This is a genomic window from Delftia sp. SD018 (assembly GCF_017355445.1).
Classification (GTDB): Bacteria; Pseudomonadota; Gammaproteobacteria; order Burkholderiales; family Burkholderiaceae_C; genus Comamonas; species Comamonas acidovorans.
The window spans coordinates 1-42,824 of the sequence record NZ_JADDRN010000038.1; the positions used below are offsets into that span (position 1 = coordinate 1).

A 42,824-nucleotide genomic window follows, 5' to 3' on the forward strand; every position below is an offset into this window, starting at 1 on the left:
ACCCGGGTTGGCCTTGGTAACCGTCAGCGCAGGCGTGCCTGGCGTGACCGGAGTCACCGGTGTGGAAGCGCAGTCTGTCGTACAACCAGCCGTCGGATTGACCGGGCTGATGCCACCGGACGGATCGTAGGAGGCCGTGTTCGTGCTCGAACCCACCGCCGTCGGAACAGCTGGCAGGTTGAAGCTGGTGCTGCCACCGGCCGCCACTGCCGCAGTGAAGTTCACCGTGCACGTCAGCACGGAACTGCCGTTACCCGCAAACGGGAAGGTATTGGGCGTGCAGGTCGCACTGGCCACGTTTGCGCCGCTCGGCACGCCCGTGATGCTGATACCCGCAGGCACCAGGTCCTTGATGGTCACGCTGGTGGCAGGGCCGAAGGCACCGGCCGCATTCGCTACCGTGAAGGCGTAGTTGAACGCAGTCCCCACAGCCAAGCTACCGGGGTTGGCCTTGGTGACCGTCAACGCAGGCGTACCCGGCGTGACTGGAGTCACCGGTGTGGAAGCGCAGTCTGTCGTGCAACCGGCCGTCGGATTGACCGGGCTGATGCCGCCCGACGGATCGTAGGAAGCCGTGTTCGTGCTCGACCCCACAGCCGTCGGAACAGCCGGCAGATTGAAGCTGCTGTTGCTGCCAGCTGCCACCGGTGTGGTGAAGCTCACCGTGCAAGACAGGATCGCCGTGCCATTGCCCACGAAGGGGAAGGTGTTGGGTGTGCAGGTCGCACTGGCCACGTTCGCACCGGTCGGCACGCCCGTGATGCTGATGCCCGCAGGCACCAGGTCCTTGATGGTCACGCTGTTGGCAGGACCGAAGGCACTGGCGGCATTGGACACGGAGAACGCATAGTTGAAGGGCGTACCCACAGCCAAGCTGCCAGGGTTGGCCTTGGTGACACTGAGGTTCACCACGCTCACAAAATGAATTTGTGCGGCGCTTGGCGAATACGCGTTTGCTCCCACGGTGAACGTGCCACCCAGGGTTCCTGCGGGAATGCTGGTGGCGATGCTGTAGGTACCACTTGCTGTACTGGTGGCAGTGATTGAGCAGATGCCCAGAGTTGCGCCACTTGTTCCAGTGGTGCAAGTGGCTGACGCACCTGCCGCGCCACCGTTCAGCTTCACGCCGGCAGCACCGGCAAAGGTGACGACCTCGCCGCCCTTGGGATTGCCACCGGCATCGCGCACATACGCTTCCACCACATCGGTTGCCGTGCCATTTGCCGCCGCGTTGTCGCTCACGACACGCAGGCCCGAGTTGCTTGCCGAGGCATTGCCGGCGACAAAGGCCATCGATTGCGGGCTGTTGCCGATGGCAGCTGCACCCACCGTGGCGGCAGCCGAGTAAGTCGATGCGGTTACGCTGGTGAACGACACCGAGCAGGTCGCCGCCGCACCCGCAGTCGTGCAGCTGGCTGTGGCAGGCGCCGCTCCGGCAGGCGTCACGCTGAAGTTCACGACAACGCCGGTGACTGGATTGCCGAACGCATCCTTGGTGACCACGGAAACGACGTCCTGGCCGCCGCCGGCTGCCTGGTTGTTCACATCGACCGACATGGTCGAATTGGCGGGATCGACGGCACCTGCCGTAAAGACATAGGCAGCCGTCGCACCGTACGTATTGCCACCGGAGCTGACGCCGCTGCCGCTCAATGCGCCGCTCGCGATGCTTGCGCCGGAAGTGTAGGAACCCGCGACGGTTGTCTTGGCGGTGACCTGGCAGGTACCGGCCGCATTGGTGGTGCAGGTACCGCTGAAGGTGATGTTTGCGGTGGGAGAGAACGTGACAACGCTTCCGGCCACCGGATTGCCGTTGACATCTCCCACAAACGCTTCAAGCACATCTGTCGCCGAGCCATTGGCCGTGACCGGACTGGTGACGGTACGCACCCCCGACCTGGCGGGGTCGGCGGCATTGGCCGTGAAGTTGATCACGGCCGGACTGCCGTTTGCCACGCTCTGGGTGGTGGTGCCGTTGTTGTCCGTGGCTGTGAAGCTCGCCGCACCCGCCACGGTGGATGTCACCGTGATGGAGCAGCGCGCTGGATTCGCATTGGCCGCAATCGTGCAGGAAGTTGCCGACGGCGTGCCGGCGCCGGTATGGACAAAGCCGATGGTGTGGGCGACCGTATCGACAGTTGCATTGCCATTGGCGTCCTGCAGTGCGACGGTCACCGTGCCGGTGCTCGTACCGTCGGCCATCACCGAGAGCGGCGTGGCACTGAGCAGATTGCCACTGGCTGTATTGCTGGGCGGCCCGGCAATGAAGTTGACCGATACCGGACTGCCATTGCTCACGGCCGTTCCGTTGTCCGTTGCCGTGAAACTTGCGGTGCCGACCGTGGCCGATTTCACCGTCACGGAGCAGGTGGCCGGATTGGCGTTGGCCGCGATCGTGCACGTGGGTGCGGCTGGCGTGGTCGTGCCCACGCCCGTTTTGGTGAAGACAATCGTGTGTGCCACCGTATCCGTGGCGGGATTGCCATTGGCATCGCGCAGGGCCACGCTGATCGAGCTCGTGGCAGTGTTGTCTGCGACAACGCTGAGCGGACTGGCACTGATCAGGTTTCCATTCGCGCCATTGCTGGGCGAGCCGGCCGTGTAGTTCACCACAGCCGTAGCCGTGGCGGCCGAGCCATTGATGGTGAAACCAAAGGTGCCACTGCCGACTGCGGTAGGTGCCGTGATGGTTGCCGTGTACACCCCTGCGCTGCACGACCCCGCGCCGACCGCAGGCGAGCCCTGTGTTCCGCTGTTCAGCGTGAAGGCCACCGTATTGGCACAGGTTGCAATCGAATTGCCTGACGCATCCTTGAGCTGCGCCGTCAATGTGCTGGTTGCGGTGCCATTGGCAATGATCGAGGTCGGACTCGCAACGATGGTCGAGGCGCTGGTACTTGGCGGACCCGCCGTGTAGCTCACTGAAGCCGTAGCAACTGCGGCAGAGCCGTTGATGGTGAATCCGAAGATCCCGCTGCCGACCGCCGTGGGCGATGTGACGGTGCCCGTATAGATGCCGGCAGTACATGAGGCCGCGCCCACACTCGGCGTTCCCTGCGTTCCGCCGTTCAGGGTGAATGCCACCGTGTTCGTGCAGGTGTTGATCGGATTGCTGCTGGCATCGACCAGTTGCACGCGCAGCACGCTGGTGGAGCTGCCGTTGGCCACGATCGATGTCGGTGTGGCGACTATCGTCGATGCACTCGTGCTCGGCGTTGCGGCCACATAGGAGACCGTTGCGGTGGCAACAGCCGCAGACCCGTTGATGGTGAACCCGAAGGTTCCGCTGCCGACCAGCACCGGCGATGTCACCGTCCCCGTATACATGCCGGCACTGCAGCCCGTGACGCTGACGGCAGGAACGCCTTGCGTCCCCGCATTGAGGGTGAAGGCCACCGTATCGGTACAGGTGGTGACAAGGTTGCCTAAAGCATCCTTCAACTGCACGGCCAAGGTGCTGGTGGAGACGCCGTTGGCCGCAATCGATGGCGGACTCGCGGCGATTTCAGACCCACTCGTGCTGGCCGGCAGCCCGGTGAAGCTGTAAGCAACCGGCGAAGGCTGATAGGTCACTGCGCCAGATACCGGACTTCCACCCAATGGAAGATTGGAGAACGTGGCACCTGCGACTGACGACGACAAGGTCACGGGTGTCGTGAATGTTCCGGCGACACTGCTGCTGGCATTGATGGGAGACGCGCACTTTCCGCTGGAGTTGGTCGTGCAGCTGACTGCGGCGGAACTGCCATTGAACGTGACACCTGCAGGCGGCGCTGCGAAGGTAACGGTGTCACTGCCCCCCGTCCAGGCATTGCCTTGGCCGTCAACAATGTAGACCTCCAGCAAGTCGCTGCTGCCGACAGGTTGATTGTTGGTCGTCGCCAGAACGCCGGATTTCAGGGCACAGGGAAAACCGGTGACGCTTGCCGCCGTTGAAAGCTGCGAGGTCTGGGCTCCACCGGAATTGCTGTCCGTCACTGTGACTCGCACCTGGCCGCTGAGATACGAAGGAACGGTCAGCGTTCCCGAGGCTCCGGCCATGGTTTCGGAGCCCAGATAGACCTGCGCATCGTTGACGCCCGCGCCGGTCGGCGACCAAAAGGCTTCCACCGTATACGGTGCCGGCTCGCTCGCATTGGCATTTGCCGTGATATTGAATGTCCAGGTGCAGGCGGCGGTGTCACTGGCGCCAACGCCAAGGGTGGGGGTCCATCCGGTTTGTCCATTGCCCGTCGTCAGCAAACTGATGCCTGAGTTTGCAGCCACAGGCACGGAAAACAGCGTGTTCTGAGAAATCTTGAAGAAATCACGCGTAGTGATACGAATGGCACTTCTCGACTGGCTTGTCATCTTGTTGTTGCCAATCAATCCTGGTGCCGTACCCGTACCACCGATATTCACCCCGTCCCCGCCGCCAGTGAAGTTGTTATCGGTCGCCGTCACTACCTGCGTCGTGCCTGAGGCTGCCGTATTCACCGTTGGTGCCGACACATGCGTTGGCGATGACCCGGTATAGGCGGCGATAGGCAGCGAGAAGGTATTACCCGTCACGGCCAGACCAATTCCATTGGCCAGGCTGATCGTTCCATCAACCGACACCACGGCCCTGGGCGCATTTCCACCAGTCGGGCTCAGTGCGATATTCGAATTTTTGATCGTCAATCCGTTGACGGTCATGTTCGACATGACCTGGAAAAACTGCTCGAGCTGCATTCCCCCGATAGGGTTGGGCAGATTCGTTACCGTGAAATTATCGACAACGATGTTGGAAACCGTGCCTGCACCGTTGCTTGCGGCAACGGAAATGGCCGAGCCCTTGTTATTGCCGTAATTTCCATTCCATATCGCGGAGTTGATTGTGCTATTGGCAAAGAATACGTTTTGTGCGCCTTGATGAATCTCCGCGTACAGCTCGCAGTTGAACGGCGTCCCCTCTCCCGCAGGGGTTGGCGCCACATTCACCAGACCGACGCGATCAATGATGACATTGTTTGCTGAGGAGCCAACGACGAATACCGCTTCGCCACAGGTCATGTTGGGCGAATTGGTGAGAGTGATATTCTTCCCACCAAGATAAAAGGTTTCCCAGGCGGAGTCCGCCCAGTTCTGGACTTGTATGACTCCCCCGAAATCGATGGTCAATGAGCCCGTGCCGGCTGGCACGGTGCCTTTGAGCCAGTACCAGGCACCACCGGCACCAGTGGTGGTGCCCGTATCGCCGCCGCTGATCATCTGGGTTTGACCACAGGCATTGGTGGCTCCCGTCACGGCGCCGGACTGGGCTCCGCTGACGAATGTATTGGCACAGCGCACGTAAACCGTCTGATTGTCGACATACGGATGGAGGTTTCCGGCCGCATCCTTGGATGTCCCACTCTGTATGGTTCGTACCGACGTAGACAGTGTCGGCGCAAAGACGATGGAAACATCGGCACTCGGATCCAGCGTTTGCAGCGTGTAGTTGGCTGCCTGAATGGCAGCTCGCAGCGTACATGCGCCAGCAAAGGTGCCTCCCAGCGTGCTGACACAGGTGGTTGGTGTCGTTGCATTGGCATTGGGAGCGTCGCTGTTGTCAGTGACCGTGAAAACGACGGTCGCCGCCAGTGCCGTGGATGAGATACCCGCGCATGAAAGCAGCAGCAAAGAGAAAAGGCACTTCGCTGCACGCCACTTGCGAAAAAATGCCGAACCAGGCAGGCGATTGAGAGCATGCATGATATTCCCCGTTTTCTCAAGGAGATATGACAGGAAAATGATTTTCCCAATGGCAATAGCCATCAGTTGTACCCAGCGCATTTGCATCGCCGTACCTCGAATAGTTCTATTTGAATCACGAGCTCACAACTCACCTTGCAGCCGGTGAGGTTGGAAGCAAAATGTTTCGCGCAGATCCTGCGCGTCAATCAAAAAGGTGGATTTCCATCAACGTTTGCGAGCTGCTCCGCTGCCCATTGAGCCGGACACACCTTCAGTCGGGTTTGCGACGCAAATCATTCCTCCCTCCACAAACCATATTCACCGTGCTTGTATTTTTTCAGTGCCGGGCCAGTTTCCATGGACCTGCACCTGTGCAACGGTAAGTCGCCTATCAGACATATACACAACTCATGGTTAACCCATGCAGGTCCAATCGACCAGAACATGCACTGACAAACCACTGCACACATCGATAGGCTAAATCATGTTTTTTTCTATTTCAATAGTTTTTTTACATGAAATCGAAGGCTCGTGCCAGCGCTACGAGGGAGGCGCTTGAGCGATCTAGGGAATACCCTGAATCAGCCACACCACATACAGGTAGTAACTGGTGGTATCCCCAGTACGACTGGAACCGGCTGCGCAAGCCACATAGAATCGCCCCTGCAGGAGAGCAGGCGGGCACCACGGTGCCGAGCCTCACCGAAGGCGCAAACTCCCATACACGCTCAGGTTCCGTACTGCAAACACAACATGCCGTCTGGAGAGCCGCCGCACGCAATATGCGGCGCACCGAAGGAGCAAGCCCCGTTCCCATGGACGGCGGTGAATCTCTCAGGTACCAAGGACAGGGGGAGCGGCAGCTGCGTCACGACGGACGCCGGCTGCTTGCTATTGAATCCATAGCTACCAGCTTCCGCGTGACCGGCACATGCCTTTGAAAGGGCATTGTCATGCGCGTTATCGTTCTCGGAGCCGGCCTGATCGGCACCGCCTCGGCCTACTATCTGCAATCTCTCGGTCATGAAGTGACCGTCATCGACCGCCAGGCTGCGCCCGGCGCCGAAACCAGCTTTGCCAACGGCGGGCAGATCTCGGTCAGCCATGCCGAGCCCTGGGCCAACCCCGGCGCACCGCTGAAGTTGCTGGGCTGGCTGGGCCGTCAGGATGCCCCCCTGCTGTTCCGCCTGCGCGCCGACATGCGCCAGTGGCTCTGGGGCCTGTCCTTCCTGCGCAACTGCACGCCCGCGCGCACGCGCCACAACATCCAGCAGATCGTTCGCCTGGGCACCTACAGCCGCGAGGCCCTGCAGCAGCTGCGGTCGGACACCGGCATCCAGTACGAGCAGCGCATGCAGGGCATCCTGCACTTCTACACGAACGCCCGCGAGTTCGAGGGCGCGCTCAAGCCCACCGAGCAGATGCAGGCCCTGGGCTGCGACCGCCGCCTGATCGACGCCGACGAAGCCGTGCGCCTGGAGCCGGCCCTGGCCCATGTGCGCGGGCAGATAGCGGGCGCCACCTATACGGCCGAGGATGAATCGGGCGACGCCAACCTGTTCACGCGCGAGCTGGCACGCATTGCCACCACCACGGGCGTGCAGTTCCGCCACGGCCACCACGTCATGGCGCTGCGCACCACGGGCGCAGGCGCCAGCCGCCATATCGACCATGTGGAGGTGACCAATGCCGATGGCCGCTACGAACGCATCCAGGGCGACGCCTATGTGCTGGCCATGGGCTCGTTCAGCCCGCTGCTGGCCCAGCCGCTGGGGTTGCGCCTGCCCATCTACCCGGCCAAGGGCTACTCCGTGACCCTGCCGGTGCTGGACCCCGCCAAGGCCTACCAGGTCAGCCTCACGGACGATGAGTTCAAGCTGGTGTTCTCGCGCTACACCGGCGCGCAGGGCGACCGCCTGCGCATTGCCGGCACGGCCGAGTTCAACGGCTACGACCGCAACCTGGACCCCGTGCGCTGCGAGGCCATCGTGCGGCGCGTGCAGCAGCTGTTCCCTGGCGCCGGCGATACCGGGCGCGCCCAGTTCTGGAGCGGCCTGCGCCCCGCCACACCCAGCAATGTGCCGCTGATCGGACGCTCACCCATCGCCAACCTGTTCCTGAACACCGGCCACGGCACGCTGGGCTGGACCCATGCCTGCGGCTCCGGCATGGCGCTGGCCGACCTGGTCAGCGGCAGGCAGCCGGCCGTGGATTTCGATTTTCTGGGAGCTGCAGTCATGGACCCGGATCGCAGCGCAGGCACGGTGCGCCCGCGCGCGGTCTGAGGTGCGGACGGTGTGTACCGTGTGTACGGCGTGTACGGCGTGTACGACGCCTAAGCAGTGAACACCGTCAACACCCCGGCGAAGCGGTGCAGGCGGGCGTCCATGATCTCGGCTTCGGCGACGAAGCCGATCAATGGCACATCGCCCAGTGCGTGGCGCAGGGTGCGCAGCTCGGCATCGGGGCCGCCGAACAGGCCGCCGCCGCGGCCCCGGCAACTGATGTAGATGGCGCCACGGATGCGGGGCTGTGCCTCGCCTTCGGGCGCCGCCTCCTCAGGCTCCGCCGCATCGCGCAGCGCAGCGCCCAGTTGCAGCAGTTCCTGGCGCGCGACCTGGGCCTGGCGGCGGCAGAAGATCACCGAATGCCCGGCCTCCACGGCCGATGACAGGGCCACGCCCTGGCGCAGCGGGTCCAGCCCGACCAGGGTCAGCACCTGGGCCTCTTCGGTGAGCACGCCGTGGGCCATGCCCCGGCCCGGCGGCGCAATGGCCGCCAGCGTGCTGCGCACCGTGGTCAGCGCGGGCTGCCAGTCGCTGCCTTCCAGCTCCACGCCCAGCAGTTGCAGCAGGCGCTGCAAGGCCGGATCGCCATTGAGCCCGGTGACCAGGGCGCCGCGCGCCTCGGTGATCTCCAGGCCCTCGCCCAGCGGCACGCAGCCCTGGGCCATGCCCGTGATGCAGGGCACGCCCGCACCGAAGGCCACGCCCGAGAAGCCTCCGCTGAAAATGCCGCGCGCATCCGCATGCTGCGCATGCAGGTCCTCGGTGCGGCAGGCGATCTGCACGCCCTCCACGCCATCGTCCCCGTCATCGCCCACGCCGCCGAACAGCAGGCCGGACTCGGTGCGCTCGGACAGCTCGTACAGCAACTCGGCCAGCTCGGGCTGGCCGCCTCCGGCATGGACCAGGGCCGAATGGGCCGTGAACCCGGCCTCGCCGCCCGGCGCATGCAAGGGCGCCAGGCCCGAATACAGGCGGTAGTGCGCGGCCGGCACATCGAGCAGCATCACCGCGAGCGCGGAGCCGGACAGGTATTCATGGGACATGGCCAGCACGCCACCGGCCGAGCAGCCAGCCCAGTCCGCCACATGGGGCAAGGCCCTGGCCAGATGCTGCAGCAGCGGCCTTGCATGGGCGGCATGCGCGTGGGACAGGTACACCAGGCCCAGTCGGGGCCGCTGCGCGTGGCCCGGATCGGCCATCTGCGAGCGCAGTTGCAGCAGCACCGCATCGGCCGCGGCGCGCCAGTCGGAATGGCTGGCATGGCCTACAGGAAACAACGACATTCCAACCTTCTTTCTAGCCCTGCCAGCGCCCGGCTTGCGGAGGGCTCTAGACCATCCATGGGTGCCGCCGTCCCGCTCAGCGCGGTGGCCGGCTCTTGGCCGGCGCCTTGCCTGCGGCCGGTGCCTTGGCTGTTGTCTTTGCGGTGGTCTTTGCCGCCGTCTTCCTGGCCGCCGCCTTGGCTGGCGCTTTGGCCGGAGCTTTCGGTGGGGCTTTCGCAGCCGCCTTGGCAGCTCCGGCCGGGGCCTTGGCCGCCGGTGCAGCCGCCTTGCCTGCCTGCGCGGCGAAGGCGCCAGCCTGGGCCGTCATGCGGTCCATGGCGGCCTTGGCGATGTCGCCGGCCATGCCGGTGGCGCGCTGTGCGGCAGCCACGGCCTCGGGGGCCATGGGCTCGGCCATGGCCTTGGCGGCGATCTGCTGGAATTGCTGGGTCAGTGCGCCCCACCATTGCATGGCCTGGCCCATGGCGGCGGCCTGGGCAGTCTCGTCCTTGGGCGCAGAAGCCTCAGGGCCTGAGGCCTTGCTGCCGGCATCCGTGGATGCAGCGGCCGCAGCAGCTGCAGGCGGCTCGGCAGGGGGCTGCGCGGGCGCGGCCTGCGGCTTTTCCTGCTTGCCGGCCTTGCCGGCGGAGGACATGGGCCAGTCCGAGTGGTCGGACTGCCCCGCGCTGGCGGCGCCCTTGCCCGCAGTGGCTGCAGCAGCGGTGGCGGCTGCAGCGGCGGGGAACTGGAAGGCCTGCGCCAGTTCACCCATGCTGACGTTCATGCCCTGCAGGGTGGACAGCGTCATGCGCTGCACTTCCAGAGCCTGGATGGTGGCGGCCAGCGCCTTGCCATTTTGGTCCAGCCAGAACTGCACGGCCTTGAGTTCGGTGATGCGCTTGTCCACCTCCTCGATGCTCACCGTGGGCGCCACCCATTCGGGCAGGCGCCCCAGGGGCCGGGCCGTGGCCGATCCCGCGCTCTGGGCCAGGCCCTGCAGGAAGTCGAAACCGGGGATGAACTTGCCGAAACCGAAGGAGGACGCGTCACTCATGGCAGCACTCGCTAGGACTGGGTTGGAAGAGCATGCCGGCGAAGGATGCCGGCCATGCCCCCAGCTTAACCCAGGCACACGCCAAGTCCACGGCAAGTCATGCGCATGCGGCTGCGCACAAACCCGGTGCAATGGCGCTGGCTCAGTGCGAATGGCCGGCGTGGCCGCCGCCGTGGCCCGCTGCCGGGGCAGCCGCCGCGCCGGGCGCCATAGCGCGCACGGGGACCTGCAGGCTCAGGCGCGAGGTTTCGCCCTTGGCATCCTTGAACACCAGGGTGATGGGCACCTGGCTGTCCTTGAGCAGCGGGCTCTTGAGCTGCTGCAGCATGACGTGGTAGCCGCCGGGCTTCAGGTCCACGGCCACGCCCTTGGGCAGGTCCAGGCCGTCGATGGCGCGCATGCGCATCACATCGCCTTCCATCTTCATTTCATGCACCTCGGCCACGCCGGCGGCGGGCGACTCCACGCCCACCAGGCGCAGCGGCTCCTCGGCCGTCAGGCGCATGAAGGCGCCCGTGGCCTGCTGGCCCGGCACGCTGGCACGCGCCCAGGCGGCGTCGGCCTTGACGTGGGCCGCATCGGCATGGGCATGGGCCAGGCCCATGGACAAGGAGGCGGCGATCAGGAAAGGGGTGGTCCATTGACGCAGTGTCATCACGGTTTCTCCAGAAAATTCAATACGTTGCAGCACGGTCTGTGTGCATTGCAAAAACAAAAGCCAAGCGAAAGAGGCAGGGATTGAAATGGGGAGTCACCGGGGCGGGGCGCGGGCCTGCGGCAAGGCCGGCATGGCCACGCTGTGGACGGAGGCCGGGTGCGCCCGTGGCTGCGCTTCTGCCATCAGCGGTGCCGGGGCCGCACTGCACCGGGCGGGCGGCGGCGCCAGCGGGGGCAGGCACAGCGGGCAGTCGATGCCGTGGCTTCCGGCAAGGGCATTGTCCTGACCGGCCGGCGATGGCACCCAGACCGATTCGCCAGCGGCCGAGCACAGGCGCTCCCAGCCCGAGGCACGCGCCAGCGGCGCAAACGCCGATGCCAGCGCCACGCACAGCCACAGCCCCAGCACCCAGCGGGCGCAGGCAGCCAAGGTGGAGGGCAGGCGAAGCGGCATGGCGCCATTCTAGGGGTCTGCCCCAGTCGTCATCTCCGGGACCGCGCCATGCCCTGCCCGCCCCTACCATCACAGGCGCGCACCCTCGCCTTCACCACAAACAACCCAAGGAGACACCCATGCTCACCCTGTGCGGATTCGCGGCCAGCAACTACTACAACAAGGTCAAGCTGGCCCTGCTGGAAAAGCAGCTGCCCTTCAACGAGGAACTGGACTGGCTGGGCGAGACCGATATGGCACTGTCGCCGCTGGGCAAGGTGCCGTACCTGCGCATCGACGACGGCCGTGGCCTGTGCGAGTCGGCCGCCATGGTCGAGTACGTGGAGACGCTGTCGCCCTCGCCGGCCCTGCTGCCGGCCGACGCCTTCGAGGCCGCCAAGGTGCGCGAGCTGTGCGTGTACCTGGACCTGCACCTGGAGCTGGTGGCGCGCATCCTCTACCCGCAGGCCTTCTTCGGCGGCCAGGTCAGCGACTCCACCCGGGAGCGCACGCTGGCCCAGCTCGACAAGAACGTGGCGGCCTTCGCCAAACTCGCGCGTTTCTCACCCTTTGTGGCGGGCGACAGCTTCACGCTGGCCGACTGCTGCGCCATCGTCCACCTGCCCCTGGTCAGCGCGGCCAGCAAGATCGTTGGCGGGCGCGACGTGCTGGCCGACCTGCCCGTGCGCGAGTACCTGGCGCGCATGGCCGAGCGGCCCACGGTGCAGCAGGTCAATGCCGACCGCAAGACCAATACGGCGCTGATGATGTCCCGCTACGCCAGCGACAAGACTCCGGCCTGAGCCGCCGCCCTGCCCGCCTCAGTCCTGCAGCCAGCGCAGCAGCCCGCTGGCGCGCTGCGTGGGGCTGCCAACGGCCGAGGCCAGTAGGCCCGGCACCTCGGAGAACAGCGAGAAGGCCTGGCGGGCGCGCGTGATGCCGGTGTAGACCAGCTCGCGCCCCAGCACGCTGCCGCCGCGCGAGGGCAGCACCAGGGCCGTGTGCTCGAACTCCGAGCCCTGGCTTTTGTGCACCGTCATGGCGAAGGCAGTCTCCACATGGGCCAGGCGGCTGACACCGACCGAGCGCAGCTCGTCACCCTGCAGGAAGTACACGCGCAGCGGCTGCCCGGGCCCACCCTGCGGGGCCCCCTGTGACCCACCCTGCGATCCACCCAGCAGCGCAATGCCGATGTCACCGTTGAACACGCCCAGCTGCGCATCGTTGCGCGTGACCATGACGGGCCGGCCCGCATACCATTCGCCGCTGCGGCGGATCGCGCCCTGCGCTTCCAGGGCCTGCTCCACCGCCCGGTTGAGGCCGGACACGCCCCAGTCCCCCTCGCGCACGGCGCACAGCAGCCGGAAGCGCTCGAAGGCCTGCAGCACATCGACCACCCAGGCCCGGTGCGCGGCCTCGTAGTCGCCGTCCGCAGCCGGCCTGTTTTGCAGCGCCCTGGCATACAGCGCATAGCTGGCCAGGCCGCCACGCCCGCGCACGGCCAGTTCGGTCACGGCCTGCACGCCGCCGCCCTGGCGCTCCCAGAGTTCGGAGTGCGTACCGCCTTGCGTGCCGGCATCGAGCAAGGCCTGGGCCTGCGCGGCGTGGCCGGCATTCACGGCGCGCGCCAACTGGCCGATGGGACCACCGAAGCGCCGGCTTTCGCGCAGCATGACGGTGTGCTGCGCAAGAGCCGGCGGCCGGTCGCCTGCCGGCGCCGCGAACTGCGGCGGCACCGCCTGGCCGGCCACGCGCAGCGCATAGTCCAGCGTGTCCGGCAGGTAGCGTCCGGCCTGGGCATCGCGGCACAGGTCGCCCAGCACGGCGCCCGCCTCCACCGATGCCAGCTGGTCCTTGTCGCCCAGCAGCACCAGGCGGGCGCCGGCCGGCAGTGCCTCCAGCAGCGCCGCCATCATCTCCAGGTGGACCATGGAGGCCTCATCGACGATGAGCACGTCCACGTCCAGTTGCCGCCCCGCATGGAATCCCCAGTGCCGCGTATCGGGCCGCGCACCCAGCATGGAGTGCAGGGTGCGCGCCGCGCCCATGCGCTGCACCAGGCCCGCCAGGTCGATCTCGCCGCCCATGCTGCCCTGCAATTGCAGCAAGGCCCCGTCAATCGATTGCTTCAGGCGCGCAGCCGCCTTGCCCGTGGGCGCGGCCAGGGCCACGCGCAGCTGGCCGGCGTCGGGCGCCGTGGCAAACAGCAGGGCCAGCAGCCGCGCGGCGGTATAGGTCTTGCCGGTGCCGGGGCCGCCCGTGATCACCGACAGCCGGCCGCGCAGCGCCAGCGCGCAGGCCAGCTTCTGCCAGTCCACAGTGCCAGCGTCCGCCGCAGGCGGGAACAGGCGGTCCAGCCAGCGCCGGGCCAGGGCTTCGTCCAGCGGCTGGCCGGCCACGGCCTGCGCCGCCGTGCGCTGGATGACATGGGTGGCCACGGCGCGCTCGTAGTCCCAGTAGCGGCGCAGGTACAGCAGCGGCGCGGGGCCGTCGGCACCGGCCAGCACCAGGGGCTGGCCAAGGTCCTCGCCGCCATCCTGGCCCGCGTCGCCGATCACGCGCACCACGGGGCTGGCACCCAGCGCCGCCACCCAGCCGGACAGGCGAGCGGGCAGCATCTGCCACAGGGCCTGCTGCGCGGGCAGCGCCTCGGCGGGCCAAGCCAGCACGTCGTTGGGGTTGCCGGCCAGCGGCGCCAGGGGCAGGCAGCTGTGGCCGCGCCCCTCCATCTGCGCCAGCAGCGCGGCGGCCACCAGCAAGGCGGGCCCGGCCTGCGCATCCTGCCCGGCGACGAAGGAGGCCAGCGCCGCATCCAGGCGCCGCAGCAGGCCGGCATCGGCCCAGCGGCGCAGCAGGGCCAGCACCTCATTGGTGTCTGGCGGCACAGCGCCCAGCGAGTCGTCGTCCGGCGAGTCGTCGCTCGGCCGTTCATCGAACAGGTCCAGCGTGGCCGTATCGACGGTCCGCGAACGGGGGCGCGGGCTCATGGCGGCTCCTGCATATCGGCGCGGCCGGGGCCGAGCAGTTCATCGAGCGCATCGAGCAGGGGCAGCTCGGGCGCCATGGCATGCATGCCACCGGCCGGGCCATCGATGCCGCGCAGAAAGTAGTACAGCGCGCCGCCCAGCTGGCGCTGCGGCTCGTAGGCCGTGCCCAGCCGGCTGCGCAGCAGCCGGTGCAGGGCCAGCAGGTAGAGCGCGGCCTGCACGTCGTAGCGATGGTGGAGCATGGCGCGGGCCAGGGCCTCCTGGCCGTAGGCGGCGCCGTCCGGGCCCAGGTGGTTGCTCTTGTAGTCAAGCACCCAGTAGCGGCCCTCGTGGCAGAACACCAGGTCGGCAAAGCCCATGAGCATGCCGTGCAGCGAGCGCTGGGGCAGCGCGGGCCGGTCCTGCCCCGGCAGGATGAAGCGCCGGCAAAGCTGGTCGATGCGCTCGGCCGGCAGCTGGCGCGCGGGCAGCCAGAACTCCATCTCGGACAGTTGCGGGCCCAGCGTGGCCAGCGTGACATCGAGCGGCGCCAGCGGCTGGTGGACCACGGCCGTGAGCCAGGCCAGCAGGTCGCGCGCCTGCTCGCCCCGGCCCGCGCGCTCGCAGCGGCGCACCAGGCGATCAGCGAGCGCACCCTGGCCGTCCACGGGCAGGGCAAAGTCTTCGCCGCCCAGCCATTCAAGCTGATCGTGCACGAAGTTGCCGACCACGGGGCCGCGCAGAAAGCGGTGCCAGACCGCAGGCCCAGCGGCCGGTCCATCCTGCAGGGGCTGCAGGCCCGCCAGGCCGGCAATGTCCGCCAGTTCCGGCGATGGCGGCGGCTCCAGCGCCTGCTCATCCTCGGCCGGGCGCTGCACGGCTACGGGCAGCACGGGCAGGCTGGGCGCGGCCATGGCACGCACCAGGGCCGAGAAGCTGCCGATGCCCCAGCGGGTGTCGAAGCGCGCGTCGTAGGCCGGGGCATCGTGCAGCGGGGTGGCGCCAGCCGGTGGCTGCCAGCGCGTGCGCTGCAGTGGCCCGGCATCCAGGTCGCGCCAGGCCATGTGCGGGTCTTCGCCGCACAGCTGCTGCAGGCCGTCGCGCCAGCCCTGGGCCGAGCGCGGCTCGGTGCCGCCCAGCAGGTAGCCGGCTGCGCCCTGCTCGTTCACGCAGGCCTTGCCGTTGCCGCGCTTGAGCGGGGCCAGGCCCAGCCACAGCGCATGGCGCGGGCGGGTAAGCGCCACATAGAACAGGCGCAGGTCCTCGCGCAGCCGCTCGCGGTCGGCCTGGGCAAGCTCCTCGTCGCTGAAGTCCAGCAGCAATCGGCGGGCCGGAGCCGCGTCGTCTTGCGACTCGTCCTGCGCGGACAGGGTCAGGAAGGGCGTCCTGGCCCGTTCCATGGGGCGGAAGCTGCCCGCAAACGGCAGGCAGACCAGCGGGTACTCCAGGCCCTTGCTCTTGTGCACGGTGACGAGCTTGACCAGGTCGGCATCGCTTTCCAGGCGCACCACCTGCTCTTCGCTGCCGCTGCCCGGCGTCTCGATCTGGGTGGCCAGCCAGCGGATCAGGGCCTGCTCGCCCTCCAGCTGGGCGCTGGCGGTCTGCAGCAGCTCGGCCAGGTGCAGGTAGTTGGTCAGGCGCCGCTCGCCGCCCATGGCCGGGTCCTGCAGCCAGCGCACGGGCAGGTCCAGCCGGTACAGGGTCTGGCGCAGCATGGCCAGCACGCCCAGGCGCAGCCAGATGCTGTGCAGTTCGCGCAGCTGCTCGCTGCGCACGTCAAAGGCTTCCTCTTCGGCGGCCAGCCAGGCCAGCTCGTCCAGCGACAGGCCGATGAGCCGCGTGGCCAGGCCCGCGCGCACGGCCTGGGCATCCAGCGGCGCGGCGACGGCGCGCAGCCAGTACAGCAGGTCATGGGCCTCGTCGCTGGCGAACACCGAATCCTGGTCCGACAGGTAGACCGAGGCCACGGCGCGCGCCTGCAGTTCTCGGCGCACGGCGGCCGCCTCCCGGCCCGTGCGCACCAGCACGGCGATGTCGGCGGGCCGCAGGCGCACAAGGCGGCCATCGGGCTGCACAAAGCCGGCCTGCGGGTCGGCCAGCCACTGCACGATCTGCTCGGCGCAATGGGCCGCAAAGCGCCGCCGTACCTCGTCGGCCGACAAAGGCAGGGGAATGCCGGTGTCCTCGTCGCGGCCCGCACTCCAGGCCACGGTGAGGGCGGGCATGGCGCCGTCGCGCGTGTGCAGCAGCTCGCGCCGGCCCTGGGCGGCCACGGGCTCGAACGGCAGCGGGTTGTGGCTGCCGCGCCGGAACATGAAGGCGCCCTCACCCGGCCGCTGCTCGGCCTGCGCGAACCAATGGTTGACGGCGCCCACCAGCGCCTGGGTAGAGCGGTAGTTGGTGCCCAGCACGTAGTGGCGGCCCTCGGTGGCACGGCGCGCCTGCAGGTAGCTGTGGATGTCGGCGCCGCGAAAGCCGTAGATGGACTGCTTGGGGTCGCCGATCAGCAGCAGGGCGCTGTGCGGGTCGTTGGCCGCCGTGCGGTAGATCTGGTCGAACAGGCGGTACTGCAGCGGCGAGGTGTCCTGGAATTCATCGATCAACGCCACCGGGTACTGGGCCAGGATGCGCTCGCGCAGCACGGCGCCGTTGTCGCCGGCCAGGGCCGTGTCCAGGCGCTGCAGCATGTCGGCAAAGCCGAAGCTGCCAGCCTGGCGCTTGAGGTGGGCCAGCCGCTGCGCCACGCGCGCGGCCGCATGCAGGCGCACGGCCACGCTGACGGGCGGCAATTGCTCCAGTTGCAGCAGCAGCGCCTGCAGCTCGTCCAGCTCCAGCGGCATGAGCACATCGCCGGCCGATCCCTTGAAGGCCTCGGCCAGGCCCTCGGGGCTGAGGCGGTGGCGCGCGGCCTCGGTCAGCGCCAGCGGGCCGTCCAGCGGCGCGCGCGACCAGTCGGCCAGCGCGGCAAGCCAGCCGGTGTAGCGCGCGGGCTGCAGCTTGCGCTTGTCCCACAGCGCGCCATGGCCGTCGAGCTGTCCATCCAGCCACAGTTGCAGGCGCTGTGCCTTGTCGTCCCAGCCGGCCGCCAGGGCCAGCAGGCGGCTGCGGCGCTGCTCCATGGCGCGCTGCAGGCAGTCGGCCAGGCTGCCCTCGCCCGCGCCGGGCACGGGGGGCTCGCGCAGCAGGGCGCGCATGTCATCGACCAGAGCGCCGACGTGGGGCCAGATCTTCAGGGCCTCGTCCAGCAACTCGTCGGACAGCGGGTAGCACTGCTGGCGCCAGTAGTCCTGCGCGGCCTCGGTCTGGCGCTGGCTTTCGTCGGGCTCCAGCGTTTCGTCGAAGAGGTTGCCGCTGTCGAAGGCATGCTCGCGCAGCATGCGCTGGCACCAGGCGTCGATGGTGTGGATGGCCGCGTCGTCCATGCATTCAGCCGCCATGGCCAGGCGCCAGGCCGCGCGTTCACGGGCCGCGCCTTCGGGGTAGGCCTCGCGCAGCGCGTGCAGGAAGGCGTCGTGGGGCGCGGGCTCGGCCTCGCCGCGAAAGCACTGCACGGCCTCGATCAGGCGCTTGCGTATGCGGTCGGACAGCTCGCGCGTGGCCGCGCGCGTGAAGGTCATGACGAGGATGTCGGGTGGCATCAGCGGGCGCTCGAAGGCCGTGCTGCTGATGCCGTCCAGGCTGCCCTCGCCATGCCCCAGCACCAGGCGCAGGTAGAGCGCGGCAATGGTCCAGGTCTTGCCGGTGCCGGCGCTGGCCTCGATCAGGCGGCTGCCCCACAGCGGGAAGCGCTGTGCGTCGAGCACATGGCCGGTCACGTCGCCGTCCACATCGCCGGTCGCGGCGCCGATCATTTCGCTCGCGCTCATTGCGCCTCCCCCTGGTACGGCAGGACCTGCACCTGCGCGGCCACCCAGTCGAGCAGCGGCGCGTGGGCGGCATGGGCCAGGGCCTCGAAACGGCCATCGGCGCTCAGCCGTTCGAAGTCCGGGTAGCAGCGGGCCCAGGACGGGTCCTCGCCTTCGCCGCCGACCAGATGGCCGCCCTCATAGGCCTGCTGGGCCGCTGCGGGAAAGCCTTCGGCCATGGCCAGGCCGCTGCGCAGCGGCAGGGGCAGCGGGCCGTTCTGGCCTTCGCGCCACAGGGCCATCAATTCACGCAGCCGTGCCAGCGCGTCGGAGGGGTCCATGGGCAGGACCTGCACCAGGCCGTCGCGCGCCACCACGCGCAACTCGGCCTGCGAGCCGCTGGCGGCCAGCGCCAGGCTGCGCAGGTAGACCGGCATGAGCTTGTCGGCATGGGGCCTGCCCTTGGCATTGAGCAGGTTGCGCGGGTCCAGCAGCAGCCAGCACTGTGCGTCGTCCGCATCGGGGGACTCTTCGGTTTCGCAGGACTGGCGCAGCCCGTCGATCCAGTCGTCGAACACCAGGCCATCGTCCTCGATCAGCAGCCGCCTGCGCGGCGCGGGATGGGCATACCGATCCAGTTGCTGGCGCCAGGCCCGCAGCGAAGGCGTGACCGAGGACTGCAGCGCCCGCGCGCCGCGCTCGCCCAGCCCCGCCAGCGGCAGCCGCCCCGAGCGCGTGAGGCGCGCCACGGCCGCTCGCACGCTGTCTTCCATGGCCTGGGGCGCCTGCCCGGGCTCGTCCAGGCCGGCCGCCACCTGCTGCTGCAACTGCTGCACCAGCAGGTATTCGGTCAGGCCGTCGAGCTGGAACAGCTCCTCGTCCACCACGGGGTTGTCCTCCTGCTGGAAGCGCACCTGCAGGCGCTGGCGCAGGTAGGCGCGCGCCGGGTGGCGCAGGAAATCGGTGAGCCGGGCCAGCGTCAGCGGTGCCGAGGCGTCGGGGACAAAGGGCGGGCGCGGCTGCGCGGGCAGCGGAGGCAACGCGTCCGTGCCGTCCGACTGAGCATGCGCGGCCCGCCATTCGCGCGCATAGGTGGTCCAGGGCGAGCCTTCTTCGAAATAGCGGCGGCTGAAGGGCTGCAGCGGGTGCTGCTGCGTGCGCTGCGCCAGCAGCGGCTGGCCGCCTTCGCCGCGCCAGCCCGTCTCCAGGTAGTCGCGCAGCTGGGAGACCAGGACCGAGGGCGGCTGCTCGCTGTTATCGCGCACATGGTGGCCGGTCCAGCTGATGTAGAGCGCGCGGCGTGCGGACAGCAGGGCTTCGAGCATGAGCTGGCGGTCATCGTCGCGGCGCGCGCGGTCGCCGGGGCGCTGCTGGCCGGGCAGCGCCATCAGGTCGAAGTCGCTGCGCATAGCGCGGCGCGGATAGTCGCCATCGTTCATGCCCAGCAGGCAGACCACCTCGAAGGGAATGGCCCGCATGGGCATCAGCGTGCAAAAGGTCACGCCACCGGCGCGAAAGCGCTGCGACAGCGAGGGCTGCTCCAGCGCCTGCATCCAGGCCTCCTGGGCCACGCCCAGTTCCACGGCGTCCGCATAGCCGGCCTGCTCGCAGGCGCGCTGCCAGTCCGTGAGGGCGGCGTCCAGCGCGGCCAGCATGGCCTCGTCCTCATCGTCCTGCGCCTTGAAGAAGTCCTGCAGCAGTGCGCGAAAGCGCTGAGCCCAGACCTCGGGCGTGGCGGGCCGCCCGGCCTCGCGCCACCAGGCCAGCATGCGCTCCAGCAGCGCGGCCAGCACGCCGGCCAGCTCGGCCGACAGGCCGCCCACTTCGTCATAGGGCTCGATGCCGCCAAAGGCCTGGCCGTCCTGCGCCACGCCGCCGGCATAGCCCAGCAGCATGCGCTGCAGGCCGAACCAGGCGCTGTTGTGCTCGCCGCAAGCCTGCAGGCCCAGGGCGCCGCGCTGCGGCGCATTGAGTCCCCAGCGGATGCCGGCCCCGGCCATCCAGCGCGTGAGCTGGGGCAGGTCGTCGGCCGCCAGCCCCATGCGCGCGGCAATCGCTGGGACGTCCAGCAGATCGCACAGCTCGCTGAGCCGGCAGCGCTGCTGGGGCAGGCGCAGCAGCCATTGCAGGGCCACGGCCAGCGGGCTGCTGGCGCGCGCACCCAGGTCGGCGATGTCGAAGGGAATATGGCGCGGGTCATGGCGGCCGTACTGGCCGAAGACCGCGCGTATCGAGGGCGCGGCCGTCTCTATGGACGGCAGCATGACCACCACGTCACGCGGGGCCAGCGGCGCTTGCCCTGGCTGGGCAGGATCCGGTGGCCGGGCCAGCATCTGCAGCAGCTGGTCGTGCAGCACCTCCAGCTCGCGCACCACGCTGTGGGCGCTGTGAAAGACGATGGAGCGGTCGGCCCGCGCCACCTCCAGCGGCGGGTGCTCGGCCAGCGGCACCAGGTCGCGGATGCGCTGCTGCACCTGGGCCAGCAGCGGCGCGGTGCGCAGGTCCTCGGCATCCGTCTCGTCGAACAGGTCCACGCGTGGCATCTGCAGCTGCGCGGCGGCACCCGTGGTGTCGAAGGCGTCGAGCTGGCGCACATAGTCGCGGCTTTGCCGGCCCCAGGCGGCCAGCAGCGGATGGGCGTGGGCGTGCATGGCCTCCAGCGGCAGCTGCGCCAGATCACGCCCGCCGCGCAGCGGCTGGCGGCGCCGCGCCATGCGCAGCAGCTCGCGCCCGTCGATGGCGTCGGCCCAATGGAAGCAGCAGGGATTGGGCACGGCCAGCAGCACCTGGCTGTGGCGGGCAATGGCGGCCAGGAATTCCAGCAGGCTCAGCGGCAACTGGCTGATGCCGAACACCACCACGCGGCGCGCCAGCGGCGCGGCCGGCGCCTCGCCGGACTGCAGCGCGGCCAGCACCCTGCCCTGCAGGCGCGCGCGCGTGGCGCCGCGCTGGTCCTCGTCCAACTCGGCCAGCACGGCGCGCCACAGGCGCGGCTGCCACTGCTGGCCTTCGGGCACCGGGGCGTCCGCCACACCAGGGCGCAAGGGCATGGGCAGCACGTCATGCGCGGCCTCCCAGGCGTCCAGCCAGTCGGCGCGGTAGATCTGGTATTGGTCGAAAAGGTCGGCCAGGCGCTGGGCCAATTGCAGCAGCCGCTCGGGCTCGCCGGGGCGCAGAAAGCCTGCAATGGGGGCGAAGGCCGGGTCATGAAGGCACTGCGGCAGCAGGCGCATGAGCCGCCAGGTCATAGGTGTCTTGTCCAGCGGCGATTCGCGCGGCACGGCCTGGCGGCCCAGCACCTGGCGGTAGCTGCGCCAGACAAAGCGCGCGGGCAGTTCGACGCGCGCGGCGGCGCACACGCCCAGCTGCTCGGCCATGCGCATCTTGAACCACTCGGCCATGCCGTTGCTCTGCACCAGCACCACCTCGGGCTCCAGCACATCCAGCGGGTGCGCAGCCAGCCATGCCAGCACCGTGTCGGCCAGCACCTCCGTCTGATTCCCGTGCAGGGCGATCAAGCCCGGCTGCCAATGCGATGCCACCTCTGCGCCCCCGTGCTCCAAGCCATGCGAGCAGCGAGCTTAACGCGGGCAGAGCCTGCCTGCAGGCTGTTTACCAGTGCAGGTAGAACATGGCCTTGGCCAGCAGCACGATGGCCAGCACGTGACAGAACACGCTCAGGTGCAGGCGGTGCGAGCGGCGCCCGCCCAGCACACCGCGCCGGCGCCACCACATGGCCGCCAGGAAATGCCCGAACACGCTGAGCGCCAGCACGATCTTGAGCGCCAGCAGCAGGCCGAAGCTGCTGGCCAGCGGAGCGGCAAAGGCGGCAGCCAATGCCGCGCGGTGCTGCCAGGCCAGCCCCAGCCCCGCGCCGTACAGCACCATCAGCACCCAGGGCATGACGGCGACCGCGCGGTCGCCCAGCGCCTGCTCGGTGGCGCGCGCCACGACAGCGGGCAGATGGCGGCGCGCCCCGGCCAGCAGCACGACTTCGAAGAACACCGTGCCTGCAAAGGCAATGGCCGCCAGCAGGTGCAGGGTCAGCAGCAGTCCGTAGCTCATGCGCGGCTCCTTTGCGGCAGAGGCAGGGGCAGCGGCAGGGATGCGGGAGCCGGCAGCAGATCGGCCAGCGTGAAGCCGTCCAGATGGGCCATGAAGCTGTCCAGCGCCCCGCCCAGCACGCCGGCCAGCCGGCAGTCCTGCGCAAGCGTGCAGACAGGTGGGCTGGTGCCCGTGAAGCATTCGACGATGGCAAGGTCCGGCTCCATGCCGCGCACCACGTCGCCCAGGCCGATGTCGGCCGGCGCATGGGCCAGGCGCATGCCGCCGCCCTTGCCGCGCACGGTGACGATCCAGCCGCGCAGCGCCAACTGGTGCGTGACCTTCATGAGGTGGGCTTCGGAGATGGCATGGGCCTGGGCGATCTCGGCAATCGTGCACAGCCGCCCGGGGTGGCGCGCCACATGCATGAGCAGGCGCAGCGCGTAGTCGGTCATCAGGGTCAGGCGCATGGCAGGCCTGCGATCATGCCTGCCGGTCGGCACGCGGGCGCACCAGCAGCGGGGCGAAACGCCACAGGTACAGCGCAAAGGCCAATACCCAGGCAGCGGCCGAGGCATGCAGCGCCGCCAGCGACAGCGCCGTGGGCAGCAGGGCCGCCAGGCGCAGCACGGCAGCGGCAATGACCAGGGCATAGGCGGCGACCATGCTGCGGTCGGTGCGCAGCGGCAGGCCCAGGTGGCCCATCGACGTCCGTGTGCACATGCCTATGATGAGCAGGGCAAAGCCGCCCGCACCGATCACATGCACGGCCCAGGCGGGGCGCAGCACCCATCCGGCCGCATGCGCGCCGGCCACCAGCAGGCCCGCACCCAGCGCCCCGTGGCCCAGGTAGAGAATCCACAGCAGCGGCACGCGGCGCACGGCCTGGGGCTTCCAGGCCAGCACCTGCCACAGGGCGATCAGGCCTGCCACGGCCAGGCCGGCGGCCAGGCCCGGCCACCAGCCCGCCAGCAGGCAGGCGATGGCCACCACGCCCGCGCCCAGTTGCCATTGGCCGCTGGCCGTGTGCATGGGGATCTGCAGGCCGGACACGGCGCGCATGGCGAAGAAGGGGATCACGCGCCGCGCAATCAGCAGCGCAATCACGGCCATGCACAGCAGGCCGGCGTTGAAGCGCTGCATGAGCGAGCCGTAGTCGCCTTGCCAGATGGACCACAGGTACAGCGCATCGGCCACGCCCAGGCCCGCCAGCAGCAGGGGCAGCCCGTAGTTGCGCCGGCTGCGCGCCACCTGAATGGCACGGCCCAGCACCAGCGCGGCCCAGCAGAAGAAGGCCGTCTCGCACAGCGCGGCGACCGCAAAGGCCTGCGGCCCCGGCAGCAAGAAGCCTGCGCGGGCCACCAGCCACAGCAGGCACAGCGCGCCCAATGCCCGGCCCTGCAGGGGGTTGCGCCCTGTCCAGTTGCTGCCCGCCGTGAACAGAAAGCCCACGGCAATGGTGGCCACGAAGGCCCACAGCATCTCGTGCGCATGCCAGAACACGCCGGGCATGCGCCCCGCGATCCACTGCGGCGCATAGACCCACAGCGCCACCGACAGTGCAGCCCAGAGGCAGCCCAGCAGGTACAGCGGCCGGAATCCCAGCTCCAGGAAGGCCTTCCATTGCGGTGCCGGCTCCCGGGTTCGCAGGGGTTCCTCCAGTTCCAGCCATTGCGCCATGATGTCCACTCCTTCCGGCCCGCCGTGCGTCTGCATAAGATGTATTCAGCGTACATCTTCAGGCGCGCGGGCGGTGCCGCTGCGGCACCACCTTCTGACCCACATCAAGCAGGAGCCAAGCATGGCACTCGAACACGCAAAGCCACTGGATGTCATCGCCCTGCACGCCCGTGACGGCATGCACGTCAGCACCAGCCTGATCAGAACGCCCCAACTGCAGCTGCTTCGGCTGGTGCTGCCACCCGGCCATGCACTGCCGCGCCATCAGGTGCCCGGCGAGGCCACCATTCACTGCCTGGCGGGCGAAGCCGGCATCGCCACGCGCGTGGCCAGCCTGCGGCTGGTGGCCGGCTCGGTAGTGCTGGTGCCGGCGGGCGAACCCCATGACGTGCACGCCCGGGGCGAACAGGGCTGCGTGCTGCTGGTGACCGTGACAATGCAGCCGCCCCCGCCTGAGTGACTGAAGCGTGTGGCCTGGGCGTGCTGAACAACGGCAGGCTTTTCAGCAGCACAAAGAAAAACGGACCGCTTCTTGCGAAGCAGTCCGTAATTTTTTACTGAATTTGGTGGCCTGGGACGGAATCGAACCGCCGACACAAGGATTTTCAATCCTCTGCTCTACCGACTGAGCTACCGGGCCGAGAACTAGATTATATGCAGGATTTTTTGACCCAAAAACGAAAAAGCCAAAATTCCTTCAAAAAGTCTATCCGCGCTTGTTGCGGCCCAGGTCCACGCCCAGCTGGCGCAGCTTGCGGTACAGGTGGGTGCGCTCCAGGCCGGTCTTCTCGGCCACGCGTGTCATGGAGCCGCCTTCGCGTGCCAGGTGGAATTCGAAGTAGGCCTTCTCGAAGCCGTCGCGCGCCTCGCGCAGCGGGCGGTCCAGGTCGAACCCCTGGTGTGCATGCGGCACGTTGTTGTCCACCGGTACGCGGCTGGCCGCAGGCGTGACCACGGCCGCAGTGTCCGGCTCGACCACCGCCACGGGCGCTGCAGCCGGTGCCTGGCTGGCGGCGTTGCGCGCCAGGCCCTGCTCCACGGCCTTGAGCAGCTTTTGCATGGTGATGGGTTTTTCGAGGAAGGACAGCGCACCGATGCGCGTGGCCTCCACGGCCGTCTCGATGGTGGCGTGACCGCTCATCATGATCACGGGCATGGTCAGCAGACCTGCCGAGGCCCATTCCTTGAGCAGCGATACGCCATCGGTGTCGGGCATCCAGATGTCGAGAAGCACGAGGTCGTAGGTGTTGGAGGCGCGCGCCGAGCGTGCCTGACCGGCGTTCTCGGCCACGTCCACACTATGACCTTCGTCGTTGAGGATTTCCGACAACAAATCCCGGATCCCCAGTTCGTCGTCGACCACCAGTATGTTTGCCATGTGTCTTAAGCCTATGTGCTGAGGCGCGGGGGGCGTCAGGCCTATCCCGTACGCTCAGGCGCAAATGATAGCGACACTTGCGCACCTTGAATCACCCCGTCGTCTTCCCTGTTGCCCAGGTCGATGCGGGCGCCATGCTCGTCTGCGATTTTCTTGACCACGGCCAGGCCCAGGCCGGTGCCTCGCACCTTGGTCGTGACGTAGGGCTCGAAGGCCCGTTGAAGGATGTTGGCGGCAAAGCCCGTGCCGCTGTCACTGATGCTCAGGCGCACGCGGCGCGTGGATTCGTTCCAGCGCGTCTCTATGGTCACGGGGCCGGGGGGCTGGCCGCTTTCCTGCGCGCGCTGGGCCGTGGCGTCCTGGGCATTCTGCAAAAGATTGTGAATGACCTGGCGCAGCTGCTGGCCATCGCCGGAAATCGGCGGGCATTGCGGGTCCAGCACGCAGTCCACGCGCACTTCGGCATTCTCTTCCCCATACAGCTGGAGGACATCGGTGACCAGCGCGTTGAGGTCCAGCGACTGCAGGTTGGCGGCGGGAAGGCGCGCGTAGTCGCGGAATTCATCGACCAGGCGCTTCATGGCGCCGACCTGATCGACGATGGTCTTGACGGACTTGGCCAGCAGCGCCTGGTCAGCCGGCTGCAGCTTGTCGGTCAGCCGCATGGCCATGCGCTCGGCCGACAGCTGGATGGGCGTGAGCGGGTTCTTGATCTCATGGGCCACGCGGCGCGCCACCTCGCCCCAGGCCTGGGCACGCTGGGCCGAGACAATTTCCGAGATGTCGTCGAAGACCAGCAGGCGCTGCGCATCGGGCAGTTCCGCACCGCGCATGACCAGGGTGGTGGTGTGCTGGATGACGCCGCCATCGGTGGAGGCATGCAGCTCATGCACCAGTTGCCAGCGATCGCGCCCCTGCTCGCCCAGGAAGAGCGCGAACTGCTCCTGCACGACTTCGCCGAACTGCTCCAGCCCCGGCACCTGGGACAGCAGCCGGCCTTCATGGACGGCCATGGGCGCGCGCAATATGCGCGTGGCGCCGGGATTGCTCAGCACGATGGCGCCCCGCGCATCCAGCACGATGACGCCCGAGGTGAGGTTGTCGAGGATGGTCTGCAGGTTGCCGCGTGCGGCATCGAGCTGGCCCATGCTGCGGTTGGCTTCGGCGCGGGCGTCGGCCAGTTGCTGGGTCATGAGCGCAAAGGAGCGCGTGAGCCCGCCGATCTCGTCGCGCGTCTGCAGCGCGGGCTTGGGCCGCAGGTCGCCGCGCGCCACGTCGCGCATGCCCTGGGCCAGCAGCAGCAGCGGCCTGGCCAGCTGGTTGCCCAGCACGATAGCCAGCACCACGGCGCCGAAGACGGCCAGGAACAGGCTGAGCGTGAGCGTGCCTATGTACATGCGCTGCAGGCCACCGCGTGCCAGCGCGCGCTCCTGGTATTCGCGGTTGGCTGCCTGCACGGCCAGTGCATTCGTCACCAGGGCCTGCGGCAGTGCAATGGTGGCCTGCAGGTAGCGCGGCTCGGTCAGCAGGCCCACGCTGGGGTTGGGCACCAGGGCCAGGGTGCGGACCTGGGCCCCGGGCGCGGTGGCGCCGGGCTGGGCCATGCCGTCGTCGTCCAGGCCTTCGATGCTGGCCACGGCGCGCTGCTCGCGCAGCGAGCGCAGCATTTGCGCGCTGGGGCGTTCGGGCTGCAGGTTGAAGCGCGACTGGCCCACGCTGGCGATGGCGCGCAGGCCCGCAAGGTCGCCGCTGCGGGTGGTCTGCGTCGGGCCCATGACGGCAAGCTCCGATGCGCTCCACAGCACGACATCGGTGGCACCCAACTGGTCGCGCACGCGCTCCAGGATCAGCGCAGCGCCGGCATCGGAGACCTGGGACAGCTGGGCGCCCGCGGTGCGTGTGTTGTTGGCCATGTCATTGGCCACGGTCTCCAGCGTGGCACTGGCCAGGCTGACGCCGGCCGACAGCGCGCCCTCGACCTGCACATCGAACCAGCTTTCGATGGAACGCGAGACGAACTGGTAGGAGACGATGTAGATCAGCAGGCCCGGCACCAGGCCCACCAGCGTGAAGATGCCGGCCAGCTTGAGCAGCAGGCGGCTGCCGAAGCGCCCGCGCTGCAACCGGATGGCCAGGCGGATGCCGCCCCAGGCCAGGATGGCCAGCAGCAGGCCGGCCACGACCACGTTGGCGGCGAACAGCCAGTTGTAGTTGCGCTCGTAGTCCAGGCGGTTGTTGGTGGCCAGGGTGAGAAGGAACAGCAGCAGCACGCCGACCAGGCCCATGAGGCCGGCGCCCACGCCCACGGCCCAGCGCGTGCCGCGCGACAGGCCGGCCGAGGCCGGCAGGGCCACGCGTTCGTCGTCGGCCGAGGCCCTGCTCATGGCGCGTCTTCCAGCATCTGGGTGCGCGACAGCTGCAGGTTCCAGCCCGAGCGGCCCAGCGCGCCGATCTGCAGCGGCCTGGGCAGTTGGGACAGGTCGATGCGAAAGCGCAGTTGCACCGATACGCCCGATTGCGTGGGCGCCGTGTCCATGATCTTCCAGCGCGAGATGCGCTGCATGGAGGCCAGCGCATCGTCCAGGCTTTCGAAGGTCTGGCCCAGCGCCAGCCCCAGGCCGCTGCTGGAGAACGGGGTGCTGGAGATGTGCAGGCGCCAGCGGCGCGTCAGCGGCTGGTGGCTGAGGCGGTAGTGGCGGCTGGCGGTGGCCAGTTGCTGATCGGACCAGTACCAGCGCTCGCGCTGGATCTGGGCATCGGCCACGAAGTACATGGGGATGCCCTGGCGCAGCGCATCGTCGATCTGGTAGGGCAGCTCGAAATGGAGGTTGGCCGACAGCAGCAGGCCGTCGTCGGAGCGATCGAGCTGCATGGGGCCGATCTCGGCCGTCAGGGCATCGGCCCTGGCCTGCAGGCCCAGGCCCGCCAGCACGCCCGCCAGCAAAAGCGCCCCGGCCAGCCGCGCCAGCAGGCGCAGCCAGGCTGGCGACCAGGCCCGATGGGGAGGGTCAGCGCGTCTTTTGCAGCAAGGCGTAGAAGAAACCGTCGTGGTCACCCAAAGCATTGTCAGCCAGCATGCCGGCTTTGTCGGCTTTGCCCGGGATTAAATGCCCCGGTGCCGCCAGGGTTCGCGCCTCACTGTTGCGTGTAACAAACGCTTGAACCTGTGCCTCGCCTTCTTCCCTGAAGACCGAGCAGGTGCAGTAGAGCAGGCGCCCGCCGGGCTGCAGCAGGGGCCACAGGGTGTCGAGCAGGCGCGCCTGGATCTCGGCCAGCTGGCGCACATCGCTCTCGCGGCGCAGCCAGCGCACGTCGGGCTGGCGCCGCACGATACCCGAGGCCGTGCAGGGTGCGTCCAGCAAAATGGCGTCGAACCGCTGGCCGCCGCATTGCGCATCGAACCACTGGTCGGGCCGGGATGCGTCGGCCACTACCACGCGGGCCTGCAGGCGCAGCCGCCCCAGCGTGTCCGCGATGCGCGCGGCGCGCTCGGCATCTATCTCCAGCGCCGTGACCTCCAGGGTCTGCGGTGCTGCGTACTCCAGCAGGTGGGCCGTCTTGCCGCCTGGGGCGGCGCAGGCATCGAGCACACGCAGCGCGCGGCCGGCGGGCTGCTCCAGCCCCTGCAGCAGCAGCGGCGCGGCCAGCTGCGCGGCCGCATCCTGCACCGAGGCCAGGCCTTCGTCGAAGCCCGGCAGGGATTGCACCGGCAGGGCCTGCTGCAGTTGCAGGCCGCTGTCGGCCACGGCCAGGGAAGGCACGTCCATGGCCTGCAGCGCTGCCTGGTAGGACTGGCGGTCCGTTTGTTGGCGGTTGACGCGCAGCGTCATCGGCGGCTGTTCATTGTTGGCCTGCAGGATGGCTTGCCAACGATCGGGATGGTCCTTGCGCAGGCGGGCGATCCACCAGGCCGGGTGGTTCCAGAGGGCCTGCGGCTGGTCGTCGGTGGCGGCGACCAGGGCATCGCGCTCGCGCAGGAAGCGGCGCAGGCAGGCATTGATGAAGCCGGACTGGGCGCGCGTCGGCCCCTGCTTGGCAGCCTCCACCGTCTGGTTGACCAGGGTGAATGGCGGGTACGGTGCCCGGGATTCATCCCAGGCCAGGGCCAGGGCCGTGTTCAGCAATGCGCTGACGCGCGGCGGCGGGTTGCGCGAAGCCAGCTGCTTTTGCAGCGCCTGGGCACGGCCCAACTGGCGCAGTACCTGGAACAGCAGCGCCTGGACGCCGGGGCGCAGCGGCTGCGCAACGCGCGCCAGCACGCTGCGGCTGGACTGGCCTTCAAGCACGGACTGCAGGCATTGGGCAACGGCGTCGAGCTGCTGCCAAAGAGGCGGTGCGGCCGGTGCCTGCGAGGGCGCCGCAGCGCGGCGCGGGGAAGAATGCGTGCGTTGGTTCATGTTCCACTTTCCTGTGCCTTGCTGGCGACAGGCTCGACCAGCAGGCTGCGCACCGGGCGAAAGCCCAGCAGCCAGGCCAGCAGCCTGGCCGGATATTGCGCAATGGCGGCGTTGTAGCGCTCGGCCGCGGCGTTGAATTGCTGCAGTCCCAGGCGGTTGCGCACCTGGTGCTCGGTCCAGCGCTGCTGCCAGGGCTGCAGCGGATCGGGGTCCGGCGATGGGGCATCTGATGGCGCAGCGCCAGTGCCAGCGGCGCCGGTATCAACGGCGACCTTGGTCATGGCCTGCCAGGCCACGTCCAGCGCCGAACAGGCGTGCTCCAGCGAGGCCAGCGCGGTCTCGCGCAGCGGCCGGCCACGGGCATCGACCAGGGCCGCCTGCAGCTGTGCGGCGGTCTGGTGCAGTGCGGCCTGGGCATGCACAAGGGCGGGGCTTTGGCCTTCGGCCTTGGGCTGGGCCTCGAAGGCCTGCAGCATGGCATGCCACTGGCCCAGGTGCGCATCGAGCGCTCCGAACTGCTGCACGCAGCCGCTGCGCAGCCGAGCCAGCCGGTTGTATGCGCCGACGGCCCAGAACACGAGCAGGGCCAGCAGCATCCATTCAAGAGACAAGGACCACATCGTCTGCAATGGCCCGGCCGGAGGCTGTTCCGGCCGAACTCTGGTTATTCCCAAAGAAAAACGCTCCCGCCTGCGCAGGGCAGGCCGGGAGCGTCACATCATCAAGCACTTGCGCCATGCACTGCTCTAGGAGACAGCATGTCCCAACAAGAGGGACGCCGAGCAAGGGCCGCCCCGCAGCGAGGGCGTCGTCCCCCTCCCGCGTAGCGAGAGAGGGGGAAGCGGCACAGCCGCTCAGGGGGTGGCACCGCCTATCAGTCAGCGGAAGCGTCACCGGCGACGGCAGCCACGCCGGCGTCGTCGTCAGCCATCACACCGGCCAGTTCGGCCGCTTCGGCGTCGGCGATGGCGCGGCGCTCTGCGTCGTCCATGGCGTCCTTGGCCTTGCGTGCCTGGTGGTAGGCCAGACCCGTACCGGCGGGGATCAGGCGACCCACGATGACGTTTTCCTTCAGGCCACGCAGCTCGTCGCGCTTGCCCATGATGGCAGCCTCGGTGAGCACGCGGGTCGTTTCCTGGAACGACGCGGCGGAGATGAAGGAGTCGGTCGACAGCGAAGCCTTGGTAATACCCAGCAGCACGTTGGAGTACGTGGCGGGGATCTTGCCTTCGCGCTGCAGGGCCTCGTTCGTATTGAGGATTTCCGAACGCTCGACCTGCTCGCCAGCGATGTAGGTCGAATCGCCGGTGTTCTCGACCACGACGCGGCGCAGCATCTGGCGAACGATCACCTCGATGTGCTTGTCATTGATCTTCACACCCTGCAGACGGTAGACGTCCTGCACTTCATCAACGATGTAGCGCGACAGCTCCTCGATGCCCAGCAGGCGCAGGATGTCCTGCGGATCGGCCGGGCCGTCGACGATGGACTCGCCCTTGTTGACCACCTGGCCTTCGTGCACCAGGATGTTCTTTTCCTTGGGCACGAGCTCTTCCCAGACCTTGCCATCCAGATCGGTGATCTGCATGCGCACCTTGCCCTTGGTTTCCTTGCCGAAGGAGATGGTGCCGGTCATCTCGGCCAGCGTGCCCTTGTCCTTGGGCGTACGGGCTTCGAACAGCTCGGCCACGCGGGGCAGACCGCCGGTAATGTCGCGGGTCTTCTGGCCTTCGACAGGGATACGGGCCAGCACCTCGCCGGGGCCCACGTCCTGGCCGTCACGCACCTGGATCAGAGCGCCGACCTGGAAGCCGATCGTCACCGAGTGGTCGGTGCCGGGGATCTTGACTTCCTGGTTGTTGGCATCGATCAGCTTGACCTGAGGACGCACGACCTTGGCAGAGCCACGGCGCTTGGGATCGATCACCACCAGCGTGGACAGGCCGGTCACTTCGTCGACCTGCTTGGCCACGGTCAGGCCCTCTTCCACATTCTCGAAGCGCACCTGGCCGGCGTACTCGGTAATGATGGGTCGGGTCAGCGGATCCCAGTTGGCCAGGATCAGACCGGCCTTGACCTGCTGGTCGGGCCTGACGGTCAGCACGGCACCGTAAGGCACCTTGTGGCGCTCACGCTCGCGGCCGTTGTCGCTGATGACGATTTCGCCCGAACGCGAAATCACGACCAGCTCACCCTTGGTGTTGCTGACGTAACGCATCGTGCTGTTGAAGCTGATGGCGCCGTTGGACTTGGCTTCCACGCTCGATGCGATGGCAGCGCGCGAAGCGGCACCACCGATGTGGAAGGTACGCATGGTCAGCTGCGTGCCGGGCTCGCCGATGGACTGGGCGGCGATCACACCCACGGCTTCGCCGAGGTTGATCTGGCCGCCGCGGCCCAGGTCGCGGCCGTAGCACTTGGCGCACAGGCCGTAGCGGGTTTCGCAGTTCAGCGCGGTGCGGACCTTGATCTCGTCCACGCCTTGCAACTCGAGTTCATCGATCCCGTCTTCGTTGAGCAGCGTGCCTGCGGGCAGCAGGACGGCCAGCGTCTCGGGATGCACGACGTCCTCGGCCGTGGTACGGCCCAGCACGCGGTCGCGCAGCGACTCGATCACTTCACCGCCTTCGACGATGGCGCGCATCAGTGCGCCATTGGTCGTGCCGCAATCGTCCTCGTTGACCACCAGATCCTGCGTCACGTCCACCAGACGACGCGTCAGGTAGCCGGAGTTGGCCGTCTTCAACGCCGTGTCGGCCAGACCCTTTCGGGCGCCGTGGGTGGAGATGAAGTACTGCAGAACGTTCAGGCCTTCACGGAAGTTCGCCGTAATGGGCGTCTCGATGATGGAGCCGTCAGGCTTGGCCATCAGGCCACGCATGCCGGCCAGCTGGCGGATCTGCGCGGCCGAGCCGCGGGCGCCGGAGTCGGCCATCATGTAAATGGCGTTGAACGATTCCTGCTCGACTTCGTTGCCGTGGCGGTCGATGACCTTTTCCTTGGCAAGCTGGGCCATCATGACCTTGGAGACTTCGTCGCCGGCCTTGCCCCAGATGTCCACCACCTTGTTGTAGCGCTCGCCAGCGGTCACGAGACCGGAGACGTACTGCTGTTCGATCTCCTTCACCTCGGCTTCGGCACGGCCGATGATCTCGGCCTTTTGCGGCGGCACCAGCATGTCGCCGATGGCGATCGAGATACCGGCGTGCGTGGACAGGCGGAAGCCGTTTTGCAGCAGCTTGTCGGCAAACACCACCGTGGCCTTGAGACCGCACTTGCGGAACGAGGCGTTGATGAGCTTGGAGATTTCCTTCTTCTTGAGCGCCTTGTTCATGTGGCTGAACGGCAGGCCCTTGGGAAGGATCTCGGACATCAGGGCGCGGCCCACGGTGGTTTCCACCAGGCTGGTCGAAGGCTCGAACTCGCCGGAGTCCTTGTTCTTGGTCCACTCGGTCAGACGCACGCTGATCTTGGCGGCCAGTTCGACCTGGTCGGAGTCCAGCGCGCGCTGCACTTCACCGATGTCGGCGAAGATCATGCCTTCGCCCTTGCCGTTGATGCGCTCGCGCGTTGCGTGGTACAGACCCAGCACCACGTCCTGCGAAGGAACGATGGAGGGCTCGCCCGATGCGGGGAACAGCACGTTGTTGGAGGCCAGCATCAGCGTGCGGGCTTCCATCTGTGCTTCCACCGACAGCGGAACGTGGACAGCCATCTGGTCACCGTCGAAGTCGGCGTTGAAGGCCGCGCAGACGAGCGGGTGCAGCTGGATGGCCTTGCCTTCGATCAGGATGGGTTCGAAGGCCTGGATGCCCAGTCGGTGCAGCGTGGGAGCACGGTTCAGCATGACCGGGTGCTCCTTGATGACCTCTTCGAGGATGTCCCACACCACGGGCGTGCCGGATTCGACTTCCTTCTTCGCCGCCTTGATGGTGGTGGCGATGCCGCGCTGCTCGAGCTGCGCGAAGATGAAGGGCTTGAACAGTTCCAGCGCCATCAGCTTGGGCAGACCGCACTGGTGCAGCTTGAGGTACGGACCCACCGTGATCACGGAACGGCCCGAATAGTCCACGCGCTTGCCCAGCAAGTTCTGGCGGAAACGACCGCTCTTGCCCTTGATCATGTCGGCCAGCGACTTCAGGGCACGCTTGTTGGCGCCCGTCATGGCCTTGCCACGGCGGCCGTTGTCCAGCAGCGAGTCCACTGCTTCCTGCAGCATGCGCTTTTCGTTGCGCGCGATGATTTCCGGAGCCTTCAGCTCCAGCAGGCGGCGCAGACGCGAGTTGCGGTTGATGACGCGGCGATACAGGTCGTTCAGGTCGGACGTCGCGAAGCGGCCGCCGTCCAGCGGCACCAGCGGACGCAGGTCCGGGGGCAGCACGGGCAGCACTTCCATGACCATCCAGCCCGGCTTGATGCCGGACTTCTTGAACGCTTCCAGCAGCTTCAGGCGCTTGGCGTTCTTCTTGACCTTGACTTCGGAGCCGGTCAGATCGCCGCGCAGACGCTCGGTCTCAACGTCGATGTCGATGCCTTCGAGCAGGTCCTTGATGCCTTCGGCGCCCATCTTGGCTTCGAACTCGTCACCGTATTCGGTGCGCTTGGCCTCGTAATCGTCCTCGGTCATGATGCTGAACTTCTTCAGCGGGGTCATGCCGGGGTCGGTCACCACGTAGGCTTCGAAGTACAGCACGCGCTCGATGTCGCGCAGCGTCATGTCGAGCACCAGGCCCAGACGCGACGGCAGCGACTTCAGGAACCAGATGTGGGCGCAGGGCGCAGCCAGGTCGATGTGGCCCATGCGCTCGCGGCGCACCTTGGTCTGGGTCACTTCGACGCCGCACTTCTCGCAGATCACACCGCGGTGCTTGAGGCGCTTGTACTTGCCGCACAGGCACTCGTAGTCCTTGATGGGGCCAAAGATCTTGGCGCAGAACAGACCATCGCGCTCGGGCTTGAACGTGCGGTAGTTGATGGTCTCGGGCTTCTTCACCTCGCCGAAGGACCAGGAACGGATCTTCTCGGGAGAAGCCAGACCGATCTTGATGGCATCGAAATGCTCATCAGGCGTGAATTGCTTGAACAGGTCGAGTAGAGATTTCATAAGACTCTTTCCCTTTTCAATATTTAAGAACGCTCAAGCTCGATGTCGAGGCCCAGGGAGCGGATTTCCTTGACCAGCACGTTGAACGACTCGGGCATGCCTGCCTCGATGGCGTGCTCGCCCTTGACGATGGATTCGTACACCTTGGTACGGCCCACCACGTCGTCGGACTTCACGGTCAGCATTTCCTGCAGCACATAGGCGGCGCCGTAAGCTTCCAGCGCCCACACTTCCATTTCCCCGAAACGCTGGCCACCGAACTGGGCCTTGCCGCCCAGCGGCTGCTGCGTCACCAGAGAGTACGGACCCGTGGAGCGGGCGTGCATCTTGTCGTCGACCAAGTGGTGCAGCTTCAGGTAGTGCATGTAGCCGATGGTGGTCGGACGCTCGAAGCGGTCGCCGGTGCGGCCGTCATACAGGTAGGCCTGCGTGCGCGACTCGGTCAGTCCCTTGCGCTGGGCCAGTTCCTCCGGATATGCCAGATGCAGCATGTCCTGGATTTCCTGCTCGGACGCACCATCGAACACCGGTGTGGCAAACGGCACGCCCGTGGTCAGCGCCTGCGCCATGGACACGATCTCCTTGTCGTCGAGCTGCGTCAGGTCTTCCTTGCGGCCGCGCGAGTTGTAGATCTCTTCCATGAAGGTGCGGATCTCGGCAGCGCGGGCTTCCTGCTGCAGCATGTCCCCGATGCGCTGGCCCAGGCCCTTGCCGGCCCAGCCCAGATGCACTTCCAGCACCTGGCCGATGTTCATACGCGAAGGCACGCCCAGCGGGTTCAGCACGATGTCGGCAGTGGAGCCGTCGGCCATGTAGGGCATGTCCTCGACCGGAACGATCTTGGAGACCACACCCTTGTTGCCGTGGCGGCCGGCCATCTTGTCGCCGGGTTGCAGGCGGCGCTTGACGGCCAGGTAGACCTTGACCATCTTGAGCACGCCAGCGGGCAGCTCGTCGCCCTGGGTGAGCTTCTTGCGCTTTTCTTCAAAAGCCAGGTCGAAGCTGTGGCGCGTCTGCTCCAGCGAGTTCTTGATGGACTCGAGCTGGGTGGCGACTTCGTCCTCTGCAGGACGGATGTCGAACCAGTGGAACTTCTCCACGCCATCCAGGTAGGCCTTGTCGATCTTGGCGCCCTTGGCCAGCTTCTGCGGGCCGCCGTTGGCCACGCGGCCATTGAGCAGCTTTTCGATACGGTCGAAGGCGTCGGCCTCGACGATGCGCAGCTGGTCGTTCAGGTCCAGGCGGTAGCGCTTGAGTTCATCGTCGATGATCTGCTGGGCGCGCTTGTCACGCTGGATGCCTTCACGGGTGAAGACCTGCACGTCAATCACGGTGCCTTGCGAGCCCTGGTCCACGCGCAGCGAGGTGTCCTTCACGTCGGAAGCCTTCTCGCCGAAGATGGCGCGCAGCAGCTTCTCTTCAGGCGTCAGCGTGGTCTCGCCCTTGGGCGTGACCTTGCCGACCAGCACATCGCCGGGCTGCACTTCCGCACCCACGTAGATGATGCCGGACTCGTCCAGGCGGTTGAGCTGCTGCTCGGACAGGTTCGGGATGTCGCGCGTGATTTCCTCGGCACCGAGCTTGGTATCGCGGGCCATCACCACGAGTTCTTCGATGTGGATCGAGGTGTAGCGGTCTTCGGCCACCACGCGCTCGTTGATCAGGATCGAATCCTCGAAGTTGTAGCCGTTCCAGGGCATGAAGGCGATCAGCATGTTCTGACCGATGGCGATTTCGCCCAGATCGGTCGATGCGCCGTCGGCCACCACGTCACCCTTGGCCAGCTTGTCGCCACGCTTGACGATGGGACGCTGGTGGATGTTGGTGTTCTGGTTGGAACGCTGGTACTTGATGAGGTTGTAGATGTCCACGCCGACTTCGCCGGCCACGGCTTCCGCATCGTTCACGCGGACCACGATGCGCGTTGCATCGACATAGTCCACGATACCGCCGCGGGTTGCCGTCACCACGGTGCCGGAGTCCACTGCCGCCACGCGCTCGATGCCCGTGCCCACCATGGGCTTTTCGGGACGCAGCACAGGCACGGCCTGACGCGACATGTTGGCGCCCATCAATGCGCGGTTCGCGTCATCGTGTTCCAGGAACGGAATCAGCGAGGCAGCCACCGACACGATCTGTGCAGGCGACACGTCCATGTACTGAACGCGCTCGGCCGACACCAGGGTCGAATCACCCTTTTCGCGCGCCGACACCAGGTCGCCGATCAGGCGGCCTTCGGCATCCAGCTCGGCGTTGGCCTGGGCGATGATGTACTTGCCTTCCTCGATGGCCGACAGGTAGTCGATCTCCATCGTGACCTTGCCGTCGGCCACGCGACGGTAAGGCGTCTCGATGAAGCCGTACTCGTTCAGGCGGGCGTACAGGGCCAGCGAGTTGATCAGGCCGATGTTCGGGCCTTCAGGCGTTTCGATGGGGCAGACGCGGCCGTAGTGGGTCACGTGCACGTCGCGCACTTCGAAGCCTGCACGCTCGCGGGTCAGACCGCCCGGGCCCAGGGCCGAGACGCGACGCTTGTGCGTGATTTCGGCCAGAGGGTTGGTCTGGTCCATGAACTGCGACAGCTGCGACGCACCGAAGAATTCCTTCAGGGCGGCCGAAATCGGCTTGCTGTTGATCAGGTCATGGGGCATCAGCGGCTCTTGCTCGGCCTGGCCCAGACGCTCCTTCACGGCCTTCTCGATACGTGCCAGGCCCGTGCGGTACTGGTTTTCGGCCAGTTCGCCCACGCAACGCACGCGGCGGTTGCCCAGGTGGTCGATATCGTCGACTTCGCCCTTGCCATTGCGCAGATCCACCAGGATCTTGACCACGGCCAGGATGTCCTCGTTGGACAGCACCATGGGGCCGGTGGCGCCATCGCGGCCGACCTTGGCGTTGAACTTCATGCGGCCCACGCGCGACAGATCGTAGGTGTCGGCGTTGTAGAACAGGCGCTGGAACAGGGCCTGCACGGCGTCTTCGGTCGGCGGCTCGCCGGGGCGCATCATGCGGTAGATGGCCACGCGTGCAGCGAACTCATCGACGGTTTCGTCGGTGCGCAGGGTCTGCGAGATGTAGGCACCCTGGTCCAGCTCATTCGTGTAGATGCATTGCAGATCCTGGATGCCGGCGCTGCGCAGCTTCTTGAGCAGGGACTCGGTCAGCTCTTCATTGGCCTTGGCGATGATCTCGCCCGTGTCCGGATCGACGATGTTCTTGGCGACCACGCGGCCGATCAGGAAATCTTCGGGGACGCTGATGAACTTGGTGCCCGACTGCTCCAGCTCGCGCGTGTGGCGAGCGGTGACGCGCTTGTCCTTGGCGACCACGACCTTGCCCGACTTGTCGGTGATGTCGAAGCGCGCGACTTCGCCGCGCAGGCGCTCGGAGACGAACTCCATCTGCGCGCCCGAATCCATGAGGCGGAAGTTGTCGTTGACGAAGAAGTTGGCCAGGATCGATTCCGGCGTCAGGCCGATGGCCTTCAGCAGAATGGACACGGGCATCTTGCGGCGACGGTCGACGCGGAAGAACAGCAGGTCCTTGGGGTCGAACTCGAAGTCCAGCCACGAGCCGCGGTAAGGAATGATGCGTGCCGAGAACAGCAGCTTGCCCGAGCTGTGGGTCTTGCCCTTGTCGTGCTCGAAGAACACGCCAGGCGAGCGGTGCAGCTGCGAGACGATGACACGCTCGGTGCCGTTGATGATGAACGAGCCCTTTTCGGTCATCAGGGGCACTTCGCCCATGTAGACCTCTTGCTCCTTGACTTCCTTGACCACCTTGGACTGCGAGGTCGAAGACTCACGGTCATAGATGATCAACTGGACCTTGGCGCGCACGGCGGAGGCGAACGTCAGACCACGGGTCTGGCACTCGCGCACATCGAAAGCAGGCTTGGCGAGGTTGTACTCGACGAACTTCATCTCCACAAAACCGTTGTGGGAGACGATGGGGAAGGCGGAGTTGAAGGCCGCTTGCAGGCCTTCGATGGTGCGTTTTTTGGGGGCTACATCTGACTGCAAGAATGCGGTATATGCATCTTTTTGCATCTGCAGCAGGTAAGGCACTTCGAGCACGCTGTCGCGGCTCCCGAAGCTTTTGCGGATTCGCTTGCGTTCGGTGTAAGAATAGGCCATGAGATCTCCGGGCAAAGACATGAGTCCTGGGTCTGCGACGACTGCCCCACATGGAAAGCTCCCTGCGGGCTTGGCGGTTGGCCACTACCAACCATGGCTGACGGCGATGCGTTGCACATCGCCCGAACCAAGGCATCTTCTGCTGTCGGGTTGTCAGAAGACACTAAAAAACAGACTGTGCTGACTGCTTTTTAGTGTGCTCTATGGATCAGCGCTCCACAAGCGCCAAAGGCTGGAGGCCCTTTTTCGGAGCCTCCAGCCCTTGAGGGGACTGAATTACTTCAGTTCAGCCTTGGCACCGGCTTCCACCAGCTTCTTCACAGCGGCTTCAGCGTCAGCCTTGGCAACGCCTTCCTTGACGTTCTTGGGAGCGCCGTCGACCAGGTCCTTGGCTTCCTTCAGACCCAGGCCGGTGATTTCACGCACGGCCTTGATGACGGAAACCTTGTTCGCGCCGGCTTCGGTCAGCACAACGTTGAACTCGGTCTTTTCTTCTGCAGCAGCAGCGCCGCCAGCAGCGCCGCCAGCAGCGGGAGCAGCCATAGCGGCAGCGCTCACGCCAAACTTCTCTTCAATGGCCTTCACCAGGTCATTGAGTTCCAGGACCGTCATGCCGTCGAGCGCGGTCAGAAATGCGTCTTTATCGAATGCCATTTTGATTTCCTAACAATATTGGTTAACTGCCGCGCGCTCAGGCTGCGACTGCTTCGGCTGCCGGTTCTTCGGCAGAGCCTTCGCTCTTCTTTGCCGCCAGGGCGCCCAGCACAACGGCCGTACGCGAGATAGGCGACATCAGCAAGCCACACAGTTGTGCCAGCAGAACTTCCTTCGAGGGGATGTTCGCCAGTTGCTTCACACCGTTCACGTCCAGGGCCTTGCCTGCAAACGCACCACCGCGGATCACCAGCTTGTCGTTGGTTTTCGCGAAGTCGGCCACCACCTTGGCGGCGGCCACTGCGTCTTCAGAGAAGCCATAGATCAGAGGGCCGGTCATCTGGTCGGCGACAACGTCAAACTGGCTGCCAGCCACAGCACGGCGGGCCAGCGTGTTCTTCAACACGCTCAGGCTCACACCCTTGCTGCGAGCATCAGAACGCAGTTTGGTCATGTCGGCGACCGTGATGCCGCGGTATTCCGCGATCACAAGCGTTTGAGCTTTTGCGGCGAGGCTGGTCACTTCATTGATGACCGCTTCTTTCTCACTGCGATTAAGACTCAAGGTCTACTCCTTCAAATGCGCACTCGGGGCAAGCCCCTCATGCGCGCTCTTGTTGCAGCGACCAACTGTTTTGGAAATGCATCCATCTGCAGCGGGATCGCCATCTGCGTTGGCCCCGGGGGTTTAAGTGCCGCAAGGCACACCAACGGTCTTGGATGACCCGGCGCATCGCTGCACCGGCCCACCACTGAGGCACCCCGAGAGGTGTCTCAAGATTTCTTGGCTATCAGGCCGAGATGGTTTGCGTGTCGACGCGAACGCCCACACCCATGGTCGACGAAACAGCGACCTTGCGCAGGTACAGGCCCTTGCTCGAAGCGGGCTTGGACTTGTTCAGGGCGTCGATCAGCGCAGCCAGGTTGCCTTGCAGCTTCTCGTTGTCGAACGAGCGGCGGCCGATGGTGGCGTGGATGATGCCGGCCTTGTCGACGCGGTATTGCACCTGACCAGCCTTGGCGTTCTTCACAGCCGTGGCCACATCGGGAGTCACCGTGCCAACCTTGGGGTTGGGCATCAGGCCGCGCGGGCCCAGGATCTGGCCCAGCGTACCGACGACGCGCATGGCGTCGGGGGCAGCGATGACCACGTCGAAGGGCATGTCGCCAGCCTTCACGCGGGCAGCCAGGTCGTCCATGCCGACCACGTCGGCGCCGGCAGCCTTGGCTTCTTCAGCCTTGGCGCCTTGGGCGAACACAGCCACGCGGGCAATCTTGCCGGTGCCATGGGGCAGCACGACAGCGCCGCGAACCACTTGGTCAGACTTCTTGGCGTCCACGCCCAGTTGCACGGCCACGTCGATGGATTCATCGAACTTGGCGGTGGCAGCATCCTTCACCAGCGCGACTGCGTCAGCGAAAGCGTACAGCTTGGTGGACTCCACCTTGCCCTGGAGAGCCTTTTGCTTCTTGGTCAACTTGGCCATTTACACGCCCTCCACAATCACGCCCATCGAGCGAGCCGAACCAGCCAGCGTACGCACGGCGGCGTCCACGTCAGCAGCGTTCATGTCCTTCAGCTTGGTGTTGGCGATCTCTTCCAGCTGAGCGCGGGTGATCTTGCCGACCTTGTTCTTCAGGGGGTTGGAAGAACCCTTGTCCAGCTTGATGGCCTTCTTGATCAGCACAGTCGCCGGAGGCGTCTTGATGATGAAGGTGAAGCTCTTGTCCGCGAAGGCCGTGATGACCACGGGCAGCGGCAGTCCGGGCTCGACACCTTGGGTCTGGGCGTTGAACGCCTTGCAGAATTCCATGATGTTGAGGCCGCGCTGACCCAGCGCAGGACCGATCGGGGGAGAGGGATTGGCCTTACCAGCTGGCACTTGCAGCTTGATGAAGCCGACGATTTTCTTCGCCATTGAATGCTCCTTGCGGGTATAGCGCCGCCGACCCAACCAACAACAGTTGCAGCCGACAGCTCCCCGGGGGTTAAAAGACTCTTGTGAGAACGCCCTGCACCAAGCCTAAAAATGCAGAGCCAGAGATTGTAAGCGGTAACTCAGGTTTTTTCAACCTGGGCAAATTCAAGCTCGACCGGCGTGGAGCGACCGAAGATCATCACGGAGACGCGCAGACGGCTCTTCTCGTAGTTGACCTCTTCGACAGAGCCGTTGAAGTCCGTGAACGGACCTTCCTTGACACGCACCAGCTCGCCGGGCATGAACTCGACCTTGTGGCGCGGCTTTTCCGTGCCTTCCTGCATCTGGCTGACGATCTTGCGCACTTCCTCTTCGGAAATGGGCGCAGGACGGTTCTTGGCACCGCCCACGAAACCCGTCACCTTGCTGGTGTGCTTGACCAAGTGCCAGGTGTCGTCGTCCATGACCATCTCGACGAACACGTAGCCAGGGAACAGACGGCGCTCGGTAGTGCGGCGCTGGCCATTCTTCATTTCCACCACTTCTTCAGTAGGGACAAGAATGCGACCGAACTTGGACTGCATGTCAGAGCGCGCGATGCGCTCGATGATGTTGCGCTCAACCGCCTTTTCCATGCCGGAGTAGGCATGGACGATGTACCAGCGCAGATCCGGATTGACAGGCGCTGCCCCTCCGTCGTTCACACCCGTTTCGACAGCATCCATTACTTCCTCCAGCCCAAAATCAGGTCGTACAAGACCCACTCAAGCGTCTTGTCCGTGAACCACAGGAACAAGGCCATGATGACGACAAAGCCGAAGACGTACAAGGTCATCTGCATGGTTTCCTTGCGCGTCGGCCAGACGACCTTCTTGACTTCGCGCCAGGCATCCTGGGCAAAGCTCACGAAACGCTTTCCGGGCTCGGAAACAAGGAACGTGCCAGCAGCTGCAGCCAGGCCAACCAGCAGCACCAGCCACTGGACGATGGGCCCTTGCTTGCTCAGCAGATAGAAACCTGCGATCGCAGCAACGACTAAAGCCGCGACTGCGGCAAGCTTGGCTTTGTCAGCTCCGGAGCTGACCGTTTCAACCTGAGTAGTGGCCATAATCCATTTCTAATGCGCATCTTTTGCGCAACGCCAAGACACCGAAGCCCGCTTTGGGGCGGGCTCGTTGCGATTCCACCATCAGGTGGCAGGGGCAGTAGGAATCGAACCTACAACCTTCGGTTTTGGAGACCGACGCTCTGCCAATTGAGCTATACCCCTACGAATCAATTAGGCAATGATCTTGGCAACCACGCCAGCG

At 66.5% G+C, this 42,824-nt stretch carries 27 protein-coding genes, 2 tRNA genes and 1 riboswitch; of the genes, 3 read left to right on the forward strand and 26 right to left on the reverse strand.

Features of this window, described 5'->3' with window-relative positions:
- Positions 1-5,802, reverse strand: a 5,802-nt coding sequence (locus INR38_RS25890; protein ID WP_207444342.1) for an invasin domain 3-containing protein, incomplete at its 3' end; no start/stop codon positions are given.
- A 645-nt stretch (positions 5,803-6,447) separates the two neighbouring features.
- A riboswitch (glycine riboswitch) is annotated at positions 6,448-6,558 on the forward strand.
- A 92-nt stretch (positions 6,559-6,650) separates the two neighbouring features.
- Between INR38_RS25890 and INR38_RS25895 the strand changes: the two genes are divergently transcribed.
- Positions 6,651-7,982 (forward strand): D-amino acid dehydrogenase, encoded by a 1,332-nt coding sequence (locus INR38_RS25895; protein WP_207444343.1) that lies wholly within the window; start codon positions 6,651-6,653, stop codon positions 7,980-7,982.
- 50 nt (positions 7,983-8,032) lie between these two features.
- On the opposite strand, the gene INR38_RS25900 is transcribed toward INR38_RS25895, so the two are convergent.
- The 4 genes from INR38_RS25900 to INR38_RS25915 all read right to left on the reverse strand — a co-directional run bounded on the left by INR38_RS25900 (position 8,033) and on the right by INR38_RS25915 (position 11,412).
- Entirely contained in the window at positions 8,033-9,268 is a 1,236-nt protein-coding gene (locus INR38_RS25900) for an FIST N-terminal domain-containing protein (protein WP_034397936.1), read from the reverse strand.
- A 76-nt stretch (positions 9,269-9,344) separates the two neighbouring features.
- Positions 9,345-10,301, reverse strand: a complete 957-nt coding sequence (locus tag INR38_RS25905) for a PhaM family polyhydroxyalkanoate granule multifunctional regulatory protein (protein WP_207444344.1) — start codon at positions 10,299-10,301, stop codon at positions 9,345-9,347.
- A 142-nt stretch (positions 10,302-10,443) separates the two neighbouring features.
- Entirely contained in the window at positions 10,444-10,956 is a 513-nt protein-coding gene (locus INR38_RS25910; RefSeq protein WP_013800288.1) for a copper chaperone PCu(A)C, read from the reverse strand.
- A gap of 96 nt (positions 10,957-11,052) precedes the next feature.
- Positions 11,053-11,412, reverse strand: coding sequence for a hypothetical protein (locus INR38_RS25915; RefSeq protein ID WP_207444345.1), 360 nt, complete (start codon positions 11,410-11,412; stop codon positions 11,053-11,055).
- A 119-nt stretch (positions 11,413-11,531) separates the two neighbouring features.
- On the opposite strand from INR38_RS25915, the gene INR38_RS25920 reads away from it, so the two are divergent.
- The gene (locus tag INR38_RS25920) at positions 11,532-12,194 is read left to right on the forward strand and encodes a glutathione S-transferase (protein WP_012202455.1); all 663 of its coding nucleotides are present in this window, start codon (positions 11,532-11,534) and stop codon (positions 12,192-12,194) included.
- A gap of 18 nt (positions 12,195-12,212) precedes the next feature.
- Here INR38_RS25920 and recD read toward each other — a convergent pair whose 3' ends face one another.
- From recD to INR38_RS25950, 6 genes are all read right to left on the reverse strand, one after another.
- On the reverse strand, positions 12,213-14,378 hold the full coding sequence (recD, locus tag INR38_RS25925) for an exodeoxyribonuclease V subunit alpha (RefSeq protein WP_207444346.1): 2,166 nt from the start codon (positions 14,376-14,378) through the stop codon (positions 12,213-12,215).
- Positions 14,375-18,223 carry an exodeoxyribonuclease V subunit beta gene (recB, locus tag INR38_RS25930; RefSeq protein WP_207444347.1) on the reverse strand — a complete coding sequence of 1,283 codons (3,849 nt, stop codon included), beginning with the start codon at positions 18,221-18,223 and terminating at the stop codon, positions 14,375-14,377. Before recB ends, recD begins: the two co-directional genes overlap by 4 nt.
- Positions 18,220-21,744, reverse strand: a complete 3,525-nt coding sequence (gene recC / locus INR38_RS25935) for an exodeoxyribonuclease V subunit gamma (protein WP_207444348.1) — start codon at positions 21,742-21,744, stop codon at positions 18,220-18,222. The genes recB and recC overlap by 4 nt, the downstream gene beginning before the upstream one ends.
- Positions 21,745-21,814: 70 nt before the next feature.
- On the reverse strand, positions 21,815-22,267 hold the full coding sequence (locus tag INR38_RS25940; RefSeq protein ID WP_207444349.1) for a hypothetical protein: 453 nt from the start codon (positions 22,265-22,267) through the stop codon (positions 21,815-21,817).
- The gene (locus INR38_RS25945; RefSeq protein WP_207444350.1) at positions 22,264-22,716 is read right to left on the reverse strand and encodes an Rrf2 family transcriptional regulator; all 453 of its coding nucleotides are present in this window, start codon (positions 22,714-22,716) and stop codon (positions 22,264-22,266) included. Before INR38_RS25945 ends, INR38_RS25940 begins: the two co-directional genes overlap by 4 nt.
- 13 nt (positions 22,717-22,729) lie before the next feature.
- Positions 22,730-23,926, reverse strand: a complete 1,197-nt coding sequence (locus INR38_RS25950; protein ID WP_207444351.1) for an NnrS family protein — start codon at positions 23,924-23,926, stop codon at positions 22,730-22,732.
- Between the two features lie 121 nt (positions 23,927-24,047).
- Here INR38_RS25950 and INR38_RS25955 point away from each other — a divergent pair, with 121 nt between their 5' ends.
- Positions 24,048-24,386: a cupin domain-containing protein gene (locus INR38_RS25955; protein ID WP_207444352.1), complete on the forward strand. Its 339-nt coding sequence runs from the start codon at positions 24,048-24,050 to the stop codon at positions 24,384-24,386.
- Between the two features lie 104 nt (positions 24,387-24,490).
- Here INR38_RS25955 and INR38_RS25960 read toward each other — a convergent pair.
- The 15 genes from INR38_RS25960 to INR38_RS26030 form a co-directional block, all read right to left on the reverse strand.
- A tRNA-Phe gene (locus tag INR38_RS25960) sits at positions 24,491-24,566 on the reverse strand.
- A 66-nt stretch (positions 24,567-24,632) separates the two neighbouring features.
- On the reverse strand, positions 24,633-25,304 hold the full coding sequence (locus INR38_RS25965; protein WP_012202448.1) for a response regulator: 672 nt from the start codon (positions 25,302-25,304) through the stop codon (positions 24,633-24,635).
- Positions 25,305-25,345: 41 nt separating this feature from the next.
- The gene (locus INR38_RS25970; RefSeq protein WP_207444353.1) at positions 25,346-27,688 is read right to left on the reverse strand and encodes an ATP-binding protein; all 2,343 of its coding nucleotides are present in this window, start codon (positions 27,686-27,688) and stop codon (positions 25,346-25,348) included.
- Entirely contained in the window at positions 27,685-28,368 is a 684-nt protein-coding gene (locus INR38_RS25975; protein WP_231890591.1) for a DUF4390 domain-containing protein, read from the reverse strand. The genes INR38_RS25970 and INR38_RS25975 overlap by 4 nt, the downstream gene beginning before the upstream one ends.
- Positions 28,313-29,701, reverse strand: coding sequence for a 16S rRNA (cytosine(967)-C(5))-methyltransferase RsmB (gene rsmB / locus INR38_RS25980; RefSeq protein ID WP_097204496.1), 1,389 nt, complete (start codon positions 29,699-29,701; stop codon positions 28,313-28,315). The genes INR38_RS25975 and rsmB overlap by 56 nt, the downstream gene beginning before the upstream one ends.
- Complete coding sequence (locus INR38_RS25985; protein WP_071953771.1) at positions 29,698-30,321, reverse strand: LemA protein; 624 nt, start codon at positions 30,319-30,321, stop codon at positions 29,698-29,700. Before INR38_RS25985 ends, rsmB begins: the two co-directional genes overlap by 4 nt.
- 254 nt (positions 30,322-30,575) lie before the next feature.
- Positions 30,576-34,805, reverse strand: a complete 4,230-nt coding sequence (gene rpoC / locus INR38_RS25990; protein ID WP_013800273.1) for a DNA-directed RNA polymerase subunit beta' — start codon at positions 34,803-34,805, stop codon at positions 30,576-30,578.
- 23 nt (positions 34,806-34,828) lie between these two features.
- The gene (gene rpoB / locus INR38_RS25995) at positions 34,829-38,941 is read right to left on the reverse strand and encodes a DNA-directed RNA polymerase subunit beta (protein WP_013800272.1); all 4,113 of its coding nucleotides are present in this window, start codon (positions 38,939-38,941) and stop codon (positions 34,829-34,831) included.
- Positions 38,942-39,217: 276 nt separating this feature from the next.
- A complete protein-coding gene (rplL, locus tag INR38_RS26000; protein ID WP_012202441.1) occupies positions 39,218-39,595 on the reverse strand; it encodes a 50S ribosomal protein L7/L12 in 378 nt (125 codons plus the stop codon).
- Positions 39,596-39,632: 37 nt separating this feature from the next.
- On the reverse strand, positions 39,633-40,160 hold the full coding sequence (gene rplJ / locus INR38_RS26005; RefSeq protein WP_012202440.1) for a 50S ribosomal protein L10: 528 nt from the start codon (positions 40,158-40,160) through the stop codon (positions 39,633-39,635).
- Positions 40,161-40,386: 226 nt separating this feature from the next.
- Positions 40,387-41,082: a 50S ribosomal protein L1 gene (gene rplA, locus INR38_RS26010; RefSeq protein ID WP_013800271.1), complete on the reverse strand. Its 696-nt coding sequence runs from the start codon at positions 41,080-41,082 to the stop codon at positions 40,387-40,389.
- Positions 41,083-41,514 carry a 50S ribosomal protein L11 gene (rplK, locus tag INR38_RS26015; RefSeq protein ID WP_012202438.1) on the reverse strand — a complete coding sequence of 144 codons (432 nt, stop codon included), beginning with the start codon at positions 41,512-41,514 and terminating at the stop codon, positions 41,083-41,085.
- A gap of 140 nt (positions 41,515-41,654) precedes the next feature.
- Entirely contained in the window at positions 41,655-42,239 is a 585-nt protein-coding gene (gene nusG / locus INR38_RS26020; RefSeq protein WP_207444354.1) for a transcription termination/antitermination protein NusG, read from the reverse strand.
- A complete protein-coding gene (gene secE, locus INR38_RS26025; protein ID WP_012202436.1) occupies positions 42,239-42,622 on the reverse strand; it encodes a preprotein translocase subunit SecE in 384 nt (127 codons plus the stop codon). The genes nusG and secE overlap by 1 nt, the downstream gene beginning before the upstream one ends.
- 86 nt (positions 42,623-42,708) lie before the next feature.
- Positions 42,709-42,784: transfer RNA gene (locus tag INR38_RS26030), tRNA-Trp, on the reverse strand.
- Positions 42,785-42,824 lie beyond the last annotated feature (40 nt).

Coding starts and splice junctions, on each gene's coding strand:
- INR38_RS25895 (WP_207444343.1), top strand. CDS start 6,651: ATGCGCGTTATCGTTCTCGGAGCCGGCCTGATCGGCACCGCCTCGGCC.
- INR38_RS25900 (WP_034397936.1), bottom strand. CDS start 9,268: ATGTCGTTGTTTCCTGTAGGCCATGCCAGCCATTCCGACTGGCGCGCC.
- INR38_RS25905 (WP_207444344.1), bottom strand. CDS start 10,301: ATGAGTGACGCGTCCTCCTTCGGTTTCGGCAAGTTCATCCCCGGTTTC.
- INR38_RS25910 (WP_013800288.1), bottom strand. CDS start 10,956: ATGACACTGCGTCAATGGACCACCCCTTTCCTGATCGCCGCCTCCTTG.
- INR38_RS25915 (WP_207444345.1), bottom strand. CDS start 11,412: ATGCCGCTTCGCCTGCCCTCCACCTTGGCTGCCTGCGCCCGCTGGGTG.
- INR38_RS25920 (WP_012202455.1), top strand. CDS start 11,532: ATGCTCACCCTGTGCGGATTCGCGGCCAGCAACTACTACAACAAGGTC.
- recD (WP_207444346.1), bottom strand. CDS start 14,378: ATGAGCCCGCGCCCCCGTTCGCGGACCGTCGATACGGCCACGCTGGAC.
- recB (WP_207444347.1), bottom strand. CDS start 18,223: ATGAGCGCGAGCGAAATGATCGGCGCCGCGACCGGCGATGTGGACGGC.
- INR38_RS25940 (WP_207444349.1), bottom strand. CDS start 22,267: ATGAGCTACGGACTGCTGCTGACCCTGCACCTGCTGGCGGCCATTGCC.
- INR38_RS25945 (WP_207444350.1), bottom strand. CDS start 22,716: ATGCGCCTGACCCTGATGACCGACTACGCGCTGCGCCTGCTCATGCAT.
- INR38_RS25950 (WP_207444351.1), bottom strand. CDS start 23,926: ATGGCGCAATGGCTGGAACTGGAGGAACCCCTGCGAACCCGGGAGCCG.
- INR38_RS25955 (WP_207444352.1), top strand. CDS start 24,048: ATGGCACTCGAACACGCAAAGCCACTGGATGTCATCGCCCTGCACGCC.
- INR38_RS25965 (WP_012202448.1), bottom strand. CDS start 25,304: ATGGCAAACATACTGGTGGTCGACGACGAACTGGGGATCCGGGATTTG.
- INR38_RS25970 (WP_207444353.1), bottom strand. CDS start 27,688: ATGAGCAGGGCCTCGGCCGACGACGAACGCGTGGCCCTGCCGGCCTCG.
- INR38_RS25975 (WP_231890591.1), bottom strand. CDS start 28,368: ATGCTTTGGGTGACCACGACGGTTTCTTCTACGCCTTGCTGCAAAAGA.
- rsmB (WP_097204496.1), bottom strand. CDS start 29,701: ATGAACCAACGCACGCATTCTTCCCCGCGCCGCGCTGCGGCGCCCTCG.
- INR38_RS25985 (WP_071953771.1), bottom strand. CDS start 30,321: ATGTGGTCCTTGTCTCTTGAATGGATGCTGCTGGCCCTGCTCGTGTTC.
- rpoC (WP_013800273.1), bottom strand. CDS start 34,805: ATGAAATCTCTACTCGACCTGTTCAAGCAATTCACGCCTGATGAGCAT.
- rpoB (WP_013800272.1), bottom strand. CDS start 38,941: ATGGCCTATTCTTACACCGAACGCAAGCGAATCCGCAAAAGCTTCGGG.
- rplL (WP_012202441.1), bottom strand. CDS start 39,595: ATGGCATTCGATAAAGACGCATTTCTGACCGCGCTCGACGGCATGACG.
- rplA (WP_013800271.1), bottom strand. CDS start 41,082: ATGGCCAAGTTGACCAAGAAGCAAAAGGCTCTCCAGGGCAAGGTGGAG.
- rplK (WP_012202438.1), bottom strand. CDS start 41,514: ATGGCGAAGAAAATCGTCGGCTTCATCAAGCTGCAAGTGCCAGCTGGT.
- nusG (WP_207444354.1), bottom strand. CDS start 42,239: ATGGATGCTGTCGAAACGGGTGTGAACGACGGAGGGGCAGCGCCTGTC.
- secE (WP_012202436.1), bottom strand. CDS start 42,622: ATGGCCACTACTCAGGTTGAAACGGTCAGCTCCGGAGCTGACAAAGCC.